The 57,671-nt window shown below is 64.2% G+C and carries 44 protein-coding genes, 1 pseudogene and 1 riboswitch; of the genes and pseudogenes, 12 read left to right on the forward strand and 33 right to left on the reverse strand.

From position 1 onward, the window contains the following. Positions 1-127: 127 nt before the first annotated feature. Positions 128-2,560 carry a Tex family protein gene (locus tag AB0O52_RS16790; protein ID WP_364539703.1) on the reverse strand — a complete coding sequence of 811 codons (2,433 nt, stop codon included), beginning with the start codon at positions 2,558-2,560 and terminating at the stop codon, positions 128-130. A gap of 98 nt (positions 2,561-2,658) precedes the next feature. Here AB0O52_RS16790 and AB0O52_RS16795 point away from each other — a divergent pair, with 98 nt between their 5' ends. After that, positions 2,659-2,955: a hypothetical protein gene (locus AB0O52_RS16795; protein WP_364539705.1), complete on the forward strand. Its 297-nt coding sequence runs from the start codon at positions 2,659-2,661 to the stop codon at positions 2,953-2,955. 78 nt (positions 2,956-3,033) lie between these two features. Here the strand turns inward: AB0O52_RS16795 and AB0O52_RS16800 are convergent, their stop codons facing one another. Beyond that, a complete protein-coding gene (locus AB0O52_RS16800) occupies positions 3,034-3,471 on the reverse strand; it encodes a CBS domain-containing protein (RefSeq protein WP_364539708.1) in 438 nt (145 codons plus the stop codon). Positions 3,472-3,603: 132 nt separating this feature from the next. After that, positions 3,604-4,062 carry a nucleoside deaminase gene (locus AB0O52_RS16805; RefSeq protein WP_364539711.1) on the reverse strand — a complete coding sequence of 153 codons (459 nt, stop codon included), beginning with the start codon at positions 4,060-4,062 and terminating at the stop codon, positions 3,604-3,606. A 159-nt stretch (positions 4,063-4,221) separates the two neighbouring features. Between AB0O52_RS16805 and AB0O52_RS16810 the strand changes: the two are divergent. Next, positions 4,222-7,860, forward strand: a pseudogene (locus AB0O52_RS16810) (TM0106 family RecB-like putative nuclease); the annotation flags it as partial. Here AB0O52_RS16810 and AB0O52_RS16815 read toward each other — a convergent pair. From AB0O52_RS16815 to AB0O52_RS16870, 12 genes are all read right to left on the reverse strand, one after another. Next, on the reverse strand, positions 7,797-8,669 hold the full coding sequence (locus AB0O52_RS16815; protein ID WP_364539714.1) for a triose-phosphate isomerase family protein: 873 nt from the start codon (positions 8,667-8,669) through the stop codon (positions 7,797-7,799). The pseudogene AB0O52_RS16810 and the gene AB0O52_RS16815 overlap by 64 nt on opposite strands. Next, positions 8,620-9,969 (reverse strand): MFS transporter, encoded by a 1,350-nt coding sequence (locus AB0O52_RS16820; protein WP_364539717.1) that lies wholly within the window; start codon positions 9,967-9,969, stop codon positions 8,620-8,622. Before AB0O52_RS16820 ends, AB0O52_RS16815 begins: the two co-directional genes overlap by 50 nt. An 85-nt stretch (positions 9,970-10,054) precedes the next feature. Continuing rightward, positions 10,055-10,822, reverse strand: a complete 768-nt coding sequence (locus AB0O52_RS16825; RefSeq protein ID WP_364539720.1) for an SDR family oxidoreductase — start codon at positions 10,820-10,822, stop codon at positions 10,055-10,057. Positions 10,823-10,847: 25 nt separating this feature from the next. Next, positions 10,848-11,837 (reverse strand): 3-hydroxyacyl-CoA dehydrogenase family protein, encoded by a 990-nt coding sequence (locus tag AB0O52_RS16830; protein WP_364539722.1) that lies wholly within the window; start codon positions 11,835-11,837, stop codon positions 10,848-10,850. 1 nt (position 11,838) lies between these two features. Next, the gene (locus tag AB0O52_RS16835; protein WP_364539725.1) at positions 11,839-12,321 is read right to left on the reverse strand and encodes a ribose-5-phosphate isomerase; all 483 of its coding nucleotides are present in this window, start codon (positions 12,319-12,321) and stop codon (positions 11,839-11,841) included. Next, entirely contained in the window at positions 12,318-14,072 is a 1,755-nt protein-coding gene (gene dhaL, locus AB0O52_RS16840; RefSeq protein WP_364539728.1) for a dihydroxyacetone kinase subunit DhaL, read from the reverse strand. The genes AB0O52_RS16835 and dhaL overlap by 4 nt, the downstream gene beginning before the upstream one ends. A 4-nt stretch (positions 14,073-14,076) precedes the next feature. After that, positions 14,077-15,114, reverse strand: a complete 1,038-nt coding sequence (locus tag AB0O52_RS16845; RefSeq protein WP_364539731.1) for a sugar phosphate isomerase/epimerase family protein — start codon at positions 15,112-15,114, stop codon at positions 14,077-14,079. A 420-nt stretch (positions 15,115-15,534) separates the two neighbouring features. Continuing rightward, positions 15,535-16,233 (reverse strand): GntR family transcriptional regulator, encoded by a 699-nt coding sequence (locus AB0O52_RS16850; protein ID WP_364539734.1) that lies wholly within the window; start codon positions 16,231-16,233, stop codon positions 15,535-15,537. A 278-nt stretch (positions 16,234-16,511) separates the two neighbouring features. Further along, on the reverse strand, positions 16,512-17,582 hold the full coding sequence (locus AB0O52_RS16855; protein ID WP_364539737.1) for an alkene reductase: 1,071 nt from the start codon (positions 17,580-17,582) through the stop codon (positions 16,512-16,514). Between the two features lie 156 nt (positions 17,583-17,738). Continuing rightward, positions 17,739-18,647 carry a hypothetical protein gene (locus tag AB0O52_RS16860; protein WP_364539740.1) on the reverse strand — a complete coding sequence of 303 codons (909 nt, stop codon included), beginning with the start codon at positions 18,645-18,647 and terminating at the stop codon, positions 17,739-17,741. A gap of 35 nt (positions 18,648-18,682) precedes the next feature. Then, positions 18,683-19,312, reverse strand: a complete 630-nt coding sequence (locus tag AB0O52_RS16865) for a DUF6318 family protein (RefSeq protein ID WP_364539743.1) — start codon at positions 19,310-19,312, stop codon at positions 18,683-18,685. A gap of 230 nt (positions 19,313-19,542) precedes the next feature. Further along, positions 19,543-21,312: a hypothetical protein gene (locus tag AB0O52_RS16870; protein WP_364539746.1), complete on the reverse strand. Its 1,770-nt coding sequence runs from the start codon at positions 21,310-21,312 to the stop codon at positions 19,543-19,545. A 217-nt stretch (positions 21,313-21,529) separates the two neighbouring features. On the opposite strand from AB0O52_RS16870, the gene bioB reads away from it, so the two are divergent. The 5 genes from bioB (at position 21,530) to AB0O52_RS16895 (ending at position 27,107) form a co-directional block, all read left to right on the forward strand. After that, positions 21,530-22,558 (forward strand): biotin synthase BioB, encoded by a 1,029-nt coding sequence (bioB, locus tag AB0O52_RS16875; protein ID WP_364539749.1) that lies wholly within the window; start codon positions 21,530-21,532, stop codon positions 22,556-22,558. A gap of 256 nt (positions 22,559-22,814) precedes the next feature. Next, entirely contained in the window at positions 22,815-24,140 is a 1,326-nt protein-coding gene (locus tag AB0O52_RS16880; protein WP_364539751.1) for an adenosylmethionine--8-amino-7-oxononanoate transaminase, read from the forward strand. After that, the gene (locus AB0O52_RS16885) at positions 24,137-25,312 is read left to right on the forward strand and encodes an 8-amino-7-oxononanoate synthase (protein ID WP_364539753.1); all 1,176 of its coding nucleotides are present in this window, start codon (positions 24,137-24,139) and stop codon (positions 25,310-25,312) included. Before AB0O52_RS16880 ends, AB0O52_RS16885 begins: the two co-directional genes overlap by 4 nt. After that, positions 25,309-26,007 carry a dethiobiotin synthase gene (bioD, locus tag AB0O52_RS16890; RefSeq protein WP_364539756.1) on the forward strand — a complete coding sequence of 233 codons (699 nt, stop codon included), beginning with the start codon at positions 25,309-25,311 and terminating at the stop codon, positions 26,005-26,007. The genes AB0O52_RS16885 and bioD overlap by 4 nt, the downstream gene beginning before the upstream one ends. Beyond that, positions 26,004-27,107, forward strand: coding sequence for a cytochrome P450 (locus AB0O52_RS16895; RefSeq protein WP_364539759.1), 1,104 nt, complete (start codon positions 26,004-26,006; stop codon positions 27,105-27,107). The genes bioD and AB0O52_RS16895 overlap by 4 nt, the downstream gene beginning before the upstream one ends. Positions 27,108-27,172: 65 nt before the next feature. Here AB0O52_RS16895 and AB0O52_RS16900 read toward each other — a convergent pair whose 3' ends face one another. After that, positions 27,173-27,913: a response regulator transcription factor gene (locus AB0O52_RS16900; protein ID WP_364539762.1), complete on the reverse strand. Its 741-nt coding sequence runs from the start codon at positions 27,911-27,913 to the stop codon at positions 27,173-27,175. Between the two features lie 99 nt (positions 27,914-28,012). Here AB0O52_RS16900 and AB0O52_RS16905 point away from each other — a divergent pair, with 99 nt between their 5' ends. Together AB0O52_RS16905 and AB0O52_RS16910 are read left to right on the forward strand one after the other, a co-directional pair. Then, positions 28,013-29,680: a PAS domain-containing sensor histidine kinase gene (locus tag AB0O52_RS16905; RefSeq protein WP_364539764.1), complete on the forward strand. Its 1,668-nt coding sequence runs from the start codon at positions 28,013-28,015 to the stop codon at positions 29,678-29,680. 184 nt (positions 29,681-29,864) lie between these two features. Beyond that, entirely contained in the window at positions 29,865-30,332 is a 468-nt protein-coding gene (locus AB0O52_RS16910) for a very short patch repair endonuclease (RefSeq protein WP_364539767.1), read from the forward strand. On the opposite strand, the gene AB0O52_RS16915 is transcribed toward AB0O52_RS16910, so the two are convergent. The 13 genes from AB0O52_RS16915 to AB0O52_RS16975 form a co-directional block, all read right to left on the reverse strand. Beyond that, positions 30,274-30,510 (reverse strand): PLDc N-terminal domain-containing protein, encoded by a 237-nt coding sequence (locus AB0O52_RS16915; RefSeq protein WP_364539770.1) that lies wholly within the window; start codon positions 30,508-30,510, stop codon positions 30,274-30,276. The two genes, AB0O52_RS16910 and AB0O52_RS16915, sit on opposite strands and share 59 nt — an antisense overlap. Positions 30,511-30,582: 72 nt before the next feature. Further along, positions 30,583-31,773 (reverse strand): McrC family protein, encoded by a 1,191-nt coding sequence (locus AB0O52_RS16920; protein ID WP_364539930.1) that lies wholly within the window; start codon positions 31,771-31,773, stop codon positions 30,583-30,585. Positions 31,774-31,864: 91 nt separating this feature from the next. Continuing rightward, positions 31,865-34,099 carry an AAA family ATPase gene (locus AB0O52_RS16925; protein ID WP_364539773.1) on the reverse strand — a complete coding sequence of 745 codons (2,235 nt, stop codon included), beginning with the start codon at positions 34,097-34,099 and terminating at the stop codon, positions 31,865-31,867. Positions 34,100-34,241: 142 nt separating this feature from the next. Then, a complete protein-coding gene (locus AB0O52_RS16930) occupies positions 34,242-36,173 on the reverse strand; it encodes a DUF5107 domain-containing protein (RefSeq protein ID WP_364539776.1) in 1,932 nt (643 codons plus the stop codon). Positions 36,174-36,322: 149 nt separating this feature from the next. Next, on the reverse strand, positions 36,323-37,063 hold the full coding sequence (locus AB0O52_RS16935) for a copper homeostasis protein CutC (protein ID WP_364539779.1): 741 nt from the start codon (positions 37,061-37,063) through the stop codon (positions 36,323-36,325). 51 nt (positions 37,064-37,114) lie between these two features. Beyond that, positions 37,115-37,531 carry a thioesterase family protein gene (locus tag AB0O52_RS16940; RefSeq protein ID WP_364539782.1) on the reverse strand — a complete coding sequence of 139 codons (417 nt, stop codon included), beginning with the start codon at positions 37,529-37,531 and terminating at the stop codon, positions 37,115-37,117. Positions 37,532-37,557: 26 nt separating this feature from the next. Next, positions 37,558-39,573 (reverse strand): ABC transporter ATP-binding protein, encoded by a 2,016-nt coding sequence (locus AB0O52_RS16945; RefSeq protein ID WP_364539785.1) that lies wholly within the window; start codon positions 39,571-39,573, stop codon positions 37,558-37,560. Then, positions 39,570-41,303: an ABC transporter ATP-binding protein gene (locus AB0O52_RS16950; RefSeq protein ID WP_364539787.1), complete on the reverse strand. Its 1,734-nt coding sequence runs from the start codon at positions 41,301-41,303 to the stop codon at positions 39,570-39,572. Before AB0O52_RS16950 ends, AB0O52_RS16945 begins: the two co-directional genes overlap by 4 nt. A 196-nt stretch (positions 41,304-41,499) precedes the next feature. Then, positions 41,500-43,539, reverse strand: coding sequence for an MDR family MFS transporter (locus tag AB0O52_RS16955; RefSeq protein ID WP_364539790.1), 2,040 nt, complete (start codon positions 43,537-43,539; stop codon positions 41,500-41,502). Between the two features lie 11 nt (positions 43,540-43,550). Further along, positions 43,551-44,033 (reverse strand): MarR family transcriptional regulator, encoded by a 483-nt coding sequence (locus tag AB0O52_RS16960; RefSeq protein ID WP_364539793.1) that lies wholly within the window; start codon positions 44,031-44,033, stop codon positions 43,551-43,553. A 179-nt stretch (positions 44,034-44,212) separates the two neighbouring features. Further along, complete coding sequence (locus AB0O52_RS16965; RefSeq protein ID WP_364539796.1) at positions 44,213-45,928, reverse strand: thiamine pyrophosphate-binding protein; 1,716 nt, start codon at positions 45,926-45,928, stop codon at positions 44,213-44,215. Then, positions 45,925-46,998 carry an agmatinase gene (speB, locus tag AB0O52_RS16970; RefSeq protein ID WP_364539799.1) on the reverse strand — a complete coding sequence of 358 codons (1,074 nt, stop codon included), beginning with the start codon at positions 46,996-46,998 and terminating at the stop codon, positions 45,925-45,927. The genes AB0O52_RS16965 and speB overlap by 4 nt, the downstream gene beginning before the upstream one ends. Positions 46,999-47,181: 183 nt before the next feature. Continuing rightward, entirely contained in the window at positions 47,182-49,842 is a 2,661-nt protein-coding gene (locus AB0O52_RS16975; RefSeq protein WP_364539801.1) for an exo-alpha-sialidase, read from the reverse strand. A 281-nt stretch (positions 49,843-50,123) separates the two neighbouring features. Here AB0O52_RS16975 and AB0O52_RS16980 point away from each other — a divergent pair, with 281 nt between their 5' ends. After that, complete coding sequence (locus AB0O52_RS16980) at positions 50,124-52,112, forward strand: amino acid transporter (RefSeq protein ID WP_364539804.1); 1,989 nt, start codon at positions 50,124-50,126, stop codon at positions 52,110-52,112. Positions 52,113-52,196: 84 nt separating this feature from the next. Here the strand turns inward: AB0O52_RS16980 and AB0O52_RS16985 are convergent, their stop codons facing one another. The 3 genes from AB0O52_RS16985 to AB0O52_RS16995 form a co-directional block, all read right to left on the reverse strand. Continuing rightward, positions 52,197-52,538: a P-II family nitrogen regulator gene (locus tag AB0O52_RS16985; RefSeq protein ID WP_364539807.1), complete on the reverse strand. Its 342-nt coding sequence runs from the start codon at positions 52,536-52,538 to the stop codon at positions 52,197-52,199. Continuing rightward, positions 52,535-53,950, reverse strand: a complete 1,416-nt coding sequence (locus AB0O52_RS16990) for an ammonium transporter (protein ID WP_364539810.1) — start codon at positions 53,948-53,950, stop codon at positions 52,535-52,537. Before AB0O52_RS16990 ends, AB0O52_RS16985 begins: the two co-directional genes overlap by 4 nt. A 289-nt stretch (positions 53,951-54,239) precedes the next feature. Further along, positions 54,240-54,815: a cupin domain-containing protein gene (locus AB0O52_RS16995; RefSeq protein WP_059388136.1), complete on the reverse strand. Its 576-nt coding sequence runs from the start codon at positions 54,813-54,815 to the stop codon at positions 54,240-54,242. Positions 54,816-55,117: 302 nt separating this feature from the next. Here AB0O52_RS16995 and AB0O52_RS17000 point away from each other — a divergent pair, with 302 nt between their 5' ends. Beyond that, positions 55,118-56,650 carry a sodium:solute symporter gene (locus AB0O52_RS17000; RefSeq protein WP_364539813.1) on the forward strand — a complete coding sequence of 511 codons (1,533 nt, stop codon included), beginning with the start codon at positions 55,118-55,120 and terminating at the stop codon, positions 56,648-56,650. 83 nt (positions 56,651-56,733) lie between these two features. Then, positions 56,734-56,853, forward strand: a riboswitch (SAM riboswitch). Between the two features lie 14 nt (positions 56,854-56,867). Beyond that, positions 56,868-57,188 carry a hypothetical protein gene (locus AB0O52_RS17005; protein WP_364539816.1) on the forward strand — a complete coding sequence of 107 codons (321 nt, stop codon included), beginning with the start codon at positions 56,868-56,870 and terminating at the stop codon, positions 57,186-57,188. A 36-nt stretch (positions 57,189-57,224) separates the two neighbouring features. Here AB0O52_RS17005 and AB0O52_RS17010 read toward each other — a convergent pair whose 3' ends face one another. Further along, entirely contained in the window at positions 57,225-57,413 is a 189-nt protein-coding gene (locus tag AB0O52_RS17010) for a hypothetical protein (protein ID WP_364539819.1), read from the reverse strand. Between the last annotated feature and the right edge of the window lie 258 nt (positions 57,414-57,671).

The following is a 57,671-nucleotide window of genomic DNA, read 5'->3' on the forward strand; positions in this document are numbered from 1 at the left end:
CTGTTTTTTTGTGGTGCTGCGTGAATTCTTTTTACGGGCCCTCGTCATTCTGGGGGGGGCGGGCCAGCCGGCGCTTCCGCCACCGCCCCTGGCCCCCCGCACCCACGAAGTGGCTAAGAGAATGCGGCTACTTCCCGAGCCCGGCGCGGCGCAACGCTTCCGCCATGGCCGTGTTGACCGGCGCCTGGGGAGCCGCCTTCGCTGGAACCACTTTGCGACCGTCCTGTCCAGCCTGCGGCGCCGGGCGATTCTGGCCACGATCCCCTCGCTCGCCCCCATTGCGCCGCTCGCTGCGCTCAGGCTCGCCGCCGCGCGAGCCGCGGTCACGCCCGCCGCTCCGGGAACCGGACCCGCCCGCGGTGCCGGGTTCGTCGTCGAGCCTGAGGGTTAGTGAAATCCGCTTGCGCTCCGGATCGGCCTCCAGGACCTTCACGCGCACGACCTGTCCGGATTTCACGATCTCGCGGGGATCGGACACGAACTTGTTGGACAGCGCGGACACGTGGACCAGGCCGTCCTGGTGCACTCCGACATCCACGAACGCCCCGAACGCGGCCACGTTGGTGACGGTGCCTTCCAGGATCATGCCGGGTTTGAGGTCGGAGATCTTCTCGATGCCCTCGGAGAACGTCGCCGCGGCGAATGCCGGACGGGGGTCGCGGCCCGGCTTTTCGAGCTCGGACATAATGTCGCGCACTGTGGGCAGGCCGAACGTCCCGTCCACGAAGGCCTGAGGATCCAGCGAGGACACGGCGGCGCCACGGGCTGCGGCGACGATCTTACGAGCCACCGAGTACGCCTCCGGGTGGACGCTCGACGCGTCGAGCGGTTCCGCTCCCCCGGTGATGCGTAGGAAGCCCGCGCATTGCTCAAACGCCTTCGCACCTAGCCGCGGCACCTTCTTGAGGTCGGCCCGCTTGGCGAACGGCCCGTTCTCGTTGCGGTACGCCACAATGTTCTCACTCAAGAGCGGCCCGACGCCGGCCACCCGGGCCAGCAGCGCGGGCGACGCCGTGTTCACGTCCACGCCCACCGCATTCACGCAGTCCTCGACGACGGCGTCCAGCGAACGGTCCAGCTTCGCCGCCGTGACATCGTGCTGGTATTGCCCCACTCCGATCGACTTCGGTTCGATCTTCACCAATTCGGCCAGCGGATCCTGCAAGCGTCGGGCGATCGAAACGGCTCCGCGCAAGGACACGTCCATGCCCGGCAGTTCCGCGGCCGCGAGCGCGGATGCCGAATACACGGAGGCGCCGGCCTCGGACACCACGAGTTTCTGCAACGTGGGACCGCCGGATGCCGCCAGCGACTTGATGAGCTGAACGGCAAGCTTGTCCGTCTCGCGCGACGCCGTGCCGTTGCCGATAGCGACGAGTTCGACGCCGTGCTGCCGCGCCAAACGCTCCAGCGTCGCCAACGCCTCGTCCCACTTCTTTGCCGGGGCATGGGGATAGACGGTATCGGTGGCCACGACTTTGCCGGTGCCGTCGACGACGGCCACTTTCACGCCCGTCCGCAGTCCCGGGTCCAGGCCCAGCGTGGCGCGGTTTCCGGCCGGGGCGGCGAGGAGCACGTCGCGGAGGTTGGCGGCGAAGACCCGGACGGCTTCGTCCTCGGCCTGAGCGAACATGCGGCCGCGAAGATCATTGCTCAGCCGGTCCAGGATGCGCGAGCGCCAGGCGATCTGTGCGGTCTGCACGAGCCACGAATCGGCGGGCCGGCCACGCTCGGCGACCCCGAGGCACTTGGCCACGGCGTTCTCGTACCGGGCGCGCGCGGCAGCCAGGGCGTCGTCGTCGGCTGGTTCTGCCTCGGCGAGATCAAGCTCCAGGACGCCGTCGTTCTCGCCGCGCAAGAGTGCGAGCACGCGGTGGCCGGGCATGCCGGACGGCACTTGGGAGAACTCGAAGTAGTCCTTGAACTTCTGCCCCTCGAGTTCCTTGCCCTTCTTCACGCGCGAAACCATCCGACCCTGCGTCCACAACCGCTCGCGTAGCGTCTCGGCGAGATCGGGGTCCTGGGAGACCCGCTCCACGAGGATCGAGCGGGCGCCGGCGAGCGCCGCGGCGGCATCATCAATGGAGTGCTCGGCGTTGAGGTACTTGGCGGCCTCACGCTCGGGCTCGAGCTGGGGGTTCGCGAGCAGCGCATCGGCGAGTGGTTCGAGGCCGGCCTCGCGGGCGATCTGCGCTTTGGTACGGCGCTTGGATTTGAAGGGCAGGTAGATGTCTTCGAGCCGGGACTTGGTATCGGCCCCGACGACGGCGGCCTCCAGTTCCGGAGTTAGCTTGCCTTGCGCGGCAATCGCCTCAAGGACCGTCCGACGGCGGTCCTCCAGGTCCCGCAGGTACCGGAGCCGTTCCTCGAGCTCGCGCAACTGGGTGTCATCGAGCGTCCCGGTGACTTCCTTGCGGTACCGGGCGATAAACGGAACGGTGGATCCGGCGTCAAGCAAGTCAACCGCGGCCTTGACCTGCCAGGACTTCACGCCGAGTTCTTCGGCGATCAGGGCGTGGATGGCGGCGTCTGCTGACTGGTGCTGTGGAAGATGAGTCACCCTGACATTTTGCCCTACCTAAAGACGGCGCGGAGTGCTGTAGTGGAAAGAGCCGCCGTTGATCCGGTCAGGAATGCTACTCAAGGAAGAGGCGCATCATGCAAGAACTGCTCATCATCCTGCAGGACGGCTTTGACGCAGATGACGTAGAAGTCACCGTCAACCACAAAGAGGCCCACCACGAGCGCGACGTATCGACCAGGGAGATCCTGGGGATGGCGGCGGAGATCTCGGTGGAGTTGCCCGCGAAGGGATCCACCGTAGGCGTCGAGGTCACCAGCCGGCAGTTGAGCGCAAGCAAGAAACTGCATGGAAAGGCAAAGAGCCTGCTGGTATCCATCGAGGACGGGGAACTGGTGATGCGTGAAGGCACCGGGCGGGAAGCGTTTCTCTAGCTTCTGGGACTTCTTAACCCCCATACGGAAGCGCCACGGCCGGAGGGCCGTGGCGCTTGATGGATGCGAAAGTTGCGGTTAACCCTGTTGCGCCATGGGGGTCTTGGCGGAGATGTGCTCCACCAATTCGCCTACGCGCTCCTCGGTGTAGTTGCGGGCGATATCGCCCTGGCTGATGATGCCCACCAACTTGTGGTCGGTGATGACCGGAAGGCGCCGGATCTGGTGCTTTTCCATCAGGTCGATGGCGGCATCGACGCTGGCATCCGCATCGATCCAGATCGGCGTGCCCTGGGCCAGATCTGCCGCGGTCAGCCGGTCAGCATCCAGTCCCTCAGCAACGCACCTGACCACAATGTCGCGGTCAGTGATGAATCCCTTGAGTCTTCCATCGTTGCCGCAGATCGGCAGCGAACCGACGTCCAGGTCGCGCATCAGGACAGCCGCGTCACGCAGCGACTGCTCTTCTTTGACGCACTGGGCATTGGTGGTCATGAATTCGCGCACAACACTCATGAGTCCTCCTTGATCGATTGGGTATCGACGCGGACCCCCGGCACCGACGCCGATGCTGTCAGCCTACGCTTGGGCTAAGGCTGTGGCCAGATGCTGTTTGCTCCGCCGAATTACTTGTTGCTCCCGCCGGATTTACTCGGCGATGTCCTCGGCCCACAGGTCCGGATTCTCTTCCTGGAAGGTGCGCATCATGTCAACGCACCGCTGATCATCGAGGACCACAACCTCTACGCCCCGGGACTGCAACAGCTCGAATTCGCCGCCGAACGTGCGGGATTCCCCCACCACCACGCGCGGGATCTTGAACTGGATGATGGTGCCCGTGCACATGGCGCACGGCGCGAGGGTCGTGTACAGGATGGTGTCCCGGTAGCTTTTCTGTCGGCCGGCTGCGCGGAGAGCCGACATCTCCCCGTGCGCGATGGGGTCGCCGTTCTGGACACGTTCGTTGTGCCCGCTCGCGATCACCACGCCACCGCGTGCGAGCGCCGCGCCGATGGGAATGCCGCCTTCGTGAAGGCTCTTTTGGGCGGCCCGGTACGCGGCTTCGAAGGCTGGGTCCTGGGAGGTTGAGGCGTCAGACTGGGTCATTCGGAGCCTGCTTTCCGGGAAATGGGGATCGGGTGGGGGTGGCGGTGCTGTGCTGTCCGTGGTCCCTCTTGTGTTTGGACCAGCGTAGCGCCGGGGCTCTCCTTCTTGTCGGACCGCACTGATAGCTTGGCATCATCAGCTCAACAGTCCGGGGGCACGGTGTTTTTTCTCGATTCAGAAGTTGCAGGGCACCAGCAGGATTTGGTGTTTTCCGCCAGCGACCTCGTCACGGCTTCCACGTGCGAGTACCAGTTGCTGCGCAAGTTGGATGAGAAGCTGGGCCTCACCCAGAAGCCGACGTTCGACGTCGACGAAATGCTGGAACGGACCGCCGCGCTGGGCGACGTTCACGAGCACAGGGTGCTGGACCGCTTTATGGCCGAGTTCGGCACGTGGGATCCGCTTGCGCACACGGGCGTGTTCGACGTCGTTCCCGCCGAAGCGATGGACCGCGCCACCCTGCAGGCCAAGCATGCGGAATCCATCGAGGCGTTGCGGTCCGGCGCCGATGTGGTCTTCCAGGCGGCATTCTTCGACGGTCAGTTTCACGGACGGTCCGATTTCCTCGTCAAGCAGCCTGACGGCAGCTACGCGGTGTACGACACCAAGCTCGCCCGCCACGCCAAGGTCACTGCGCTGTTGCAACTGGCGGCCTATGCCGAGCAGTTGCTCAAGGCGGGAATCACTCCGGCCCCGGATCTGACCCTGGTCCTCGGGGCCACCATCCAGCGCGACGCTGGCGTGCCGGACGGCCGGGCCGGCTTCGACTATGTGCACAGCAACCACCGCCTCGCCGATGTCCTGCCGGTATACCGCGAACGCCGGGACCGCTTCCTTGCATTGACGGGCGCACACCGATCGCGGCTGGAGCCTATCCAATGGGGCGCGGCCGGGGTCACCGCATGCGGTCGCTGCGACTACTGCAAGGAGCAAGTGCGGCTCCACCGGGATCTGCTCATGGTGGCGGGCATGAGAATTACCCGGCGCAAGAAGCTCATGGAAAACGGCATTTTCACCATCGACGCCCTTGCCGAGATGCCCGACGCCGCGGATTCCGCCACAAGGCGCCTGCAGGAACAGGCCCGACTGCAAACCGGAATAGCCACGCCCGATGGCACCGTCAATTACACCGACAAGACGGGCACCGCGAAGAGCATCAGCTATTCCGTTCTGGAGCAGAATTCCCTGGCCCGGCTCCCCCGGCCAGACGCGGGAGACATCTTCTTCGACTTCGAGGGAGACCCCTTGTGGCAAGACCCGGTAACCGGCCGCTGGGGACTGGAGTACTTGTTCGGGGTCATCGAAAATCCGACCGAGCCGGGCGGATCTCCGGTGTTCAAGCCGTTCTGGGCACATTCCCGGGCTGAGGAACGGCAAGCGTTCATCGAGTTCCTCGACTACGTGGAAGAACGCCGCATGAAGTATCCGGACATGCGGATCTACCACTACGCGGCCTACGAGAAGACCGCGCTGCGGAACCTGTCGGTCATCCACACTGTGGGCGAAGCCGCAGTGGACAACCTTCTCCGCGAAGGCGTGCTGGTGGACCTCTACGACACCGTTCGGCACAGCATCCGCATCTCCGAAGACTCCTACAGCATCAAGAAACTCGAGCCTCTGTATATGGGCGAACATTTGCGCTCGGGCGACGTGACCGACGCCGGAGCCTCCGTGGTTGCCTACGCCAATTACTGCACGGCCCGGGACGCGAACCGCGAAGATGAGGCGGCAACGATCCTCGCGGGTATTTCCGACTACAACGAATACGACTGCCTCTCCACCCTGGAACTGCGGAATTGGCTGTTGGGCCTGGCAGCGGAACGCTCCATTGAGCCCGGTTTTCCGGCCGCTTCGGGACCCGAACTGCCTGCGGAGACCGCGCCGGACAAGTACGAGGCCGCGCCCGAGGAAACAGCCCTCCTCGACTACCTTGCGGACTTGCCGGACGATTCCCTCCGCTCCGACGACAACCGGGCGGTGGCCATGGTGGCGGCCGCGGTTGGCTTTCACCGGCGGGAGGACAAGCAATTCTGGTGGGGACACTTCGACCGCCTGGACCGGCCGGTCTCCGAATGGGAAGACACGAGGGACTGCTTCATCGTGGAAGGCGGCGAAGTGGTGCGTGATTGGGCCGTACTGCCTGGAAAGCGGAACCCCTCAAGGGATGTGCTGCTCTTCGGCCGCGCAGCCGAAGGATCAGGCTTCGGATCCGGTAAGACGTACTTCCGGATGTACGGTCCACCGGTGCCGGAGGCGTTCGACGGCAAGGCGTTTAGTGCCCAGGGCAGGTCAGGTGCAGGGGGTACCGAAATCCTGGAGGTCGGCGGTTACGGCCCTGCTGACGGAGCCGGAGAGGACCAAGCCGGCAAGGAAGCCGGCGACACGGTTCTGGTCCGGGAGATCCTGCCCAGCAAAACCTCCCCTTTCCAGCAGCTGCCCATGGCGCTCACGCCGGATGCTCCCGTCAACACAAAAGGTCAGCGCGCGGCCCTCTCGGAACTGGCCATCGAGGTACGCTCCAACCTGCCGTCATGGCCGAAGGACCCGGCTTTGGACCTGCTGCGCCGCATCCCGCCCCGGCTGAAAAGTCTCGGGGCCCTGCCCGTGGTCGAACCCGGAGACGAGGGGTATGTCAATGCCGTGACAGCCGCAGTCAACGACCTCGACCATTCCTACGTCGCAGTCCAAGGCCCTCCCGGCACGGGGAAGACCTATGTCGGCGCACGCGTCGTGGCCCGGTTGGTGGCGAAAGGTTGGAAGGTCGGGGTAGTGGGCCAATCGAACGCCATGATTGAGAACATGCTCTGCACGGCAATTGGGGCCGGGGTGAATCCCGACGTTGTCGCCAAGGATATGAAGCACGATGGCGACGTGCCGTGGAGCCGGCGCAAGGATAAGGACGTCGCCCGCCTCCTCGCCGCACCAGGCGGTTGCCTCATCGGCGGCACCGCCTGGGTTATGACGGGAAGCTCCGTGCCCGCCCGTTCCCTGGACTTGCTGGTGATCGACGAGGCCGGTCAGTTCTCGCTCGCCAACACGCTCGCCGTGAGCCGGGCAACGAAGCGGCTGCTGCTCCTTGGCGACCCGCAGCAACTTCCCCAAGTCACCCAGGGCAAGCACCCGGAACCCGTGGATGAGTCTGCCCTCGGCTGGCTGGCCCACGGCCTGCACACGCTGCCCGCGGAGCTCGGCTACTTCCTCGCGACGTCGTGGCGCATGCACCCGGATCTGTGCGCTGCGGTGTCGGAGCTGTCCTACGATGGTCGGCTGCATTCGGCACCGGCTGCTTCCGGGCGGCGGCTCTCCGGAGTCCGGGCCGGCGTCGAGTGTGTCTACGTCCCGCACAGCGGCAATTCCACGCAGTCTCCCGAAGAGGCTGCGGAGGTAGTCCGCCAAGTCAGGGCGCACCTGGGACTGGCTTGGCTGGACCCGCGCGAATCAGCCGAAGAGCGGCCGCTGCTCGAAAAGGACATCCTCGTGGTGGCTGCCTATAACGCCCAGGTCCAGCTCATCCAGCACGAACTGAGAATGGCTGGACTCCGCGGTGTGCGGGTCGGGACCGTGGACAAATTCCAAGGCCAGGAAGCCCCCGTGGTGATCGTGTCCATGGCTGCGTCTGCTGCCGCCGAGGTTCCGCGCGGCATGGAGTTCCTGCTCTCGCGCAACCGGATCAATGTGGCGGTGTCGCGCGGTCAGTGGCGCGCCGTCGTCGTGCGCTCACCGGAACTGACCAACTACTTGCCGACACAGCCGGAAGGGCTGGAGCACCTGGGAGGTTTTGTCGGACTGTGCCAGCGTGGCGGCCCGAGCGCCTCGTCCGCCGCGAGCGCCTCGTCCAAGACCGCCCCGAAGTTCGCGGCGTCGTGGGCGAAGCGGCCTAGGAACAGTCCGGACACACCCCGCAGCTCGGGCAGGAGCCCCGGTTTGGCCGAGCCACCGTAAATGATCGGCAGCCCCGCGAGGCCATGCTCGGCGAGCAAGTCTCGCAAGTGAGCGACGACGTCGGACACATAAGCTGCGCCGGCCGGCTCGGCAGCGCCGATGGCCCACACCGGTTCGTACGCAATAACCACGCGGCCCGCCGTCTCCCAGTCGTCCCGCACGGCGGCCGAGATCTGCTGGAACACGAACGACGCCGACACCGCCGGATCGGCGACGGCCTCCTCGCCGACACACAGCAACGGAGTCAACCCTGCTTCCACCGCGGCCCGGACCTTCAATGCGACCACGGCGTCGTCCTCGGCGAAATGCCGGCGTCGTTCAGCGTGTCCGATCTCCACGAGCCGCACACCCAGCTCCGCCAGCAACCGCGGTGACACTTCACCCGTCCACGGCCCCTCGGCCCAGCCACAGTTCTGCGCACCCAGAAGGAGCGGAGAGCCTTCCAGTATCCGGGCCGCGTCCGGCAACACGGGAAACGACGGGATCACAAACGGGACCACCCGCCCGGCCACCAGGGCCGGACGGGCGTCCACTTCACTTCGAACTTGCTCCAGCCAGGACATGCTGTGCCGGTAGCCCATGTACATCTTGGTGCTGACCCCGATGTACAACGGTCTACTTGCCCAGAAGGTCGTCGGCCTTGTTCTTGAATACCCGGGTGCCATACATCATGGCGGCCGCCAGGAAGGGCAGGATTCCGAGCGCGTAGACACCGGCGGATCCGGTGGGGTCTGCCGTGGCGCTGTTGACCGCGGTCCGCAGAATCGGAGCCACGAAACCGCCCAGGTTGCCCAGCGAGTTGATCAGGCCAATGCCGGCCGCGGCTGCGGAACCGGCGAGGAATGCCGTGGGGTAAGCCCAGACAACCGGCCCGACAGCGAGGAAGCTGCATACCGCGAGCGTGATGAAGATCAGTCCGAGCACCGGCTGGTGGTTGGTCCCGGCCCAGGCCGAACCGAGGATGCACAGACCCGTCGAGACGAACAGCACCGTGCCGAACGTGCGGCGCTTTGCGACCGTGTTGGCTGCCCGGCCGATCAGGTAGCAGGAGAAGATCCCGAAGAACCACGGAACCGCGATCAGGAGGCCGACCGCGAGGCCCACCTTCTGGCCGGTCAGCGACGAAACCTGCTGCGGGAGGAAGAAGGTGACGCCGTAGACGGCGATCTGCAGGCAGAAGTAGATGAGGGTGAAGTACCAGACGCGGCCGTTGCGCATCGCCGCGAAGACGCCCCGCGGCCCGCTTTCATCCTTTACAGTGTCCTCCTGGGTCATGATCTCCTTGAGCGCGAACTTCTCGTCGACGTTGAGGAACTTGGCCTTCTCCGGCCCGTTGATCAGGAAGAAGAACGCCGCAACGCCCGCGAGCACGGCCAGGATGCCCTCGATGAAGAACATGACCTGCCAGCCACGGACGCCCGGAAGCTGGTCGCCGATGTTGATGAGCCAGCCCGAGAGCGGGTTGCCGATCATCTGCGAGAACGGCTGGGCGAGGTAGAAGATCGCGAACATCTGCACGCGCACCTTGTTCGGGAACCACTCGGCCAGGTACATGATGACGCCCGGGAACAGGCCGGCCTCGGTCACGCCGAGCAGGAACCGCAGGATCACGAAGGACGTCTCACCCTGCACGAACGCGAAGCAGGCCGAGACGATGCCCCACGTGATCGCAATACGGGCGAGCCAGACCTTCGCACCCACCTTCTTGAGCAGCAGGTTGCTGGGGATTTCGAAGATCGCGTAACCGATGAAGAAAATACCGGCACCGAGCGCGAACGCCCCGGCCGAGACGCCTTTGTCGGCGCCGAGTGCAGCTTCGGCGAAACCGACATTGGTGCGGTCAAGGAAGGAAACCACATAGAGGATGACCAGCATCGGCATGAGCCGGGTGGCAGCCTTGCGGATCGCCGATTTCAGGATCGGCGAATCCAGCATCTCCTTCGTGGATGAAGTGGCAAGGGACATCGAAACTCCTCGTTGAGTAAGGACAGATGAGTAATCAGTGTTGAATAATCAGGTTTCAAGCATTCGGGATTAGTGCAGGTGCGGATTAGTGCATGTACAAGCCGCCGTCGACATTCAGCGTCTGGCCCGAGATGTAACCGGAGTCCTCGCTGATGAGGAAGGCGATGGCGGCGGCGATGTCCCGCGTGGAGCCCACACGGTTCACCACGAGGTCCTTGGTGAGTTCGTCCTTGCGTTCCTGGCTGAGGGTGCCGCCCATGATGTCGGTGTCGATCGGGCCGGGAGAAATGGCGTTGACGGTGATGTCGTACTCCCCCAGTTCCCGGGCGGTGGCACGGGTCAGGCCGATGACGCCGGCCTTGGCTACCGAGTACGGGGTCTTGGAGAACGTCCCGCCGCCGCGCTGTGCGGAGACCGAGGAGATGTTCACGATGCGGCCGATGCGGTTCTTGACCATGGATTCGGCCACGCGGCGGGTGGCGTAGTGGACGCCGTTGAGGTTGATATCCAGGACACGGTTCCATTCGGCTGGCTCGAGTTCCAGGTACGGGATCGGTGAGCTGACGCCGGCGACGTTGGCGAGGGCCACGATCTGCGGCAACTCGGCCTCGAGCGTGTCGATCGCGGAGCGCACGGATGCCTCGTCGGCCACGTTGGCGCCCACGCCGTAGGCCTGTACGCCGTATTCGGCGGCGATTTCCTTGGCGGTGGACTTGCAGAGTGCGTCGTCGAGGTCGATGATGCCGATGTTCCAGCCCTGTGCTGCAAGGTAGTTGGCGGTAGCCCGGCCGATGCCGCGCTCGGAAACGGCGCCGGTGACAATCGCGGTTCGTTCCGCGGGGAAGATGCTCATGGGTATTCTCCTGTGAATGTCGGGACTAGTTGATGGGTGCCGGGCCGAGCTCGTCGAGGAGCTTCTGCATGGCCACGTAGGCCTTGTTCCGGTAAGCGATGAGTTCCGGGGTGCGTTCCGCGGGGACGTTGAGGAAACCTGCCCCGCTCTTGGTCCCGAGCTTTCCTGCCTCCACGAGGTCGCTCAGGATCTTCGGGGTGGCGAAGCGTTCCGGGAATCCGGTCTGCAGGGATTTGTAGCAGAAGTCGTAGACGTCCAGTCCGGCCATGTCGGCGATCGCGAATGGGCCAAAGAACGGCAGACGGAAGCCGAACGTGGTACGGACCAGGGTGTCGACGTCGTCGGCTGTTGCGATCCCCTGCTCCACCAGCTGCGCAGCCTCGTGGAAAAGCGCGTATTGGAGCCGGTTGAGCACGAAGCCCGTGACGTCCTTCACCACAGCGGTTTGCTTGCCGGCCGCGTGGACCAGTTCGCGGGAAGCAGCAACGGTCTCCGGCGTGGTGCCGGCGTGGGGAATGATCTCGACGCCGGGAATGAACGGAGAGGGGTTGGAGAAGTGCACGCCCAGGAACCGCTCCGGACGTGCCACGGCCTCGGCCAGATCGGCGATGGAGATCGTGGAGGTGTTGGAGCCGATCACGGCGTCAGGACGGGAGGCGGCGCTGATGCGTGCCAGGGTCTTGTGCTTGATGTCGAGGACCTCCGGGACGGCTTCTTCGATGAAGTCGGCAACCGCCACGGCCTCTTCGATGTCCTTGGCCGCCCACAGATTGGCCTTCAGGATTGCCGTGGACCCTTCCGGAAAGAGGCCCGCGGCCACGAATTCATCCGACTCCACGAGCAGGCGGTCGTAGTTCTTCTGCGCGATTTCCGCGGACACATCCGCCAACGCCACGCGTGCCCCGCCGAGGGCCAGGACCTGCGCGATCCCGCCGCCCATGTAACCGGAGCCGACGACGGCGATCTTCCGGGCCGCGCTTCCGTCGCCTGCGGCGCTGCTTGTTGATTCAGTCATGTCACACTGCCTTTGTGTAATCGGGCTCGTAGGAGCAAATGGCGTCCACCTTGGCGGCGGAAGGTGATGTTTCGTCGAAGTGGTGGCCCAGCCATTCGTCCACCAGTTTCTTGGCCAGTTCCAAGCCGATCACCCGCTGTCCCATGGTCAGGACCTGGGCGTTGTTGCTCAGGACCGAGCGCTCAACGGAGTAGCTGTCGTGCGCGGTGACGGCCCGGATTCCGGGAACCTTGTTGGCCGCGATGGCCACGCCAAGGCCCGTTCCGCAGATCAAGAGGGCACGGTCTGCTTGGCCCTCGGCAACTTTGCGCGCCGCATCCACGGCAACGTGCGGGTAGGCCGTGGAGTCGTCGGCGCCGACGCCAACGTCGGTTACGGACGCCACCCGGGGATCGGCCTCAAGCAGCGCCATGAGCGCCTGCTTGTATTCCACGCCGGCTTCGTCATTGCCGACGACAATCCGCCAGCCCTCTGATGTACTCATGCTTGAACTCCGTTTCCTGCCGGGAGCGCCGGCTGTGAACCGCCCAGTTGTGAATCGATATGTTGTGAGATCCTCGCCGTGATCAGCCCGAAGGAGACCGCGCCAGGATCAGGGTGGCCCAGGCTCTTCTCCGCGAGCGGACGGGCCCGGCCCTTGAGGGGACGCAAACGCGCCGTCTCAGCTGCCGCGGACTCGGCCGCCGCAGCAGCAGCCGCGAGGGCCCGGTCAACCGGGGCTCCGGCGTCGAACTCTGTGAGGAACGCGTCCCGGTACGGCAGCAACGCGTCCACCATGGTCTTGTCGCCAGGTTCGGCTTTGCCGAGCTCCGTGATCGCCTCCACAAAGGCAGTGACGGCGGCCGCCGCGTCCTCACCCGAGTAACCCGCCTTATTGCCGAGCGCCTGCCCGGCCGCAATGATCGCCGAGCCCCACAGAGCGCCCGAGGTACCGCCGGCGCGTTCGCTCCAGGCCTCCCCCGCCGCCGTCAGGATCCGACCGATCGAGGCTCCGATTGCCGTCTCGGCTGCGGTGAAAGCGGCCTCCACGCCGCGTCGCATGCCGATGCCGTGGTCGCCGTCGCCGGCAATCGCGTCCAGCTTGCCGAGTTCTTCTTCATGCTCGACGACGACGTCCCGCACCTGGGCGAGCACGGCCACGGCCTGCCGCCCCAGTTCGGCAGCAGCTTCGGTGGGCTGCTCGACGTCGGACTCGTCCACGGCGGTGACGCTCGCTTGGTTGCGGGGCGGGCGGGGCGCGAGGTTGCCCTTGCGGAAGGCGGGGGTGTCCGCGGGTGCAGCCCAATACTGCTCAAGCTCCTCGTCCAGCCACAGCAGGGTCAGCGAAAGACCGGACATGTCCAGGCTTGTCACGAGCTCGCCGCACTCGGGTTCCACTACCGTGAGTCCTGCTTTGCCGAGGAGCTTCTCGATCTTGCCGAAGAGCAGGAAGAGTTCGTCGTACTTGACCGTGCCGAGGCCGTTGACGATGGCCACCACGCGGTTTCCGGCGTCGTCGGGCTTGTCGTTGAGGAGCTTGGAGACGAGCAGTTCGGCGAGCTCGGACGCCGTGGGCATTTTGTGCTCGGAAATGCCCGGCTCGCCGTGGATGCCCAGACCGAGGGACATCTGGCCGGCCGGTACATGGAACAGCGGATCCGAGGCGCCCGGAAGGGTGCAACCGTCGAAGGCCACGCCCAGCGAGCGTGTGCGGTAGTTCGTCTTGATCGCCAAGCGCTCGACGGCGTCGAGGTCCAGTCCCGCTTCGGCCGCGGCGCCGGCGATCTTGAAGACCGTGAGGTCGCCAGCGATTCCCCGCCGCTTTTCGATCTGGTCCAACGGAGCGCTGGCGATGTCGTCGGTGACAGTCACGGTTCGGGTTTCGATGCCCTCCGCGTTGAGCCGCAACTGGGCCTGGCCGAAGTGCAGCACGTCTCCTGCGTAGTTGCCGTAGCTGAGCAGGACTCCTCCGCCGGCGTTGGCTGCTTTGGCCACCCGATATACCTGGCCCGCCGCCGGGGAAGCAAACATGTTGCCGCACGCCGAGGCGGTTGCCAGGCCTGGCCCGACCAGTCCCGCGAAAGCCGGGTAGTGCCCCGAGCCTCCGCCCACCACCAAGGCGACCTGCCCGGTAGGCACTTCGGTGGACCGGACCACTCCGCCGTCCACCCGGGCAACATAGCCGCGGTTGGCGGCGACGAATCCGTCCAGCGCATCGTCCGCAAAGTCTGCGGGGTTGTCGAAGATCCTTGTCATGGTCCTAGACTCCAGCCAGTTGGGAGGCTACTGGCTGGGTGGACCCGGACTCGCTCCGACCGGAAGGCTGCTGCCGGCCCTGGGCGACCTGGCTCTGGCCGAGGACGTAGTTTTCGGTTTTCGGAAGGACCTGTCGGCGGAGGTATTCCTGGTTGCTCGCCGTGACGCTGAGCCCGTCGCCGCCGTAGTGCTCGGTGCACAGGATGCCCTGGAAGCCCACCGAAAGCGCGAGCTTGAAGGCTTCGCGGTAGTTGATAAGGCCGCTCTCCATCGGTGCAGGCATGGTGATGTAGCTGTCGCGGGCCACGTCTTCGTCGCGGATGTAGTTCTTCATGTGCCAGTAGTTGGAGTACGGCAGGGTCTTGGCCACCATCTCGCGCCAGTCCTCGATGGGACGGTGAAGGCGGATCAGGTTGCCGAGGTCCGGGTTGAGGCCTACGTTGGCGAGCCCGATGTCCTGGACCAACTGGACCGAGGAATCGGCGGTGCCGAGGTAGGTGTCCTCGTACATTTCGAGGGACAGGAGGATGCCGGCTTCCGCGGCGTGCTCACCGAGTTCCCGCAAGCGTGTGACGGCGTTGCCCCAGGCTTCCTTGTCCCCGATCGGATCCTTGTAGCCTTCCACCGTCCAGAACCACAGCTGCTTTTGCTGCTCGGCGGTGATGGCCTGGTGGAGTCCGAAAGAAACAACCTCGCACCCTAGTTCGGCTGCGGCGTCGATGGTTCGGTGGCTGTACGCCAGGTTCTCCGCCCAGTCGCGGGCGTGGATGACGCTCCGGCGAATGGCCGAAATGACCGGGATGCCTATCCCAACGTGCTCTGCGGTCTGTTTGAACTCGGCGAGGCGTTCCTTGCTGAGGTCCCCCGGACGGACCCAGCTGTCCGTGAGGTCTGCGTTGGCAAATCCTGCGTCCTTGACTTCCTGCAGGACCTCGGCCCAAGCGGAAGCCTCGGCGTCGTTGATGTGCTGTCCCGTGGCATCAGTGCCGGGGAACTGGAGCAGGGCCGCGGTGATGGGCCAGGTTTCGGCGGTGTAAGCCATAGTTTTCACTCCTTCGTGGAATCCTGTTTCCTATAGGATTTACTATCTAAGCAAGACTGTCAACATATTTATTTGGTCTTCAGCAGGCCGGCCCCGAGCTTCATACGACGGTTCCCCGCATCATCGAAGATCCTATATGTCTTACATATGTTTGTGAAGGGTGTCACCGATTCGCTGCCCGTTTGAGTGGCCGGAAATCAGGCTCGCGACGAAGGATCGGCTCGTCAGGAAGGCCGCGTCCTTGGCCGGAAGAGCGCTCAGCACTTTCGGTCCGAGGAGTGTCAGCACAGGGTTTTAGCCCAGCAAGGAGGAGAACTGCACCGCCACCGGGGGCAATTGGACGACCTTTGCGATGTCCGCGGCAGCCACCCCGTGCGCCGTCAGCCCTGAGGTCAGTGTCCGCGGCAGCGTCCTGGCAGTTTAGTCAGCGGGCGCGTCGGCAATAGCCCGGGCACGGACCTTGTGCACATGGTTGGCCATGGCGGCTTCGGCCTGTTCCGGGTCGCCGCTCGCCAGCGCTTCGAGCACGGCTTGGTGTTCGGCGATGGCCTGTTCTGCGTCCGTGATACCCACTCCCCCGAACAGTCGGAACCGCTGGACTTGGCCGCCCAGCGCGGAGTAGGCGGCGAGCATGAATTGGTTGCCGGACTGCTCGGCGATCAGCTTATGGAAGCGCTCATCGGCCTCGAGATAGTCCCGGAATTCCACGAAAGAAGGGCCCCGGGGAGCCGTCTCCAGGTCCTTCACAGCCCCTCGCAAGTCCGCCAAACCCTCGGGAGTGATCCGGCTGCACGCCAGCCGGGCATTCACTGGCTCAATCGCGAGCCGGGCCTCCATCAGCTCCGCAAAATCTTCGCGCGTGAAAACCGGGGCCACCCTGTAACCCTTGAGCGCAACTCGGCGGACCATGCCTGTATGCTCCAGCCTCGCCAAAGCCTCACGCACGGGTGTCGGGGAAACGTCCAATTCCCGCGCCGTGCCGTCGATGCTGACCGCGGCTCCCGGTTCGAGCCGGCCGTCCATGAGCCAGGCCAGAAGTTCTTCGTAGACGTGGTCGGCGAGAACCTGGCGGCTGACGGGTCGGCCGGGGGCGCGGTCCCGTGAGGAAGCGAGTTTCATAGACAAATCCTATAGGAATGGTCCCCGCGTGGCGGCTTAGGACGCTCTTTGCTGGCCCTGAAACCTCTCCCGCAAGACCGGCGCGTTGGATTCTGCTGGATCACCCCCCACGCAGGGGGAGAATTCCCGGTGATTCCGGTCTCGGGAACGTGCCACCTCGAGTGATCCAGCAGAATCCCTCGCCATGGCACGGAAATCGGGAGGGCGAGAGCGGCAAAGGCCTTAAAACCGCGACGGCGGCACCTTTCGCAGGTGCCGCCGTCGGGGTTTCGGGGGTTCTAGTTGGCGTAGAACGGGTAGTCTGTGTACCCCTTGGCGCCTTCACCGTAGAACGTGGAGGGATCCGACTCGTTGAGCGGGAGGCCCTCACGCCACCTGCGCGCGAGGTCCGGGTTGGCGATGGCGGGGCGGCCGACCACGACGGCGTCGGCGTGACCGTCGGCCACAAGTGCCACGGCTTCATCCAGTGTGGTCACTTCACCAAAGCCGGTGTTCACCAGGAAGGTGCCGTTGAAACGCTCGCGAAGGTCCTGGACAAGCTCACCCTTGGGATCATGGTGGAGGATGCTGAGGTAGGCGAGGTTGAGCGAGGCGATGGTGTCCACCAGGACTTCATAGGTGGCACGGACGTCGGCGGGGTCGGTCTCGGCGATCCCCTGGACCGAGTGCTCCGGGGAAATCCGGATGCCGACCCTGTTGGCGCCCAAGGCTTCAACCACCGCATTGACGGTTTCGATCACAAAGCGTGCACGGTTTTCCGGGGAGCCACCGTAGCTGTCAGTGCGGACGTTGGTGTTGGGTGCCAGGAATTCGTGCAGCAGGTAGCCATTCGCAGAATGCAGCTCCACGCCGTCGAATCCGGCCTCGACTGCGTTCCGGGATGCCGTCACGATTTCCTGGATTACCGAGGGAAGTTCGTCGGTGCTCAGTTCGCGGGGCACCGGGTACGGCTTCTTGCCGTTCGGCGTGCGGACTTCGCCGTCGATGGGCACGGCACTGGGTGCGACGATCTCGTGACCGCCGGTGATGTCCGGGTGGGAAACGCGGCCACCGTGCATAACCTGGGCGAAAATGCGGCCGCCCTCGGCATGAACAGCGTCGGTCACCTTCTTCCAGCCTGCGAGCTGTTCCTCCGTGACGAGGCCGGGCTGCCCGGGGTAGGACTGGCCTGCAGGCGTCGGGTATGTGCCCTCGCTAACGATCAGACCAAGGGAAGCACGCTGCCGGTAATGTTCCACAACCAGCGGGCCGGGAACACCCTCGACGCCTGAACGGAGGCGGGTCAACGGCGCCATGACCAAGCGGTTGGGAAGTTCAATCTCGCCGAGAGTCAAAGGGGAAAACAACATGGGCAGTGCCTTTCAAACGGGAACAGGTCCACTGGCGGCAACTGCCACGCGCCTGCAACTATTCCTGTTGAGATTGGGATCACACGACGACGGCGGGGCTCGCCTTAGTCTGAGAGGCCGGGTGTCGCTCGAACACTGTGATTCTTCCCAGCCGTCCTAGGGCACCCCAGGGCAGCCCTCGCCACGCGGGTTCACGATGCAGTTGTCGGCGTAGTTGCGCGTGATCGACCTCCAGACGCTGACCTTTTGTGACGGCGACGCGACCTGCCCTGTGCCGGGAATCTGCATGTTCGGGCCACCATTCACGGAGTAGGTGCCGCGGAAGGTGGTGGTCACGGACAACTGAAAGTCACCGGTCTGTTGAAACACGTGGCTTGTTCTCGTCTTTTGGCCCCATTCCGCTTCCGGAAGTGGTCCGCCCGCAAAGGGTGTTGGCCCCAGAGTGCTGCCGTCCCCATAGCTATAGATGTACTCCACGGGGGTTGCGACTATATGGACTCGCTGGCCGAGGAGCGTCACATCGAATTGCTGTTCAACGGCGTCGGCGAAGATGTTGGTTTCAGCGCCCTTGAGCGTGTGCGGGCTTGGCTGGGCGGTCAGGTTTGCGGGCTTGATCGGAAGGTTGCGGAAGTCGCTCTCAACTCTTGCCGCAATCTTGGGCAGGACGTCCTCTGGCTTTTGGTCGTACAGGCAGGACGGACCATTGTTGCCCGATTTCCAGTCAATCCACGTGGGATTTGAAACCGCCTTGGGCGCGACTTTCCAGATGACCGGCGTTCCAGATTTCCCACCAGGCTCGCGAGGCGGACATTGCACCTGCCCAGGTAGGCACTTCTTATCCAAGGCATTGTCGTCGACCTGGCATTGGAGCTCTGCCTTGTATTGGTTGGGGTCATCGCTGACGAAGTTCAGAGGGGCGGGGCTAAATTCGCCGGTTTGGGGATCACGGATCCACTTCGAGGATCCAACGTTTACCCCATTTTCCTCCAGGCCAATGATGACCGGCGACTCTGTTCCTTTCGAATCCACCGCAGCTGGGAACCCAGTCAAGAACGAGAGAACCATAGATCCAACCGACAGGTAACTGACCGGTCGCATCGCTAGTAGATCAATCCGAGGTCGATCACTGTCCAACCGTTCGCGCTCAGCGTGGCCACGAGTTGCATTCCCCTATTGGAAGCTTTGGTGGCGTCTTGGAAAAGGGTTCCATCCGCTCTGCGAATCTCGATTAGCTGCTGAATTGCCTGGATCGTCACTTCTGGAGACTCTCCTCCAGCTTCGTATTTTCCGACAACCACGGGAGTCTCAATGCGGCCGCCAACGATCCACTTTCCGTCTGTCCAGGCAACGGTTATGGCTTCCTGCAAAGCGGTGCAAAGAACGCAGTTAGGACCAGTGGTCCGCTTGATGGCAGTAGTGTCCCCAGTCTCATAAGCGTATGAAAGCGCTTGGAACCAGTACCTGGCAAACGCCTCCACGCCTTCCTTGCTGTTCGCCTTGGCGGCCTCCGGGAGCACCGGGATGGGCACGTTCTCGGCTTTCCCATTAGCGTCGGCGGGCTTGTAAGCAAGGGCCAGAGAGGGCGTAGCCGTGGCAGTTGCAGAAACCGTAGATGACGCAGATTGTCCGGTCTGCGGCTCGGTAGTGTTCACGCACGCGGTCAGCGTCAACGCCGTCGCAAGGCTGACAATCATGAAAAAGCGAGCAGAAACCGAGGTGCGTGGAGTCATGGTTTGCTATCCCCAAATAGTTTCAAGACTAAACGTTCCAAAAATGATAGCTCACTTCCTCATTTTGTCGGGAAAGTTATCCACATGCTCCGGTTCACTACCCCGCTTCGCTTCACCAGCGAGACGCGGGACATCAAACACTACGAAGACAGACCAAAGGCCTCGACGACGGGACCGCGGCCAGGCCGCCCATCCGTCGTCGAGGCCCATGGGGCCTTTTGAACTCCCGCCTACTTTTGAGCCGGCAGGACCAACTCCCCCGACTTGTCCGTCGACAAGGCGAGCGAAGAGATGAACTGCGGCTCGCCGTCGGGCCCGTCCTGGGCGGACCGGACCATGTCCGGACGCTCGAACTCCAGGCCCGTCACGTGGCACAAAAGCTTGGCGTCGCTCGGGTTGCCGTCGGCGTCGAACATGGGCAGCTCGATTCCGTCGTCGGCGCGGCGGAGATAGTACTTCCCTCGGGTCAACACGGCCAATGCGGGCGGCAGCACTAGCGCCAGCCCGACGGCGAAGATCGGCGAGTACGGCTGGACAGCCGAACCGAAAGCACCGAAGAACACGGCAATCGACACACTGGCCGACACCAGCATCGAGATAAAACCGACGGGGTTGACTGCGTAAAGCATGCCGCGGCGGAACTCGGGAACCTTCGGCGAAATCTTGAGCAAGTATTTGTTGATCGCAATATCGGACGCTACCGTAACCACCCACGCCATGGCGCAATTCGCGTAGAAACCAAGGATGGTATTGAGGAATTCGAACATGTTGGCTTCCATCAGCACGAGCGCGATCACCAGGTTGACCACAACAAACACCATCCGCCCCGGGTAGCTCTTGGTGATACGCGTGAAGCTGTTGGTCCACGCGAGCGAGCCGGAGTAGGCGTTGGTCACGTTGATCTTGATTTGCGAAATGACCACGAGCACCACGGCCAGGATCATGGCCAGCCACGCCGGCATCATTTCCTGATAGACGCCGAGGAATTGGTGCACGGGTTCGTTCGCGTGCACGGAAGCGGCCGGATCCAGGGTGGCGATCAGGTAAATGGCAATGAACATGCCCACGATTTGCTTGATCGCGCCGAAGATCACCCAGCCCGGACCGGCCAGGATCACGGCTCGCCACCAGGCACCGCGGTTCTCGGCAGTCATGGGCGGCATGAAGCGCAAGTAGTCAATCTGTTCGGCGATCTGCGCCATGAGCGACAGGCAGACGCCTGCGGCAAGCATCACGGACGCCAGGTTGGTTCCTTCGGCCCCGGATTTGCCCGTGAACGCGAAGAACTCCCCGATGCTGTCGGGGTGCGAAATCACCAGATACCCCACGGGAACCACCATGAGCAGGAGCCACAACGGGGTGGTCCACACCTGCAATTTGGACAAGGCTTTCATCCCGTAAATCACCAAGGGAATGACAATAAGCGTGGACGCCGCATAACCGAGCCACTGCGGGATGCCCAGCCCAAGCTCCAGGCCTTGCGCCATGATGGAACCCTCGAGCGCGAAGAAGATGAACGTGAACGTCGCAAAAATAACGTTCGTGACCACCGAGCCGTAATAGCCGAATCCGGATCCTCGTGTGATGAGGTCAAGGTCGATGTTGTAGCGCGCCGCGTAATAAGCCAAGGGGAATCCGGTGGCGAAAATGACGACGGCCGCCACCACAATTCCGAAAATAGCATTCACGGTGCCATAAGAAATACCGATATTCGCGCCGATGGAGAAATCAGCCAAATAGGCAATTCCACCGAGCGCACTCGTCGCGACCACGCCAGCACCCCACTTGCGGTAGGACCGTGGTGCGAACCTGAGGGTGTAGTCCTCCAGGCTCTCCTTCGCTGCACTCATCGCATCGGCGTTGCCCGTCGTGCGGCTACCTGCGCCTAGCGTCTCGGAAGGGCCTAGCGTCTCGGAAGGTTCGACGACGGCGACCCCCTCCGGGGAGCGCCCCGCCGCCGGGAGTTCAAGTACTTGCGTTGTCTTCGAATCGTCAGTCATCCCCGCAACTTTCCTCGTCTGGACATGCGCTTGACGCTATCGGCGGGATGAAACCACCGAGTCTCCACGATGTTTCCGCGCTGTAACTTATCCAGCGAGTCGGCCGCCAAGATTGCAGCTCCGGGTTTGTGGACGTCCAACAAAATCGCGAGACCGCGGGCCCACTACCGTCATGAAGGAACGCACCATCCCCTGCAAGTAGCGGCCGAGGAGCACCATGACCACCCAGCCAAACCCAAGGCGTACGTCCACTTATCCGATTCTGGAAACAGCCCGCGAGCAAGTCCTTGCCAAAGGCGAGGGCCTTAGCGAATCCCAGCTGCTCGAGATCCTGGAGCTTCCGGACGAGGCCATCCCGGAAGCCCTGCAGCTTGCCCACGAAGTCCGCATAGAGCACTGCGGCGAGGACGTGGAAGTAGAGGGAATCATCTCCATCAAGACCGGAGGATGCCCCGAGGACTGCCATTTCTGCAGCCAATCGGGCCTGTTTGACAGTCCGGTCCGGGGCGTGTGGCTCGACATTCCCGAGCTCGTGAAGGCCGCCAAGGAAACCGCGGCCACCGGGGCCACCGAGTTTTGCATCGTTGCTGCTGTCCGCGGCCCGGACATCAAGCTCATGAACCAGATCAAGTTCGCGATCAACCGCATAAACGCGGAAGTGGACATCAACATCGCCTGTTCCTTGGGCATGCTCACCCAGCGCCAAGTGGATCAACTCGCCGAGTGGGGCGTCCACCGCTACAACCACAACCTCGAAACGGCGCGCAGCTACTTCCCCGAAGTCGTCACCACCCACAGCTACGAGGAACGCCTCGACACCTGCAACATGGTCAAGGCAGCCGGCATGGAACTTTGCTGCGGAGCCCTGATCGGCATGGGCGAAACCGCCGCCCAGCGGGCCGAACTCGCCAGCCAGCTCGCAGCCCTCGAACCCCATGAAGTCCCGCTGAACTTCCTCAATCCGCGTCCCGGAACGCCACTCGAAAACCAGGGAATCATGGACGGCAAAGACGCCCTCCGCGCGATCGCGGCGTTCCGCCTCGCCATGCCCCGGACCGTGCTGCGTTACGCCGGCGGGCGCGAACTCACCCTGGGCGACCTCGGCACCCGCGAAGGGCTCATGGGCGGCATCAACGCGGTCATCGTCGGCAACTACCTCACCACCCTGGGCCGTCCCGCCGACGCGGACCTCAACCTCCTCGTGGAGCTGAACATGCCCATCAAGGAACTCCAGAAGTCGCTGTGAGCACGACCGTTCCAAACACCGACACGGCAAGCTTCTGCGGGCACTGCGGCGAGGCCGCCGGGCAAGGCGGACCCGCCCCGCAAGGCGACCCGGCAACCCAAGGCGGGCGCCCGACGTCGGACGCTCACCAGAGCTGCCGGCAGCGCCTCGCGATGGAACCCCCACGCTATTGCGCCCAATGCCGGCGCCGCATGAAAGTCCAGGTCACGCCGCTCGGCTGGACCGCTGAATGCTCGCGCCACGGCCGGATCGCGCCATGAGCATCATCCAGCGCGACCTCATCCAGCGTGACCGTGCAAGCCTCTGGCATCCGTACGCTCCGGCGTCGCGGACGCTGCAGTTGTGGGAAGTCGAAGCCGCCGACGGCGTGACGCTGCGGCTCCGCGACGAAACCGGCCGGCGCCATGAGGTGCTCGATGCCATGTCCTCCTGGTGGGCAGTCATCCATGGCTACCGGAATTCCGTCCTGGACGCCGCGGCGAAGCGTCAACTGGACATGTTCAGCCATGTGATGTTCGGCGGCCTCACCCATGAACCCGCCGTCGAACTGGCCGAAAGGCTGGTTACCATGGCTCCTTCCGCAGCGGATAGGCCCCGGTTGGAGCGGGTTTTCCTGGCGGATTCGGGATCGGTGTCTGTGGAGGTGGCGCTTAAGCTGGCGGTGCAATTCCAGACGGCTTCGGGGTTCCCCAAGAGGCAACGATTCCTCAGCATCCGCGGAGCTTACCACGGCGATACCTTCGCCGCGATGGGCGTGTGCGACCCCGTGGACGGCATGCATTCGGCGTTCCCCGGGCTGCTCGCAGCCAATGTGTTCGCCCCGAGACCGCCCGCCGCGGGCGCGTCGCCCGGGGAAATCGCGGAGTGGCGAGCGCACGTCGAGGACCTGGCGGCGGAACACACGAATGAACTGGCCGCGATCATCGTGGAGCCCGTGCTGCAAGGCGCCGGCGGCATGTTCATTTACGCCGCCGAGTGCCTGCGCATACTCCGCGACATCGCCGACCGGCACGGGATCCTCCTGATCCTCGACGAAATCGCCACCGGCTTCGGCCGGACCGGTGAGTTGTTCGCCGCGCAACATGCCAGCGTGGTTCCGGACATCATGTGCGTCGGCAAGGCCCTCACCGGCGGTTACCTCACGCTCGCCGCGATGCTCTGCACGGGCGAGGTGGCGGCCCGCGTTTCGAGCGGCGGTGTGGGTGCCTTGCTGCACGGACCCACGTTCATGGGCAATCCGCTTGCGTGTTCCGTGGCCAATGCGAGCTTGGGCATTCTGGACGACGGCGCCTGGCGCAGCGATGTGGGCCGGATCGGCTCGGGCCTGGCGGCCTCCCTCGAAGCCGCCAATGCGCTCGACGCCGTCAAGGAGGTCCGCACGATCGGCGCCGTCGGCGTCCTCGAGTTGAACATGGACGTGGACGTCGCCGCAGTGACGAGTGCCGCCGTCGGGCACGGAGTGTGGCTGCGGCCGTTCCGGAACCTTGTTTACGCGATGCCGCCATATGTCAGCTCCGCCGAGGAGGTCCGGCGGATGGCCGAAGGCATGGTGGCGGCCGTGACCGAGGTGCACGGCCCATGAGCAGGTCCATGACCGCGTGGTTGGAACAGCAGGCCGCGGTCCGCGCGCGCCGGGGCCTTGTCCGCACGCCCACGACGCGCGTCGGTGAGGACCCGGAGGTGGATCTGGCCAGCAACGACTATCTTGGCCTCGCGACGGATCCCCGACTGGCAGAGGCTGCCCGGGAAGCGATCGGCCGCTGGGGAACCGGTGCCACGTCGTCGCGGCTGGTTGCCGGAACCACTGCGCTGCACCTGGAGCTCGAATCCGGGCTCGCGGAGCTGACAGGCATGGAATCAGCGTTGGTCTTCTCGTCCGGTTACTTGGCCAATCTGGGCGTCACGACGGCGCTCGGCAGCCCCGGGACCCTCATCGTTGCCGACGAACATTGCCACGCTTCGCTGCTTGACGGTTTCCGGCTCAGCCGATCGAAGGTGGAAACGGTTCCGCACAACGATCTCGGCGCAACCGGGCACCAGCTGCGCACCCGATCCGAACCCCGCGCCTTGATCGCGGTCGAGTCCATCTACAGTGTCTTCGGCGACGCCGCCCCGCTCCCCCAGCTGCTGGCCCTCGCCGAAGAGCACGACGCGATGCTCCTCGTGGACGAAGCTCACAGCCTCGGTGTTGCGGGCCACGGCGAGTTTCAGGGCTTCGGCTCGGTGGCCGGGACGGACCTTGCGGGGCACCCCAACGTGGTGTTGACCGCGACGCTTTCCAAGTCGCTAGGCAGCCAGGGTGGTGCCGTGCTTGGCAGTCCCCCGCTTCGCGAACACCTCGTCAACAGGGCCCGCAGCTTCATTTTCGACACCGGGCTTGCGCCATCGTCGGCCGCCGCTGCGCTGGCCGCCGTCGGAATCATCCGGGCGGAACCGTGGCGTGCGGCGGCTGTCCATCGGAACGCTGCCAGCCTCACTGCGGGACTGGCGCATTTTCTGCAGCGGAGAGGCACCGCCGACGAGCCCTTCCAACAGGCCGGTGCCGTGCAATCCATCCCCATGCCCTCCGCCGCTGCCGCATTTGCGGCGAGCCAGGCTGCACACCGGGCGGGTGTCCGAATCGGCTGCTTCCGCCCGCCATCGGTTCCCGACGGCGTCTCGCGCCTCCGGCTGACGGCACGCGCCACCCTGACTCCCCACGACATCGACTACGCGTGCGCAACGTTGCGCGGCATTCTGGAGGAAACACCATGAAACTGCCACCAATAGTGTTGGTCACCGGAACGGACACCGGCGTCGGCAAGACGGTCGCGACGGCGGCACTTGCGTCAGCGTTGCAGGCCGGCGGCCGGTCTGTGGCCGTCTACAAACCTTGCCAGAGCGGCGACGTGGCGGGCGACTCCGACTGCACCGAAATCACCCGCTTGGCCGGACCACTCACGGCCGAGGCCGGCGTCGTACTTCAAGAACCCCTCGCGCCGGTGCCCGCAGCCGCGCTTGACGGAGTCACGCTGCCCTCGCTGGCGGACCACGCCACGCGCGTCCGGGAGCTGGCCGGCACGCATGACCACGTCCTGGTGGAGGGTTCCGGCGGTCTCCTCGTGGAGCTGGACCCCGACGGCGGCACGCTGGCAGATCTGGGCAGTCACCTTGGAAGCGATGCGACTTTTGTAGTGGTTGCTCGCCCTGCCTTGGGAACCCTGAACCATACGGCGCTGACGCTCGAGGCCCTGGAACGCAGGGACCTGGGCATCCATGGCGTGATTCTCGGAACCTGGCCGGACGAACCGGGCGTCCTGGAACACGGCAACCGCGCGACGCTCGGCGGGATGCGACCGCTTCTTGGGGTGCTTCCCGAGCGTGCCACTGATCTCCCGCCGGTGACTTTCCGGGAAGCAAGCGTGCACTGGTTGAGCGGTTTGGACTGCTTGAACGGGGCCTGGTCGTGACGGCCGCTTCTGCCAGCGCCCGGACGTGCCCGTATATCGTGCTGCGGGAGCCCGCGGCGGTTCGGGAGGTCCTGCACCGGCCGGAAGACTTCAGCCCGGCGAACGCCCTCATCGCCGTGACTCCGTTGTCCGGACCGTCCTTGCGCGCCCTGCAGCGTGCCCGCTTCGCCTTGCCGCCCGTGCTGGCAAGCAACCACAGCGATTCCCATGCTGGGATCCGCAAGGTGGTGGCCGGATTCTTTACCCCGGCAACGGTTGGTGCTTTCGAGCCACGTATTCGCGGCATCGCGCGGGAAGCGGCTGCGACGGCGGCCGGGCTGCTGAAGGTGGACGGGCAGGTGGATCTGGTGCAGGCCGTAGCCGCGTACCCGCCGGCGATCGTGATGTTGGAGCTTCTGGGTCTCCCGGTGCGCGACCTTCCGGAGCTGAAAGCCTGGAGCCTGGACTCTTTGGAACTCTTCTGGGGCTCGCCGGATCCCGAGCGGCAACTGGAACTGGCACACAGCGCGGGCGATTTCTACGGCTGGCTGCGGGAACTCGTCCTCGAGGCAGTGGCCTCGCCCGGGCGGAATCTCTTCAGCGCCTTGGCGGAACACGGTCTCAGCACTCCCGAGATCTGCTCCCTCGGCTACTTCCTGCTCATCGCAGGGCAGGAAACCACCACTCAGCTCATCAGTACGGCACTCTTCCGGCTTGCCGAGGGATCAGTCGGCTTTGCCTGGAAGGACGCCTCTTCCGGCACCGTGGCCCGGGATCTCATCCGGCACATTTTGGCCACGGAATCTTCCGTTCCTACATGGCGTCGGATTGCGGCAAAAGACACGGTCTTCGATGGCGAAGCCATACCCGCCGGCGCTGAAATCCTCTTGGAACTCACAGGGAACCACCCGTTGCCGGAGCTGGGTCCCACGGCATACGGGCTGGCGTTCGGCTCAGGAATTCACCGTTGCCTTGGTGCGAAGCTCGCGGAACTGGAGGCCGCCGTCGTCGTGCAGGAAACTGCGGCAGCGCTGCAAAGCGTTCGCTTGGCGGAACCGAACCCCGAATGGCTCCGCCTGTTGTCCTTCCAAGCGCCACGGACGGTCAGCGTGGAGCTGTGAGGACGTCGGTGCACCCAAATTCCCAACGCTCGCTCACATCTGACGGCAAATTCCCCAACGCCCGCTCACGTTCTTGCGGGCGCGAGCCGATAGCCAACGCCGCGGACTGTTTGCAGCCAGCGCGGGTTCTGCGCGTCGTCCCCGAGCTTGCGGCGAAGGTTGCCGATGTGGACTTCGACGGACCGTTCGTCGGCGTCGCTCAAGTAGTTCCCGACGTCGTAAGGTTCATTCCGGAGGCGGCGCACCAGGTCCGCTTTGCTCAAGACGGTGCGGCCTGCCTCTAGCAATGAGTGCAGGAGGTCGAACTCCGTGGGGGTCAACCGTACGTCCTGGCCGTCGATCGAAACGGTCCGCGTCGCGTAACTGAATACCAGCCCGTTGTGCTGGAAAGTCCGCTGGGAAGGCGCCTCTCCTGAATGTATTGCCGTGGCTCCGGAGCGCGGGCGGCGCATCATGGCTGCTACCCTGGCACGAAGCTCGCGGGGCCGGAAAGGCTTGGTCAAATAGTCGTCAGCGCCGGATTCCAAGCCCAGGAGCGTATCCAGCTCGTCGGCCCTGGCCGTCAACATGACGATATATGCATCGGAAAAGTTCCGGACCTGGCGTGCCACCTCGAAACCATCAATATCCGGCAGGCCCAAGTCCAGGGTGATGACGTGCGGCCTTAAATCACGCGCTGCCCGGATTCCGGCTGCCCCGCTCGTCGCCAAGTGAACCTCGAAGCCGGCCTGGCTGAGGACGACGCGGACCAATTCCCGGATGTCGTGATCGTCTTCTATGACAAGCCCAACCCGTAATTCAGTCATCTGCAGCCCTCCCTGCCCGCTACGAATGGAAGTATATCGGGCTGCCGGTATCCTTTCTGGCATGCGACGGGACCCAGAACAAATGCGAATTCCGGCCTCATGAAACGTCCGTTTGAATGGGATGCCAAAAGCGGCCGGGTGATGTTCTTTCAGCACGCCCTCCATGAGTACTCACTCAAGGATCGCGTTGCACTCAGCCAATTGCCGCTGACTGTGACAGTGTGCCTCGCCGCGGTACTAGTGGCCCTCTATTTCCCTGCGACGCCCGGCAATCCCCTTTTCGTCATCTTTCTGGCTACCCAAGCTGCTGTCTGGCTCCTCTGCCACGCCGTTCCCTGGGACAGACTCCCTTCTCCGACGTTCCTGGCCATCCCGCTCCTGGACATAGTGTCCATCGGGCTGGGCCGTGAGGGAGGACAAGACAGCCCTATCGGAATCAGCCTCCTGACCGTCTTTCCCGTCATTTGGCTCTGCGCCTCGGGGCTGTATCGACGCTCTGCCCTGGTTGTTTCCTTCCTGGGGCCGCTCGCCATGATCTGGGCGCCACAATTCATCCATGGAACGCACACGCCGCAGGATCTACTGCGTGGATTGCTGTTCCCCATCATGATGCTCGGCATCGGCGTTTCCATCAGCGTTATGACCCAGAGCATGGTCATGCAGCAAAAGCGTCTTGAGGAAAGGGACGCCGCGCTGCTCCGGGCCCTGGACGACAGCCAGCAGAAGGAACGATTGCTCAAGACCATCCTTGAAACGGTCCACCTTGGCGTCGTGGTTATTGACGCCGACGGGCGCGAAATGATGGCGAACCGCAAGCAGCGGGAGAACCAAGTGCTCGGGGCTTCTGGAGACACCGATCGCCACGGCAAGCCACAGCTTTTGGTTTTCGACGCGGACCGAGTGACCCCCACGGAGGCTGATCGGCGGCCGATGCGCCGTGCTGCTTTGAGGCAAGAGTTCACGGACTACCTCGTCTGGGTCGGGACGGGCAGGGAGCAGCGCGCCTTCACCACCAGCGCGCGGTCCATGAAGGACTGCGACGGGAGCTACTTGGGTTCAGTGCTCGTTTTTGGTGACGTCACAGCCCTGGTGGACGCGCTCGCCGCGAAAGACGATTTTGTCTCGAACGTCTCCCATGAGTTCCGCACGCCGCTGACGTCCATCGCTGGGTACGTGGACCTTGTGCTGGAAGAGGCCGAAAGCCTCCCCACCTGGGTGGTGGAGCAACTTGAGATTGTGCAACGAAACGCGGACCGGCTCCTCTCCCTCGTCTCCGACCTCTTGGCAGTCCGTTCGGGCCGTATGATCGTCCGGCCACACGCGGTCGACGTTTCCGAACTCGTCAAGTCGAGCGTCGCCTCGGCCGAGCCGAAAGCGAACGACGGCGGGGTGCGGCTTCACATCGACGCCCCGGAACGCCTGGAGGCACATGTGGATGCCAACCGTATCTCCCAGGTGCTGGACAACCTCATCTCCAACGCCATCAAATACTCTCCAGACGGCGGCGACGTCCGCGTCACGCTGCGGCAAGAGGAAAACGCGCTGGTGTGCCACGTCAAGGACACCGGCATGGGCATGGACAAGCAGGACCACGCCGATGCCTTCACCCGGTATTTCAGGGCCGGAAACGTCCGCAATACGGCCATTCAAGGCGTCGGTCTGGGGCTTTCCATCTGCAAGGCAATCGTCGATGCCCATGGCGGGACCATTGGCCTCGAGAGTGTCCCGGGCGAAGGAACAACCTTCACGTTCCGCGTCCCGGCCTGACCCCCGCTCACAAACAAGCCACCCCCGACCAACCCCCGCTCACAAACAAGCCACCCCCGACCAACCCCGGCTCACATCATGTGATCGAGGGATTTGGTTTTGGGCCAGATACGTGCGCGAGCGTCGCGGGAAAAGCCCACATACGTGAGCGAGCGTCGCGGGGGGCGCTGCGTAGACTGAGGATATGGGCGAGAGCCGCGACCTGCTGACGCCTGCGCAACGCAGCCTGAACATGTCCAAGATCCGGGGCAAGAACACCAAGCCCGAGCTCTTGGTCCGCCAGCTCTTGCATGCCAAGGGTTACCGGTATCGCCTCCATGGCCGGGCCGCGGGCGGGAAGTTGCCCGGCAGCCCGGATCTCGTGTTCGCAGGCCGGCGCAAGGTGATATTCGTGAACGGATGCTTCTGGCACTTCCATGATTGCAAGGCAGGCCAACACGCACCGACCGGCAACGCGGATTTCTGGGCAGCCAAGCGCAACCGGACCCGGGAGCGCGACGCCGGACAGCGCGAACTGCTGAGGGCCTCAGGATGGGAGGTTCTCACCGTGTGGGAATGCGAACTGCGCGACCGTTCGGCTTTGGAGAATCAGCTCACGCAGTTCCTCGACGACGGCCGAACAGGAAATAGCTCAGCGGCCCAAAGAAGTTGATGAAGCTTGCAGCGCGCCAAATAGCCTTGTTTCCCCTGATCTGGGCCTCCGGGGTCTTGGAAATGCTGCGTTGCGCGGCGATAAGCAACGCCATCTGGCCTGCACCCGTCACGAGCACGCCCATCCGTTGCCCGGGGGTCATGTCCTTCCAGGTCTTCTTCTTTTTCTTGCCGTGCATGATGCCTCCATCTGCGGTGACTTGCCCTTTCAGGCTAGTCTCCCTGCGGCCCGGACGGAACACGCAGGCACCTCACGTGCGCGCCTGGCGCACCACTTCTCCCCAGGACTGCTGGGCCAAGTCCGCGACGGCGGCAAGAATCTCCGCCGGTGGCCGCGACAAGTCCAGTGGGTACTCCACAATGTCGATGTCCGTGTTGAGGATCCGACGCAACTTCATCTCTCCCTTGCCCGCATAGACCAGCCACGCCGTGGGCACTTGCAAGGCGGTGCAGTAGGCCAGGAGTTGGTAATGGTCCGCGTTCAACGACGCCCCGGAATCCGTGGCTGCGGCGTATTTGGAGTCGTACACCACCACGGGGCGGCCACCCAGGAAATGGACGGCGTCCGGGCGCACTGTGAGCCGGTCCGAATCCCGGACGGCCTCGTTGAGGGTGGCACCGTATTGGAGTCGCATTTCACCCGGATGTGACCGCATGGCCGCCCGCAAAGCCACACCTACGAATTCCTCAAACACAGTGGACATGTCCACGACAAACGAAGCGGCCTGCTGCTTCCCTTCGCCCGCTTCGGCAGAGGCATTCCGCAGGATGAGCTCCGCCAAGCGGAGGACGGGGTGGTAGCGGAGATTCATCCGGTTTGCCTGCCACGGCGGGAGGGGCGCCCCCGACTGCAGGCGCGTGACGGCGTCGAGCTTTCCCTTGAGCTGCCGCAAGCGGCTCAGGACGTTCTGCCGGACGCCGGGAACCTTGCCCATCCGCTCGAGCGCGGCGCGCAGGATGCGGTTTTCGGCAATGTCCTCGGTGAATTCGTCATAGGAGACTTCCAGCGGAACCAGCATCCCGGGGCGGCGTGAGATCTGGTCCGAGATCCGGATGCGGCCCTTGACCGTCCGGAGGGACTCGTCCACGGTGAGATAGCCCTGCAGCGGACCGCGGCTGAGGGCCCGCTCCGCCAACTGGGCGAGAGACTCGGCCAGGGCGCTCCACAAGTCCTTGTGCTCGACGGCGGCCACGGAGTCCTCGCGGAAGCCCTGGTCCCCGGCGTAGCTGAGGAGGAACAGCAGCCGGTTCAAGCCCAGGCGGCCCTTGGGCCGCACCTCGAACTGGACGGTCGGAGTCCGCACAGACCCGACCTTGCCCACCGGCTCGACGCGGTAGAGGCCCATCCCCATGGGTGAGGCCTTCGCGAGCCCGCTCGAGTTGAGGAGGGCCGCGGCGTCCGGATCAAGCTTTTCCACGATGCCACCGGAGAGTTCGTCCATGACGATGTGCCGGACAGCCGGAGCCTTCGTGGAAGTGCGGACCGCAGGCTTTCCGATTCCCGGGGCGCGGGCCGGACGCGGTGGCGCGGTCTTAGCGGACCGCAAGTCGACCCAACAACTGGTCCAGACCGAAGCGCTCCTCCAGCTGGGCCCGGTTCAACTGACCGTGGTAGTGCTCCTCCAGAAGCGGCATGAGTTCGTACTTCCAGATCCGGCGCAGCCCGGCGGGGTTCTGGGCCGCGCTCTTCATGAAATAGGAGGGGCCGATCATCAGGTCGCGGTCCCAGTCGTCGATGGAGTCGTTCAGGGCGTCAAGCAGGTCCGCGTTGAGGGTGTCCAGGCCGCGGGCAGTGAGGAAGCGCCGGAGCGAACCGCGGATCGGTTCCACTTTCGGGTGCAATTCCACGAACGCGAAGCGACGGCGGATGGCGGCATCCATCATGGCGATAGAGCGGTCCGCCGTGTTCATGGTGCCGATGATGTAGAGGTTGTCCGGCAGGCTGAACGGTTCGTTGGGGCTGTACTGGAGGTAGATGCGGTCGTCGCGGTATTCCAGCAGGAAGTACAGCTCACCGAACACTTTCGCCAAGTTGGCCCGGTTCATCTCGTCGATGATCAGGAAGTACGGCTTGTTGGAGTTCCCGGGCTTCGCAGCTTCTTCCGCGAGGCGCCGCAGCGGTCCGGCCACGAGCTTGAACGAAACCTGGCCGTCGTCGGTCTTGTCGGGCCGGTATCCCTCGAAGAAGTCCTCGTACGCATAGGACGGGTGGAACTGCACCAGCTTCACACGCTCGTCGGTGCTGTCGCCAGCGAGCTCGGCGGCCAAGTGCTTGGCGAGGTAGGTCTTTCCCGTTCCGGGAGGGCCGTAGAGCACCAGTTGGCGGTTCTCCTCCAGGAGCTCGGCAATCTCGGTGAGCGGCTCGAGCTCCATGTGGAGGGACGCGGCGAACTCTTCAGTGAGGGGCCGGAACCCCTCGATCACGGGCTCGACGACGGCGTCCGGGGCGGCGGCTTCCTCGCCGTCGGATTCGGCTTCGGCGGGCAGGAGCGCCTGCAGCGACTGGATGACCCTGGTGACATCCACGACGATCCCCGAGGTGGAGAGCTGGCGCTGGACATGCCGCGGAGCCTCGGCAATGGGGTGGGTCTCATCGAACCAACGCACTTTGCGGCGGAGCCGGCGGTTGTCCTCGTTGTGTTCCGGCTCGCCCAGGACCACGCCGATCCTGATGGCTCCGGAGTTCTGGAACAGGGCAAGGTCGCCGGGCTTCATCACGGTCAGGAACGCGAAAACAGCGGTTTTTGTGTCCTCACGCTCCACGTAGCCGAGGTGCTTGTAGTCCTCGTCCACTGCATGCTGGACCAGGCCTGCCGTCACGCCGGGGGAGAGTTCGCGGAGGTGTTCGACGTCGAGCGTTGCCTTTTCCTCGTCCCGCCAAGCGGCGAGGAGCTCGGCGGAGTCCTGGTGCGTGCGCAGCAGCCAGGCACGGCGGCCGGGATCTCCCACTTTGCGCCACTGGCTGACAAGCTGGCGGTCGTACCAATCGATCCGCTGGCCGGCCTGTTCGTCCAGATACAGCCGAATGCGGTGGACGTCCGCGGTGATGTCGGTTTCCGTTTCGCCATGGGCGCCGCCAACGAGCGACGCGAAAGCGTCCCGGATTTCACGCCGTTCAACGTCGGCGACCACGGGCTCGAAGTAGCTGGGCCACGCCAAGTACTCGATGCTGCGGCGGATGGCCGGCTGGTCCTCGGGGGTTGCCGCCGCGAGTTCGTGGAATTTCAGCGGGTCCTTGAGGGCCTTGTTGATGCTCGCGTTGGACTGGCCGTCGACGTGCGCCACGAACCGGCACAGCCAGCTGAGGTGGTCCCAGATGGTCCAGTTGAATTCCGCTGTCCGGTCACGGATGACGCCGTGATCGGTCATCCCCTGGTACAGCTCCTTGGGGAGTTCGAGCTCCGGATCGAGCCAGGACGCGGCTTCGGCAACGCGGGCGCGCTTCACCTTGAGGGATTTGACCTCGTGTGCCAAAGGCAGGGACTGCAGGAAGAGAAGTTCGACGGCGAGCAACTTGGCCTCCCGGGAGGCCCCTTCCAGGTTTTGGCGCAGGTTGGTCATCATGGGTGCCTTGGCGTCTCCGACACCGCGTTCCAAGCGCTCCAGGAGCTCGCCGGCGGCGTCCACCGTCCAAGTGCGGGTACTGGCGTCGAGCGCCGAAGCCTTGCCTTGCAGCCCCGGGCCCAGCACGAACCACGCCGCATCTTCGATCTCCTTGGAGATACCGGGGGCACGGGTCAGTGGGGTTTTGGTGGAGGGAGTCACCATGCCAACTTACATGGTTTGGCTTGGTGCTGGCATCAGCAAAGCCAGCACCCGCGCCACATGCGTCCCGCTTCATACGTTCTGCCACATGCGTCCCACATCATGCGTCCTGCCGCATGCGTCCCGCGCCGGTCCACCCCGGAACTTAGTGCATTCCGAAGCGGTAGCTGGCAGGCACCGGCTCCGTGGGGCACACTTCCTCCCACAGGGCGGCGATCCCGTCTTCTCCTTCCCGGATGTCCGGTATTTCGACGCCGGCCCGTAAAATCCCTGCCGCCTCCTCGCCTTTGCCGACGCGCGCGAGGGCGAGGGCCCTTAGAAAGCGGACGCGCCCGACGTCGGACATCCCGGCAGGTGCCTCGCTCACCAAGGCGAGTGCTTGGGCGGGGTTTCCGTGCCGGATGCTGAGGTTCATGGCTTCACTGAGCAGCGGGAGGTTGGAGGGCTCCAGCCGGCTCGCCGTGGCAAGTTCGGCCAAGCCTTCCTCGGCCCTGTCGGTGGCTAACAGCGCAAGGGCGCGGCCCCGGTGGGCGAGGACCGTGGATCGTGGCGAGAGGGCGTCGGTCAGCAGGGCGGCGTCGTATCCGGCGATCGCCCCGGGGAGGTCCTGGCGGGCATGCTTCATCGTGGCCAGGTGGAACTGCGCTTCCGCTCCGCCATCTTTGGCCAGCAGTTCTTCCCAATCGGCTCCAGCCACGAAACTCGCGGCTCCCAGGAAACTCGCTCCATCCAACAGGCTGTGCCAAGGACCTGTTTCCTCGATGGCCTCAGGGGTTGCCTCATCAACGAAGGGAGTGCCGATTTCGTCCAGCCACCCGCGGCCTGAGTGCCGCCGTCGGGCAGCCTCCAAAGCACCCCAAGCGCTGCCGCGCACCAGCATCTTGTCCGGGGGCAGAGCATAGTTCCGCGCGGCTTCGGCGAGGGCGACTTCTAGCTCCGCGTTCGGGACGAGTTCTTCGAGCCGGGCACTGGCGTGGGTCACGGCTGCATCCCAGTCCTGGCCGTGGGAGGTTGCGGGGTCCAGCTTCGCGTTGCCGTAGGCCTCTACCCAGCTCCACTCGGCGCCGGCAGGCATGGCCAAATGCTCGAACTGGGTTTGCGCAAGACCGGCTTGGATCTCCGCGTAGGGCCCGGCCCCGGGACTGAGCCATTCCTGCCAGCGCTTCCCGCCGTCCCCCTGGCCCCAGACGAACAGCTTCTTCCCGCGCAGGAGGCTGGTGGACAGCATGGCCAGCCCGTCGCCGTCGTGGTCTACAGCGGTGATCCAATGACGATGCCCGGGCTGGATGTCGAAGAAGAAATCGGCGGCGTGCGGGCTGTTGACCAGCCAGGTGGCGTCCGTGCCTTGGTGTTCCGTGGGCCGGATGCGGGCGATGTCGGTGGTGTAGTCGCTACCGAAAGCCTCCGTCGCGGGTGCGATCACGCGCGTTTCAGCCGTCTCGGGAACAGCGGCGTTACTCCACCAGTACATGGGGACCTCGTGGTCATGGGGGTTCCTGATCCGGACCGCCGTGAGGAGGACGCCCGAGTCCTCAGGAAGCCACATGTCCACTTGGAAAACCACCTCGCGGAGGCGTTCGAACTCCCACATGCGCAGGACGTCGTAGCCTTCGGGAGTCTTGACGATGGCGGTGTGCAGCGGATCGCAGGTGGTGGGCGAGTGACCGCGGGTGCCGATGTTCCATTCGAGCCCGCCGGCGAACCAGGCCTTGCGCAACGCGATGTTGGCGAATTGCAGGGTCCCGTGGGTGTGGAGGAGCTGCTTTCCCGACGCCTTGTCGAAGAGCTCCCACAGCCGGCCGCCCAAGGTGGGGAGGACAACTGCACGCAGTTTGCTGTTTTCAAGCACGACGGCGGGCACGTCGTGGGCGGTCCGTTCGCGGGAGTAGCCGTCCTGCATCAAGTACGGGAACATGTTCGGAACTTGCCCGTAGCGGGCCGCAGCCTGGAGTTCCTCCGGGACGCCGTCGCCGATTCTGTATGGCTGGTCCAGTTCAGCCATGACCACGGGTAACGGGCTAATGGGGCCCAACTCCGCCATGTTCAGGGTGATAGTGGAGAAGCTCAGGTTTTGCATCTTTATGACTCCTGGAGGCTATTTTCGATCGCAATGCTTCACCCATCTTTAACCCAAGTCGCCACTGTGTAAAGGGAACCGCCCAACTGACTCGCATTTGTTGTCGTTTACAGCGCCCAAAACGACAACAAATGCGAGCCAGTTGGGTGTCACCAGGCGGCGGCGCGGGCGGCCCTGACAAGATCCCGGTTGGTGACCATGTACGCCGTCGGGTCTGAAGTAGCCGGAGTATCGGGAGCGCCAACCGGGTTCTTCCACGTGGAAACCGTGGTCTTGGCTGACAAGTGGACCGCGCTCAATCCTGCCGCCTGCAGGACTGGGATATCGGCCAGGGCGAGTCCCCCGCCCGCCATGACTTCCAGCCGCCCCGCTGCCCGGTGGACCATGCGCTCAAGGGTCGCGATCCCCTCCCCCACTGTGGCGGCGCCGCCGGAGCTGAGGACCCGCGTGAATCCAAGTTCCACGAGCTGTTCGACGGCGGCCGCCGGGTCCGGGGTTTGGTCGATGGCCCGGTGGAATGTCAGTTGGGCCTCGGAGTTGGTCTCCAAGGCCCTGTCGGCGAGCTTTCGAGTGGCCCGGACGTCGATATCACCAGCGGCCGTGAGCACTCCGATCACCACCCCATGAGCTCCTTGGCTGAGCAGGAACCAGATCTCGCGGGCCATGGTGTCCACATCGGCGTCGGAGTACAGGAAATCTCCCGGCCGGGTGCGGATCAGCGGGTGGATCTCCAGCCGTCCGTCGGCTGCTTCCTGCGCGGCATCCATGAGGCCTTGGCTCGGGGTCAGTCCACCGAGCTCCAACGCGGTGCAAAGTTCAATCCGGTCTGCGCCTTCTTCGGCGGCGACGGCAGCGCCCTGGGCACCGACGGCGACGATCTCGAGTTTCATGGGGAAACTCTACGGCCACCGGAATGCACAGGGCGCTGCTGCCATGCTTCGCTAGGCCCGATACGGCTCCAACTGCTGCTTCTGCTCGGGAGTGAGCCTGCGGACACGGCCCGTGGACTCGTCGACGAACGCCAGATGGGTACTGGCGTTGACGCAGTCCTGGCCGGTCACGGGATCCTTGATGACGTAATTGAGGTCAAAGCTGGCCCCCTTCACGGCGCCGACCCAGATCTCAACAACCGCCGGAATGTTCCGGTACTCCAAGGTCCGGACATACCGTACCTTGTGCTCCACCACAACGGTCATGACCCCGTCTTCAACAGAGTCGAAAACGGAGACCGGTGCTTCCACTCCGGGGAGTCCGGCACCGCGCGGCGGACCGAAGGCCGCGATGCGGGCTTCTTCGAGCATGCGCACGATCTGGACGTTGTTGATGTGCCCGTACGCGTCCATGTCTCCCCAACGCATCGGCACTTGTACCGTAATTCGCTGGCTCAGCTGTGCACCGCCGTCGAGTCATCCACAACGGTTTCCTCGGCATCCTCACCGGCAAACTGCGACATGTACAGGCGGTAGTACGCGCCCTGCAACGCGAGCAGTTGGTTGTGGTTGCCCTGCTCCACGATGCTGCCGTTTTCCATCACCAGGATGGTGTCGGCGTCGCGGATGGTGGACAAACGGTGGGCGATGACAAAGCTGGTGCGATCCGTGCGAAGGGCAGCCATGGCCTTTTGCAACAGCAACTCGGTACGGGTGTCAACGGAGCTCGTGGCCTCGTCCAGGATCAACAGCGAGGGATCGGAAACGAAGGCCCGCGCAATGGTGATGAGCTGCTTCTCACCGGCGCTGACGTTGTTGCCCTCCTCGTCGATGATGGTCTGGTACCCGTCCGGCAGGGCACGCACGAAGCGGTCCACGTAGGTCGCCTTGGCCGCCTCCATGATCTGTTCCTCGGTGGCGTCGAGGTTGCCGTACTTGATGTTGTCGTAAATGGTCCCGCCGAACAGCCAGGCGTCCTGGAGCACCATTCCCACCTTGGAGCGAAGCTCGGAACGGCTCAGCTCCTTGATGTCCACGCCATCCAGGGTGATACGCCCCGAATTGAGCTCGTAGAACCGCATGACGAGGTTGACCAGGGTGGTCTTGCCCGCACCGGTCGGTCCGACAATCGCCACGGTGTGTCCGGGCTCCGCGCTGAGGGAAAGGTTCTCGATGAGCGGCTTGTCGGCAACGTAGCTGAAGGACACGTTCTCGAACTCGACGTGGCCGTCCGTGCGCGGCGGCAAGTGGCGGGCCGCGTTCTCCGGCATTTCCTCATCGGCATCCAGGAACTCGAAAACGCGCTCAGCCGAAGCCACACCTGACTGGAGCATGTTGGCCATGCCGGCAATCTGGCCGAGCGGCTGGGTGAATTCACGCGAGTACTGGATGAAGGCAGTGGCATCGCCAAGGCTCATGGAACCGGAGGCCACACGCAAACCACCGACGACGGCGATGCCCACGTAGCTGAGGTACGAGACGAAGTTCATGGCCGGGAAGATGATGCCCGAAACAAACTGTGCCCCGAACGAGGCCTTGTATAGGGCTTCGTTGCGTTCGTCGAAGCGCTCAAGCATGTCCGCGTCGCGCCCGAAGACTTTGACGAGCTCGTGGCCCGAGAACGATTCCTCGATCTGGCCGTTGAGCGAGCCGGTGTTCTTCCATTGGGCGGCGAAGAGCTTCTGGCTGCGCGAGCCGATCACGCCGGCGAGGACACCGGAGAGCGGCAAGGCAACCAGCGCGATCAGGGCGAGCTGCCAGGAAACGATGAACATCATGATGGTGATGCCGAAGACCGTCAGCACCGAACTGACCAACTGCGCGAACGCCTGCTGCAGCCCTTGCTGGACGTTGTCGACGTCGTTGGTCACCCGGGAGAGGATGTCGCCGCGCTGGCGGGTGTCGAAGTAGTTCAGGGGCAAGCGGTTGAGCTTGGCCTGGACGTCGTTGCGGAGCCGGTTGATGACCTTCATGACGATCTTGTTCAGGATGTAGCCCTGGGCCCACAGGAAGATGTTGGCCACGAAGTACATCAAGAGCACGATCGAGATCAGGAACGTGAGCTTGGAGAAGTTGATCCCGTTGGTGAGCTCCATTTTGGAGACCATGTCCGCGAAGTTGTTCTGGCCGGCATGGCGGAGTCCTTCGGCAAAGGCCGCTTGGCTCACGCCGGGAGGCAATTGCTTACCCATGACGCCGCCGAAGATGACGTCCATGGCGCTGCCGAGGATCTTCGGGGCGATGACATTCAGGACGACGGAGACCACCACGAGGCCGATGACGAAAACGACCCCTGCAGCCTCCGGCTTGAGCAGCCCGAGAAGCCGCTTGGCCGACGGTCCGAAAGCCTTGGCCTTCTTCGCCGGCAGGTTGCCGAACATGCCGCCGTCGGCTTCGCCCGGGGTGTATTCGGTTTCCTCGATGTCCTCGTCGTCCGCTACCGCGACGTTTTGCTGATTCTGTCCGCTCATGCCACTTCCTCCGCGCTCAGCTGGGATTCGACGATCTCCTGGTACGTGGGTGACGTTTCCAGGAGTTCTTCATGGGTGCCGCGGTCAACGATTCTACCGTTGTCCAGGACCAGGATCTGGTCCGCGTCCGCAATGGTCGAGACGCGCTGGGCCACGATGATGACCGTGGCATCCTGCGTCTTTTCCTTCAGCGCCCTGCGAAGGCGGGCGTCCGTGGCCACGTCCAGGGCCGAGAAAGAATCATCGAAGAGGTAGACCTTGGGCTGCGTCACCAGTGCCCGGGCGATGCAGAGGCGCTGCCTCTGGCCACCGGAGACGTTGGTGCCGCCCTGCGCTACCCGACGGTTGAGGCCGGAAGACTTTTCCATGACGAAGTCCTTGGCCTGGGCGGTTTCCAGGGCATCCCAGAGTTCCTGGTCCGTGGCGTCGGTCTTGCCGAAGCGCAGGTTGTGTTCGATGGTTCCGGAGAACAAGTACGGCTTCTGCGGCACGGTGGCGACCCGGCTGGTGATTTCGTCGCGGTCCAGGCTAGTGACCGGGACGCCGTCGAGCAATACGTCCCCGGACGCGACGTCGTACAGGCGCGGCAGCAGCGACACCAAGGTGGTCTTGCCTGCGCCGGTGGAGCCGATGATCGCGAGGGTCTGCCCCGGCTCCGCGGTGAAGGAAATGTTGCTCAACACGGGAGCTTCAGCACCGGGGTATTTGAAAGTGACGTCGCGGAATTCGACGCGCCCCTTCTTTTCGGCGGGCGCCACTGGCGCCTTCGGATTGTGGATGGAGGGTTCGACGTCGAGAACCTCGCCGATGCGGTCCGCGCACACGGAGGCGCGGGGGATCATCATGGCCATGAAGGTACCCATCATGACGGCCATGAGGATCTGCAGGAGGTACTGCAGGAAGGCTGTCAGGGAGCCCACCTGCATGTTGCCCGCGTCCACCCTTTGGCCGCCGAACCACAGCACTGCCGCCGTGGAAAGGTGCAGGATCATTCCGATGGCCGGGAACATCAGGACAAACAGGTTGCCGATCTTGACTGAAACCAGGGTGAGGTCCTTGTTGGCGTCGCCGAAGCGCTTGGCCTCGTACGGTTCACGGACGAAGGCCCGGACCACGCGGATGCCGATGATCTGTTCGCGCAGGACGCCGTTGATGGCGTCGATCTTCTTCTGCATGGAGCGGAAGAGCGGCATGAGCCTGGCCACGAGGTAACCGACCACGGCCACGAGGACAGGCACCGAGACCCAGACGAGCCAGGAGAGGCTAAGGTCCTCGCGCAAGGCCATGATGATGCCGCCAACACACATGATGGGCGTGGACACCATGAAGTTCAGGCCCATCAGCATGAGCATTTGGACTTGCTGGACGTCATTGGTGCCGCGGGTGATCAACGTGGGTGCACCGAAGCTGTTGACGTCCTTGGCCGAAAAGCTGCTGACCTTGCGGAAGACGTCCCTGCGCAAGTCGCGGCCCATGGCCATGGCCACGCGGGAGCCGAAATAGACTCCCGCGATGGCCGCAATGACCTGGCCGAGCGCGACCGCGAGCATCAGGGCTCCGGTTTGCCAGATGTAGTTGGTATCCCCCCGGGATACCCCTTCATCGATGATTTTTGCGTTGAGGCTTGGAAGGTAAAGGGTGGCAATGGTAGACGCCAACTGGAAGATGATAACGGCCAGTATCTGCGGCATATACGGCTTGGAGTAGCGCCGTATCAGGGTGACAAGCATGCCCACGGATCCTTAATGAGAGTGCGCGAATGAATGAGTGCGAATGACTAAATACTGCGAATGACCAAATACTGCGAATGACCAAATACATGGATAGCAGCAGGCGCTGACAGTATTAGTCCCCCAACTCTACGAAATCCGTTGCCTCAGCGAAATATCGATAGCCGAAGATCATCCTTGCGGCGTAGCCGGGTCCTTAGCCCGCGTGCCGCCCGGTTTCCCCTGCCCTCGAGGCATCGCCGGCGAGGAGCAGTAGCGCAGCCCTTTCCTGGCGGCGGCGCTCGCGCTTGAGTTCCTTGCGCAGCGCGGCCAACTCCTCAGCGATCCGCGACTGCTCGACGGCGGTTGCCTGCTGTTCATGCACGCGTACTTGGAGCTCGCGCTGCGCCCTGCTCAGCTGAAGCTGTTGCTCGGCCAGCAGCCGTTGGGTGCGGGCAAGCTGGTCCTGGACTTCGCGCAGGCCAGCGGCAGGGTCCGGCCGTTCCTGCGTCAGGATCCGGGCAAACTCAAGGTCAAGCGCATCGTGCTCCTTCTCGGCCGCCGCACGGGCGCGGCTGGCGCCCAAGGGGGTCCCGCCGTCGTCGGCTGCTTGGGCAAACTCAGCGGATTCGATAACCGGAAGCGCGGAGGTGTCCAGTGTCATGGCGGCCTCGCCGGTAGCGTTCGCCAGCAGATCCTTCTCCGGCGTTGCGTCTACGGTCTTGCGCAGCGGAACTTCCTTGATGAACAGCACGGCGATGAACGCGACGAGGGCAATGACAGCGGAGATCATGAAGATCTGGGCTGTCGCATCGCCGTAGGCGGCACGCATGATGTCGCGGATCGGGGCGGGCAGGTCCGTCAGGTCCATGCTCGCATTGCTGGAGCCGCCGCTGACCGGGATGTGCGCCGCGGCGAGGCCCTGGGTGGCTAGGTCCTTGACGTGCGTTGCCATGATGGCGCCAAGCACCGAAACACCGATCGCACCGCCGACGGAGCGGAAAAATGCGACGGACGCGCTGGCCGTGCCGATGTCCTGGGCGCGGACCGTGTTCTGGACCGCGAGCACCAGGTTCTGCATCAACAGACCAAGGCCCAGGCCGAAGATGGCGGTGTAGAAGCAGGTGATCCACAGTTCCGTGGTGTGGTCAATGGTGCCGGTGAAGGCAAGGCCGCCGGCCAGCAGCACAGTACCCGCCAGGAGGTAGCGCTTCCACTTGCCGAAGCGGCTGATGAGCTGGCCGGAAGCCACCGAACCCAAAAGGTTGCCGGCGATCATGGGCAGCGTCAGGAGGCCTGCCTCGGTGGGCGTGGCGCCGCGGGCAACCTGGAAGTACTGGCCAAGGAACGTCGAGGAGCTGAACATCGCGATACCCACGGCCACGGAGGCCAGGATCGCCAAGGCGGTGGTGCGCTGGGAGATGATCTTCAGCGGGATGATGGGCTGGGCCACCTTGGATTCGACCAGTACCAGCAGGGCCAAGAGAAGCACGCCGCCGCCCACCATGAGGGCGGACTGCCAGGAGATCCAGTCGTAGTAGTCCGGGTTGCCGGCGAAGGAAACCCAGATCAGGAGCAGGCTCACGCCCGAGGTCAGCAGGATGGAGCCGAGCCAGTCGATCTTGGCCGGGCGCTTGATGTGCTGGATCTTGAGGGTCACCTGGAGCAGGATGAGCGCGACGACGGCGAGCGGCACGCAGACGAAGAACGTCCAGCGCCAGCCGAGCGGGCTGTCAACGATGAACCCGCCGAGGAGCGGGCCACCTGCGGTACCGACCGCCATGACGGCGCCCATGTAGCCCGAGTACTTGCCACGGTCCCGCGGCGGAATCATGGTGCCGATGATGGCCTGGGCCAAGGCGGTGAGGCCGCCCAAGGCGATGCCCTGGATGACGCGGGCGGTCAGCAGGAAGGGAATGCTCTGGGAGAAGCCGGCCATGACCGAGCCGGCTACGAAGACAACGATGCTCAGCTGGACCAGGAGCTTCTTGTCGAAGAGGTCGGCGAGCTTGCCCCAAATGGGCGTGGTGGCGGCGTTGGCCAGCAGCGCGGCCGTGATGACCCACGCGAAGTCCGTCTGCGTGCCGTGGAGGTCGGACATGATGGTCGGCAGGGCGTTGGCCACGATGGTGCTGCTCAGGATAGCGGTGAAGAATGCCGCGAGGAGGCCCGTCAAGGCTTCCATGATTTGGCGGTGCGTCATGGGCGCGGATGACGCCGGCACCGCCGTCGAACGTTCTTGTATTCGGGTTGCCATTGCTGCTGCTCCTAAGCTGTGTGGTTCGAGTGGTGGGAGCCGGCCGCCGTTGCCCGGACTGAGTGGTTGAGTGATGTGGTCAATTTCTCCAGGACCTGCCCTGCCTCCAGGGCGTCTTCCTCGCTCCATTCCGCGAGGTAGGCCCGCAAGTTCGAGCTGCGCTGTTCTTCGAATTCGCGGACCTTTTCAATCCCGGTTTCAGACAAGGCCACCAGTTGGGCCCGCCCGTCCGCGGGATCGGGGCGCCGGACCACCAAACCGAGTTCCTCCAGTTCGGCGATGTGCCTGCTAAGGACTGGCGGGCTGACCCCGAGGCGCGAAGCGAGCTTCGTAGCCCGGGACTCCCCCTCGCCGATGAAGCGCATGACGCCCTGCAGGGCGAAGCCGACGTCGGCATCCTTCGCGATGTTCGCGGTTACGATGCAACGCAGCACCCGCTGCAGATCGAAAATCTGATGGACGAGCTCGGTTGCTGTGCTGGATGCGACAGCCATGGAAGACACCTCACTTTTGTTTGCCTAAAGCAACTATACGCCTAAATGATTGCTTTGGGAAACTAACGAAGTGTGAGATGCGTTAAACCCCAAGCGCGAGCTGGCAGCTAATGCCCTTATCTTTCGAAAAAAGGGTCACTATCTGCCAGCTCGCGCTGGGGGGTGAAGCGTCTGGGGTGTCAGTCGCCCAAGTGCGTGGGGCCGAACATCTTCAGGAGGGTTTCAACCACGACGACGTTGGGGCCGTCCGCGGCGAAGCCTTCCCGGAGCGCGTCCCCGACGTCGCCCGGGGCCACCCTGCGGGCCGGGACACCGAAGGCCTCGGCGAGCTTGACGAAATCCGGGCGGGCAAGCTCCGTGGCCGTGGCCTTGCCGAAGGCGCCCACCATGTATTCGCGCAGGATGCCGTAGCCGCCGTCGTCCACGATCAGCCACGTGACCGGGACGTTGTGCTGCTTGGCGGTGGCGAGCTCGGAGATCGAGTACATGGCGGAGCCATCTCCCGAGACTGCGAGCACGCGGCCGGGTTTGCCGACCGTTTCCAGCCCCACGGCACCGCCGATGGCCGCCGGGAAGCCGTAGCCGAGGCCGCCGGCACCCTGGGCCGAGTGGAACTGGCCCTCGCGGGCGTCCCAGCAGCTCCATGCCCAGTACGCGGAGATCGTCATGTCCCAGAAGGTCTGCATGTCCGCCGGGACCGCTTCGCGGATGTCGGCCATGAACTTCAGTTCCTTGCCGAGGTCCTGCGCTTCAAGGCGCGCCCTGACCTTGGCCAGGGACTCCTTGACGAGGTCCTCGGGGGTGGTGCCGTGCCAGTCCGGACCGGCTCCGCCGGGGTTGCGCACTGCAGACAGTGCCTCATCCAAGGCGGAATCGAGGGCGGCAAGGGCCTGTCCGGCGTCGGCGCGGATGCCCAGGCCGGGCCGGTTGGACTCAAGGACCCGGGGTTCGGCGTCGATCTGGATGATGCGCCCGCGCGGCTCGAAGGTGAAGTAGTTGGACGTCACCTCGCCCAGGGAGGAGCCGATGACGATCAGCACGTCGGCGTCCTCGAGGACATCGGTCATGTGGCGGTCTTCGATCCAGGACTGCAGGGACAGCTCGTGGGTCCACGGGAACGCCCCGTTGCCGCCGGGAGTGCAGATCACCGGGGCGCGGAGTTTCTCGGCAATCGACAGGAGCGATTTCTCGGCCCGGCCGCGGCGCGTGCCGCCGCCGGCGATGATCGCCGGACGTTCCGCCGTCGAGAGCCATTTGACGGCTTCGCGGATCAGCTCCACGCGCGGCGGGTTGTCGGCTGCCTCGGCGAGGGCGTCCTCCACCGGCGGGACCATGATTGGATCCAGGAGCACGTTCTGCGGAATTTCGATCCAGACCGGGCCCTGGGGTGAGGAAATTGCCTCGGTCCAGGCATCCTGGATGGCCGATGGAATCCCGGACGCGTGCTGGATGAGGCGCTGGCTCTTGGTGACGTTCGCGGCCGAAGCCTTCTGGTCATCGAGCTGGTGCAGCATGCCCTTCCGGCGCGCTCCCAATCCCTCCAAGGGGATCTGGCTCGCCACGACCACCATCGGCACGCCGGTGGCATACGCTTCCTGGAGGCCAGCCAGGGACGTCAACGCGCCCGGACCGGTGGACAGGAACAGCACCCCGACCTCGCCCGTGGCGCGGGAATAGCCGTCTGCGGCGAAAGCCGAGTTGTTCTCCACGCGGGAGGACACGAAGTGCAGATTGCCGCGGCCCATGGCGTCGAACAGGCCCAGGGCATGCTGGCCCGGGATCCCGAAGACCGTCTTCGCGCCGAGCGCCTCAAGGGTCTCGACGACGAGGTCCCCGCCGTTGCGGACATTGGTCCCCTTTGTGGGGGCTGCTGTTCCGGGATCGAAATCGATCATCGCTGCGCTCCGACCGAGTTGGAGGCGAAACCGGCCGGACGCCGGGATTCCTGGCCGAGGGCCTGGGCTGCGTAGCCGTTCGGGGCGCCGTGGCGGTTGCCTTCGACGGCGTTGTCCGCCATGAGGGTGACGAGTTCGTAGGCAACGTGGCTGCCGGCGACACCTGTGATTTCAGCGTGGTCATAGGCCGGGGCGACCTCGACGATGTCTGCGCCCACGAGGTTCATGCCACGGAAACCGCGGATGATTTCGAGGAGCTCGCGGCTGGTGATGCCGCCGGCTTCCGGTGTGCCGGTACCCGGAGCGTGGGCCGGATCCAGGACGTCGATGTCCACGGAAATGTACAGCGGGCGGTTGCCGATGCGGTCCCGGATCTTGGCCACGGTTTCCAGGACGCCCTGGTAGTAGACGTCCGCCGAGGTGACGATGCCGAAGCCGAAGCGGTGGTCGTCGTCGAGGTCCTTCTTGCCGTAAAGCGGCCCGCGGGTACCGACGTGGCTGATGGCCTCGGTATCCAGGATGCCCTCTTCGACGGCGCGGCGGAACGGGGTGCCGTGCGTGTATTCGGCGCCGAAGTAGGTGTCCCAGGTGTCCAGGTGGGCATCGAAGTGCAGCATGGCAACAGGCTCGCCAGCGCGTTCGGCGGCGGCGCGGAGCAGCGGGAGCGCGATGGTGTGGTCGCCACCGAGGGTAACCAGCTTGCTTCCGTTGGCGGTGAGGTCCAGCGCGTTCTGCTGGATGGTCTCGATCGCTTCGTTGATGTTGAACGGGTTCACGGCCATGTCGCCGGCATCGGCAACCTGGATGTTCTCAAAGGGGCTGACGTCCCAGGCCGGGTTGTACGGGCGCAGCAAGCGGCTGGCTTCACGCACGTGGTTGGCACCGAAACGGGCGCCGGGGCGGTAGGAAACTCCGGAGTCGAAGGGGACACCGACCACCGTGACATCGGCTTTGGACACCTGGTCCAGGCGGGGCAGGCGAGCATAGGTGGCAGCACCGGCATAGCGCGGGATTCGGGCCGAATCAATAGGGCCAAGGTTGCCGTTGGCCTCAATACGAAGTTCTTCCAAAATGCGCCACTCCTTTGTGAATAGGTGGATCGGACAGTGACTGTGACACCAATCATACACTCAAAGTTGCCTTATATGCATCACTTGTTTACGCCAGCAAAAGGCGCGCAAGACCGCCACAACAAGACCGGGCCGGGCGCCACAGCGCCCGGCCCAGCCTGTCACCTCATGCCCCCTCCCGGCCTATTTGCTCCCGGAGGGCGTCACCTGGAAGTCTCCGAATGACACTTGATGGCCCTGCGCATCCAGCACAACGAGGCTGTCCATGCCGTTTTTCACGTCGTTGGGCAGCACGAAGGAAAGCGTGTTTTGCCGGCTCCGGAAGAACCAGCCCAAACGATAGTTGCGCTTGTTCAGGTAGACGTAGTACCACTGGCCGTACTCCACGTTGTGGACCGTCACGGCCTGTCCGGTGCGGTACTTATCCGTCCCGAGCCCCAAGTCCAGCGGTGGGTTCGTCCCGATCAGCTCCTGGGAAGCCAAGGACGGGTCCCAGCTTGGCTTTGCAGGCTTGACCTTCAGCGCAACCGCCTGCCTGGCCAACTGAAGGGACGCAATCTTCGCGCCGTTGTTCGCGGTGACCGGGATGGTCGTCGTCGGGAGCTCCTTGGCCGCGATGTCGCCGTCGCTCAGCGTGTAAGTGGAGGTGAGGTTGACCGACTCGCCCACGGCGAGGGTTGGCTTGGACAATCCAATGGCCGCAGCCGTAAGGTCCGTCAACGCCACATTGCCGGTGTTGGTCACCGTGTAGGCGAAGGTCACCGTATCGCCCGGTCCGGCAAAGCCATCCCCGTCAACGTCATTGAAGGCCGACACCACCAAGCCGTTCACCTGGGGATTGCGGACCAGCAGGTCCACCTCGTCCCCCGTGACGGTGTAGTTCTGCGTGGCAGCCCCACTTCCCGTTACCTGCCAGACGGTGCTGGGAACAAAGAATCCCTGCGCCGCTTCGTCCGCCGTCACCGTGTGCTGCGGCGTGCCGCAGAGGTAGTTGCCCCACACGCCAAGGGTGCTGAACCGGCAGTTGCCCGAGCCCGGCGGCAGGAACGGCTGGAAGTTGCCGGACTGCGGGACAACGGATTCCGTGATGTTGCCCGTGCTGTACACCCGGAATTTGTAGGGCACCGTGCTGCCTGCGGCGTACGGGTGGGTTGCCAGGTCCCTGCCGGAGTCATTGCGGGCGCCGAAAATATAGGCGCCCACCACGTTGCCGGCGAACCCGCCCGTGACCGTCACAGACACCGGTGCGGTAATCGATGACGCCCCGACGCTCAACCTGGCGGTCAGGGGTACCGCACCTGCCTTGGCGTACGACGGCGCCGTGACAGTCAGCTGCACAGTCGCCGTGGCGCCCGGGGCAAGGGAGGCGAGCTGCGCCGTCGTCGACGTCCAATCCTGCAAGGCGTCGAGGCTGACGGTCGAGGCGGGAAGCGGCGAGCTGTCGTTGTTGGTGACGGTCACGCTGAGCTCCGCGCTGCCGCCGTTCGTGACGCTGGCGGCGCCGGGGACAACGACGGCGGCAACCGGGCTAAGCCAGGCCGTGTCGAATTTCCCGAAGGTGATGGTGTTGTTGTCGCCTTCGTACAGGACCCCGAAAGTACCGTCCGACAGTGCGCTCACGGTGGAGTAGGACATGCTTCCGGGCTTGAAAACGCGCGAGGAGCCCCACGTCTTGCCGTCGTCGGCCGAGTAGCGGATGGTGCCGTCCACCCGCGCGCCGCCGGCGGTTGGGGTGGGCGAGTTGGAGAAGAGCAGCTTCTTGGCATCCGCCGATCCCGCGGCCGCGTCCGGATACATCCGCGTGATGGAGCCGTTGTTCCGCGGATCCGGAAGCTGCGTGTCGGCAACCGGCGTGCTGTAGGTGGCACCGCCGTCGGAGGAGTACGCCACTTTGCGGTAGTGCGGATTGGCGCCGGTGCTGTCCCTTGAGTTCAACATCACCCGGCCGTCGGAGAGTTCCACCGTCTTGTTCTCATCCATGCCTGTTCCGGTAGGCGTGCCCATGTTCCACGTCTTGCCGTGGTCATCGGAGTAGACGCTGTAGGCCTGGATCTGGCGGCTCCCGTCGGGCTGGACAATGGTTCCGGCAAACTGCTGGATGAGCCTTCCGGCGTGCGCTCCATATTTGAGCTGGGTGCCCTCGCCGGAGGAAGCGAACATGCTGACCACGCCGCCAACATTGGGGACGCCGTTGATGGTGCTGCCGTTTGGCTTGACGGTGCTGGTGATCAGCGGACCAGCAAACGCCGCGTACGCGGAACCCGCCGGATAGCTGGACGGAACGGGCAGGGTCGGCTGGTTGGCCGGATCCGTGGACCAGGTGAGTCCGCGGTCGGTAGAGACGGATACTTGCGAACTGATCACATTGGCGTTGGAATCGTCATTGCCGAGCACGCTGCCCGCAAATCCTTGATTCTTGGAGTAGACGTGGAAGTTGAACACCGTTCCGGTGACTTTGTCGACGACGTAGCTAGGGTCGCTGAACCCATACTTCTGCACGCCCGCTGAGCCCAACTGTCCCTGCGCGATGAAGGTGGGACTCCCCCACGTCTTTCCACCGTCGGTGCTGCGCCGCTGGACAATGGAGTTGGCTGAGGGAGAATCGCCCCCGTCCGGACGGCCATCGTAGGAAGCCAGGAGGACTCCGTCGCCCAAATCCGCGAGCGCGACGATCCTGTAGTACTTGCCCAGGACGGGGTCGATGGCGTTGTCACCGTTGGACGCCAGGACCTGCTCGGCATAGTTTCCCGGCGGGTTGGAGGGAACGCTGGGACTCGGGAACGGATCCAACGCGGCATAGGCGGGCAAAACTGTTGACGTCACGAGAACTGCGGCGGCTGCCATGGAGACGGCCAGTCTTCCCTGACTCCATCGCGACCGCCTCCTGCCCCTGTCACTGAGTAGCGGGTTATTCATGCGTAGCCCTTTCGTATTGTGCTCACATCCAACATAGGACGTTCTATATGCTACGTGATGCCGCTCACATGCCAAATGCCGTGAATGTGACCTCGGGGAAGTGACCCCCCTCACAGTGGGCGTAAAGATTCCATAAAGACGGGCATCCCGTCCCCTGTCCGCCCGTACGCTCCATCAGGAGCAGCTTCCAGGCTGCGCGAAAGGACCATGTGACAACGCTGACCAGGCCGCCGGCCGAGCCCTCCGACCGGCGCAAACCCGCGGGCGAAATCAACCAGGGGCAATTCAAACGCTGGTTGCTTGATGGAATGCCTGAGACATCGGGAAAGCGCCAAGGGCCGCACGGCAGACCGGACGGGGACCACACGCCCCAGGCCTGGTGGAAGGTCATGTGCCTCACGGGCGTCGACTACTTCTCCACCCTCGGCTACCAGCCCGCCATTGCGGCGCTCGCGGCCGGTATCGTCTCACCGCTGGCCACGATCGTCCTGGTCGCCGTCACCTTGCTCGGTGCCCTGCCGGTCTACCGCCGGGTCGCCGCCGAGAGCGCTCGCGGCGAAGGCTCCATCGCGATGCTCGAGCGGCTCCTCCCCCGCTGGGGCGGCAAACTCTTCGTGCTCGCGTTGCTGGGATTCGCCGCCACGGACTTCATGATCACCATGACCCTCTCCGCCGCCGACGCGAGCGCCCACGCTATCGAAAACCCCTTCGCCCCGGAATGGCTCCACGGGCAGGAAATCACCATCACCCTGGCGCTCATCGCCGGGCTTGGCGTGGTGTTCCTGAGGGGATTCAAGGAAGCTATCAACGTCGCGGTCGTGCTGGTGGGCGTCTACCTGGTGCTGAACGCCGTCGTCGTCGCCGTTGGGCTGGCGCACGTGGTGACCGAGGCACATGTCGTGACCGACTGGTGGGCCGCACTGAACCAGCAGCACGGAGACCCGTTGATCATGGTGGGCATCGCCCTCCTGGTCTTCCCGAAACTTGCCCTGGGCCTCTCCGGATTCGAGACCGGCGTCGCGGTCATGCCGCAGATCAAGGGCAGCCCCAGCGACACGGACGAAAATCCCGCGGGCCGCATCCGCGGCACCCACAAACTGCTCACGACGGCGGCACTCATCATGAGTGCCTTCCTGGTGGCCTCGAGCTTCATCACGACCTTCCTCATTCCGGCCGCTGAATTCCAGCCGGGAGGGAAAGCAGACGGACGAGCGCTCGCATTCCTCGCGCACCAATTCCTGGGCGACGGCTTCGGCACGGTCTATGACCTCAGCACCATCGCCATCCTGTGGTTTGCCGGCGCCTCCGCCATGGCGGGCTTGCTGAACCTCGTGCCGCGCTACTTGCCGCGCTTCGGCATGGCGCCGGCGTGGACCAAAGCCGTCCGCCCGTTGGTCCTGGTCTTTACCGCCGTCGGCTTCATCATCACGTTGGTTTTCGAGGCGAACGTTGAAGCCCAAGGCGGCGCCTACGCCACCGGCGTCCTGGTCCTCATGACCTCGGCCTCCATCGCCGTCACCCTGTCCGCGCGCCGGAAGAAGCAGAAGGTGAAGACCATCGCCTTCGGTGCGGTCGCGGTCGTCTTCGCCTACACCACCGTGGCCAACGTGGTGGAACGCCCGGACGGCATCAGGATCGCAGCGCTGTTCATCCTCGGCATTGTCCTGGTGAGCTTCGCATCGCGCGTGCGCCGGTCCTTCGAACTGCGGGCTACGCACATCAAAATGGACCAGATGGCCCTCGAGTTCACGGCCTCCAACGAGGAGGGCCCCATCCGGATCATCGCGCACGAGCCCAAGCGGCTCAGTGCCGACCGGTACCAGTTGAAGCTCCAGCATGCCCAGCAAGCCAACCACTTGCCGGTAGACAGCGACGCGATCTTCATCGAGATCATCGTGGATGACAGCTCCGACTTCGAGCAGGAACTCCTTGTGGAAGGCAAGGTCCGGCACGGCTTCAAGATCCTCGAGATCCACAGCAACAACGTGCCCAACACGCTCGCCGCGGTGCTCCTCCACATCCGGGACGTCACGGGGCTCATGCCGCACATCTATTTCCGCTGGACCGAAGGCAACCCCATCGCCAACCTGAGCAAGTTCCTCTTCTTCGGCGAGGGCGAGATCGCCCCGGTAACCCGCGAAGTGCTCCGTGAAGCCGAACCGGACATCACGCGCAGGCCGTGGGTGCACGTGGGCTGAACATGGCAGTGTTGGTGCCGCTCCAGCGGAGCGGCACCAACACGGTGAAGCGGCACCAACACAGTCTGTTCTGGCGGATCTCTTCTAACTGATCGCGGAGGCGCCACGTTCCCCGGTCCGGACCCGCACCGCCTGGGAAACTTCAACGGTCCAGATCTTGCCGTCTCCGAATTGGCCGGTACTGGCTCCGGAGATGATGGCGTCCACTATTCCGTCCACCAGCTCGTCCGTGGCCAAGACTTCCACCCGGATTTTGGGAAGGAGATCGGAGGCGTATTCCGCGCCCCGGTACACCTCTACGTAGCCCCTTTGTTGGCCATATCCGTTCGCTTGGCTCACGGTCATCCCGTTGACTCCAAAGCGTTCCAGGGCGTCCCGGACCTCGTCGATCCGCTCCGGCCTCACGATGGCCGTCACCAGTTTCACGTCGACGCCTTGCTACGCATCCGATCTGTTTTCCCGCTGGAGCTGGCTTCCGGTTCGCCGTTGGAGCTCGACGGCGTTTTGCCGCTCTGTGGTTCTCCAGGGTTGAAGGACCCGCCAACCATGGCCAGCTCGTAGGCGGTTTCCGCGTGCTCAGTGATGTCGATGCCCGCCAGTTCTTCGTGCTCCTTGACGCGCATGCCCACTGTCTTGTGAATGGCCAGCCCGATGAGCGTGGTCATGATCGCCGTCCACACGGTGACCACCAGGGCCGTCAATATTTGGGGCCAGAATTGGCTCAGGCCGCCGCCGTAGAAAAGGCCGCCTTCAGTCTTTGCCGAGGGTACCGCGAAGAATCCGAGGGACAGGGTTCCCCAGAGGCCGCCGACAAAGTGGACGGCAACAACGTCCAAAGAGTCGTCCAAGCCGATCTTGAACTTCAGCCCGATGGCCAGTGCGCAGACGGCACCCGCGATGACGCCGATGACGATCGCGCCAATGGGATCCACGAATCCACACGCCGGGGTGACTGCCACCAAGCCCGCGACGGCACCGGATGCGGCACCGAGGGACGTCGCGTGGCCGTCGCGGAGCCTTTCGACAAGCAGCCAGCCGAGGAGCGCTGCGCTTGTGGCCAGGAGGGTGTTTGTCCAGGCGAGTGCCGCGATTCCATCAGCGGCCAGTTCCGAACCAGCGTTGAAGCCGAACCATCCGAACCACAACAGGCCCGCCCCGAGCATTACGAAGGGGAGGTTGTGCGGCCGGATGTTGGGGTCTTTCATGAATCCGAGCCGTTTGCCGAGCACTACGGCGAGCATCAGCCCGGCCATGCCCGCGTTCATGTGGACGACGGTGCCACCGGCAAAGTCGAGGGCTGAGATCTTGCTGCCGATGATCCCGGTGGATCCGAAGAGGCCGCCACCCCAGACCCAGTGGGCAATGGGCGCGTAGACGATGGTGACCCAGAGGCCGGCAAACAGCAGCCATGGGCCAAACCTGACACGTTCGGCCACTGCGCCGCTGATCAGTGCGACCGTGATGATGGCGAAAGTGGCTTGGAATCCTATGAAGACCATGTCCGGCAACCCCGGGGCTTTACCACCGATGACGCTGGCTAACCCGCTGAGTCCGAAGTTGGCGAAGGGATCTCCGATGAAGCCGCCGAGGGTATCCGGGCCGAACGCGAGTCCGTAGCCCCACAGGGCCCAGACCACCGCAACTACGCCAATGGCGCCAAAGCTCATCATCATGATGTTGAGGACGGACTTCATCCTGACAAGGCCGCCGTAGAAGAACGCCAAACCTGGCGTCATAAGAAGGACGAGGGCGGAAGCTGCAAGCATCCAGGCCGTTGCGCCGGGATCGAGGGTCTGCGGGTTCACATCGAGCCCTACGCTGAAGATTACTGGGTTCATTTCGGGAGCCTTCCTGCATTTACGGCGCTCCATGGCGCCCGCACGGCGAGACCATTTTTAAAACGAACAGGTCCTGGTATCCCACGGGATACCGACCTTGACGAGTTGCCTTGACTCGAAGGTACAGTCGCCCTGTTTCAGCATTCGGCACGGTTCATTTCATGGACGTAACACCGCAGGCCCCAGGGTTAAATCAAGAAGTCAGTCATGTTTCGGGCGTGTTACGTCGCATGTCAACGTTTGTCGACGTTTGTCGACGTTTGTACGCCGGGTGTGCGGAGTGCCAGCGTCAGCGGCTGGCTGCCGGCACCAGGATCCAGAGAACCTCAACGGGCTCGTCCGTCGGGTTGACCCAAGTGTGGGGTTCGCGTCCCGGGAAGGACAGCGTATCTCCCTCTTCGAGCTCATACTCCTCGTTGGTGAGGATCAATTTGATGCGGCCCTTGACGACGTGCAGGACGTCGACGTCGCAATCGACGGCGTAAAGCTCGGCTTCCCCCCTGCCGCGGGGCTCGATGGAGGCTTGCAGGATCTGCAGCCGCCGCTCCGATCGGGCGGTCAGGAGCCTCTCAACGATTCCCTGGCCGCCGAGCGAAATCCGCGGGCCATCGTCACGCCGGGTCAGATGCGTCTCCGGCGCGGCAAAAAGGTCCCCGATGGACACCGAAAGAACTTGGCAAAGCGTCACAAGGGAAGCGACCGACGGCGATGTCAGGTCGCGCTCCACGCGGCTCAGGAACCCTTTGGTCAGGCCGGTGGCGTCGGCAACCTGCTCGATGGTGAGCCGCTGCGACTGGCGGGCGGCACGGATTCTGGAACCGATGGCAACGGGGACGTTGCTCGGTTCAACGGGGAGAGCCTTCATTCACGAACCTTTCAGGCCGCCATGCGGCCCTGTCATTGCAGCAATAGTAGCCGGATCGTCCGCGTGGCAGGACCTTTCGCTAGTCGAAGGAGCGCCGATGAGTCCAGTGTGCAAGGCCGCGCCTTGACTGTTACTCGCATCACTACGTATCCTCATAGGCAACAAGAGTTGTTTGTGAGGCACACATCACAGACTACTCTCCCCAATCACCAGCGCAGAGACCTTCCGCGATCCGCAACGAACCCCAGCGGACCGGCGTCGGAATCCCCAAGAACTCTGCGCGTCACCTTCAGGAGCCAACCGTGGACTCTTCGTTCATCAATATTGCGATCGTGGTGGTGTATTTGCTCGCCATGCTGGCCTTCGGCTGGTGGGGCAAGTCGCGCACCAAGAACAACAGCGACTTCCTGGTGGCCGGGCGCCGCCTCGGTCCGATGCTCTACACCGGCACCATGGCCGCCGTCGTCCTCGGCGGCGCATCGACGGTTGGCGGCGTCGGCCTCGGCTACAAGTTCGGCATCTCCGGCATGTGGCTCGTGGTCGCGATCGGTTCGGGCGTCCTCCTCCTGAGCCTGCTTTTCGCCGGCACCATCCAAAGGCTGAAGATCTACACCGTCTCCCAGATGCTGAGCCTGCGTTACGGCCAGCGCGCCACGCAGACCTCCGGCATCGTCATGCTCGCCTACACCCTCATGCTGTGTGCCACGTCCACGGGCGCCTACGCCACCATCTTCGTTGTCCTTTTCGGCTGGGAGCGCTGGCTCGCCATCGCCGTCGGCGGCGCCATCGTCCTGGTCTACTCCACCATCGGCGGCATGTGGTCCATCACCCTCGCCGACCAGGTGCAGTTCATCATCAAGACGGTAGGCATCTTCTTCCTCATGCTCCCGTTCGTCCTCAACGCCGCCGGCGGCCTCGACGGCATCCGTGCCCGTGTTGACGCCAGCTTCTTCCAGCTGGACGGCATCGGAGCGCAGACCATCATCACGTACTTCGTGGTCTACACCTTGGGCCTGCTGATCGGCCAGGACATCTGGCAGCGCGTCTTCACCGCCAAGACCCCCAAGGTGGCCCGTTGGGGCGGCGCCACTGCCGGCATCTACTGCGTCCTGTACGGCGTGGCCGGCGCTTTGATCGGCCTCGCCGCCCGTGTGGCCCTGCCCAACATCGACGTCAAGGCCCTCGGCAAGGACGTTGTCTACGCCGAGGTTGCCACCCACATCCTGCCGATCGGGATCGGCGGCCTCGTCATGGCCGCAGCAGTCGCGGCCATGATGTCCACCGCTTCCGGGGCCCTCATCGCCGCAGCCACCGTTGCCCGCGCCGACGTGGTGCCGTTCGTGGCGAGCTGGTTCGGCAAAACGATCAACACCAACGACACTGAGAACCCCGAGCACGACGTCAAGGCCAACCGCTACTGGGTCCTTGGCCTGGGCATCGTGGCCGTGCTGATCTCGATGGCGGCGCAAGACGTCGTGGTGGCCCTGACCATCGCCTACGACATCCTGGTGGGCGGCCTCCTGGTTGCCATCCTGGGCGGCCTGGTCTGGAAGCGTGGCACGGGCATCGCCGCAGCGTGGTCCATGGCAGTGGGCTCGGTCCTGACTTTGGCCCTGCTGATCGCCTACGCCACCGGCATCATTCCCAGCGAAGACGGCGTCTACGCCAACGATCCCATCTACTGGGGCCTCGGCGCTTCGCTGGTCATCTACATCGTGGTTTCCCTCTTGACGCCGCCCACGGAGCCCGGGGTCCGGGCAGCCTGGGACCGTCGCGTTGCCGGAGCGGTCACCGAGGAACTCCCCTTGGAAGTCCACCCGGTGGCCAGCCACTAGGCTTCACCAAGTAAAGTACGACGGCGGCGCCGCACCTTCTCCTCGAGGGTGCGGCGCCTCACCTGCATGTACAGTAGGAACAGCTTCAAGAGATGTGGCGCCAAGCTCCGACTTGCCACACGCCAACCCCATGTTCACGGGTGGTTCGGATGAAGAAGCGGCCCGGCTCGGACCAGAGACAACCGAACGGGCAAGAGCAACTCCCCAGGAGAAGGCCATGCCTTTCGAAAACGGCGCCAACGCCACAACCGGCCGCACCACCGGGGCCGGCACCCTATCGCTGCCCCGCGCCCGCCCGGTGGACGAGTTCGTCCGGGTGATTCCCGGCGTCGACCTGTCCCAAGGCTCCATCACGTTCGTGGTGGACGGAAACCTCGAACGCTATTGGCATCATGAGCCTCGGCTCATCACCGAAGCGCTCTCAAAAGCCGTCCAGCCCGCCCGCTGGTTCCCCGCGACACGCAAACTCACCCTGACGGTGGCCGCAACCGGGCACCGGGCAGGCGTGCAGAGGCACTTCATCCTGAGCGCGTTCTAGCTGCGAGGGCTTAGCACCTCGGTTCAGCGAGGCGGGCTATTCGATCTCTTCGGCCTCACGGTGTTCGTCGGCATCGAGCGGAACCACCCGTTCGTCATCGTCAAGAACCTCGGTCTGGTCTTCCCAGTCCTCGTCCACCGCCAGATCCTCGCTGTAGTCATAGGCGGGATCAGCCTCGACCGTGGAACGTTCGGGATGGCGGGTGTGGGTCTCGGTGCTGTCCATGGTGCAACCTCCGTTCGACGTGCCGCTGAGCCCATCGCACAGGCATAGGAGGCAGCCGGTCATCACGCTACCCCGCCAATTCGCGGACCCTGTCCATCCATCCCAGCACTGCCCCCTGTTGCGGTCAAGGCTTCCCTGGAGCCTCCCGTTTTTGAGGCGCGCCTAAAACGTCCAGTGAGGATTACCGGCCGAAAAACCGCGGAAATTGGCGATAAGGTGGAGCTGCAATGAGGCGATGAAGCCCGCCCCAGCAACCCA

It is taken from the genome of Arthrobacter sp. NPDC080073, from assembly GCF_040686575.1.
Lineage (GTDB): Bacteria > Actinomycetota > Actinomycetes > Actinomycetales > Micrococcaceae > Arthrobacter.

Bases quoted from the DNA above. Each gene is read 5' to 3' on its own strand.
- AB0O52_RS16865 (WP_364539743.1), bottom strand. From the start codon at position 19,312: ATGACTCCACGCACCTCGGTTTCTGCTCGCTTTTTCATGATTGTCAGC.
- AB0O52_RS16960 (WP_364539793.1), bottom strand. From the start codon at position 44,033: ATGGCTGTCGCATCCAGCACAGCAACCGAGCTCGTCCATCAGATTTTC.
- AB0O52_RS16930 (WP_364539776.1), bottom strand. From the start codon at position 36,173: ATGCAAAACCTGAGCTTCTCCACTATCACCCTGAACATGGCGGAGTTG.
- AB0O52_RS16925 (WP_364539773.1), bottom strand. From the start codon at position 34,099: ATGGTGACTCCCTCCACCAAAACCCCACTGACCCGTGCCCCCGGTATC.
- AB0O52_RS16975 (WP_364539801.1), bottom strand. From the start codon at position 49,842: ATGGCAGCCGCCGCAGTTCTCGTGACGTCAACAGTTTTGCCCGCCTAT.
- AB0O52_RS16795 (WP_364539705.1), top strand. From the start codon at position 2,659: ATGCAAGAACTGCTCATCATCCTGCAGGACGGCTTTGACGCAGATGAC.
- bioD (WP_364539756.1), top strand. From the start codon at position 25,309: ATGAAACTGCCACCAATAGTGTTGGTCACCGGAACGGACACCGGCGTC.
- AB0O52_RS16995 (WP_059388136.1), bottom strand. From the start codon at position 54,815: ATGAAGGCTCTCCCCGTTGAACCGAGCAACGTCCCCGTTGCCATCGGT.
- AB0O52_RS16945 (WP_364539785.1), bottom strand. From the start codon at position 39,573: ATGAGCGGACAGAATCAGCAAAACGTCGCGGTAGCGGACGACGAGGAC.
- AB0O52_RS16905 (WP_364539764.1), top strand. From the start codon at position 28,013: ATGAAACGTCCGTTTGAATGGGATGCCAAAAGCGGCCGGGTGATGTTC.
- AB0O52_RS16835 (WP_364539725.1), bottom strand. From the start codon at position 12,321: ATGAGTACATCAGAGGGCTGGCGGATTGTCGTCGGCAATGACGAAGCC.
- AB0O52_RS16830 (WP_364539722.1), bottom strand. From the start codon at position 11,837: ATGACTGAATCAACAAGCAGCGCCGCAGGCGACGGAAGCGCGGCCCGG.
- AB0O52_RS16910 (WP_364539767.1), top strand. From the start codon at position 29,865: ATGGGCGAGAGCCGCGACCTGCTGACGCCTGCGCAACGCAGCCTGAAC.
- AB0O52_RS16955 (WP_364539790.1), bottom strand. From the start codon at position 43,539: ATGGCAACCCGAATACAAGAACGTTCGACGGCGGTGCCGGCGTCATCC.
- AB0O52_RS16800 (WP_364539708.1), bottom strand. From the start codon at position 3,471: ATGAGTGTTGTGCGCGAATTCATGACCACCAATGCCCAGTGCGTCAAA.
- AB0O52_RS16860 (WP_364539740.1), bottom strand. From the start codon at position 18,647: ATGGTTCTCTCGTTCTTGACTGGGTTCCCAGCTGCGGTGGATTCGAAA.
- AB0O52_RS16820 (WP_364539717.1), bottom strand. From the start codon at position 9,969: ATGTCCCTTGCCACTTCATCCACGAAGGAGATGCTGGATTCGCCGATC.
- AB0O52_RS16950 (WP_364539787.1), bottom strand. From the start codon at position 41,303: ATGCTTGTCACCCTGATACGGCGCTACTCCAAGCCGTATATGCCGCAG.
- AB0O52_RS16965 (WP_364539796.1), bottom strand. From the start codon at position 45,928: ATGATCGATTTCGATCCCGGAACAGCAGCCCCCACAAAGGGGACCAAT.
- AB0O52_RS16850 (WP_364539734.1), bottom strand. From the start codon at position 16,233: ATGAAACTCGCTTCCTCACGGGACCGCGCCCCCGGCCGACCCGTCAGC.
- AB0O52_RS16920 (WP_364539930.1), bottom strand. From the start codon at position 31,773: ATGGACGAACTCTCCGGTGGCATCGTGGAAAAGCTTGATCCGGACGCC.
- AB0O52_RS16940 (WP_364539782.1), bottom strand. From the start codon at position 37,531: ATGCGTTGGGGAGACATGGACGCGTACGGGCACATCAACAACGTCCAG.
- AB0O52_RS16805 (WP_364539711.1), bottom strand. From the start codon at position 4,062: ATGACCCAGTCTGACGCCTCAACCTCCCAGGACCCAGCCTTCGAAGCC.
- AB0O52_RS16935 (WP_364539779.1), bottom strand. From the start codon at position 37,063: ATGAAACTCGAGATCGTCGCCGTCGGTGCCCAGGGCGCTGCCGTCGCC.
- AB0O52_RS16900 (WP_364539762.1), bottom strand. From the start codon at position 27,913: ATGACTGAATTACGGGTTGGGCTTGTCATAGAAGACGATCACGACATC.
- AB0O52_RS17010 (WP_364539819.1), bottom strand. From the start codon at position 57,413: ATGGACAGCACCGAGACCCACACCCGCCATCCCGAACGTTCCACGGTC.
- AB0O52_RS16885 (WP_364539753.1), top strand. From the start codon at position 24,137: ATGAGCAGGTCCATGACCGCGTGGTTGGAACAGCAGGCCGCGGTCCGC.
- AB0O52_RS16880 (WP_364539751.1), top strand. From the start codon at position 22,815: ATGAGCATCATCCAGCGCGACCTCATCCAGCGTGACCGTGCAAGCCTC.
- AB0O52_RS16870 (WP_364539746.1), bottom strand. From the start codon at position 21,312: ATGACTGACGATTCGAAGACAACGCAAGTACTTGAACTCCCGGCGGCG.
- AB0O52_RS17005 (WP_364539816.1), top strand. From the start codon at position 56,868: ATGCCTTTCGAAAACGGCGCCAACGCCACAACCGGCCGCACCACCGGG.
- AB0O52_RS16815 (WP_364539714.1), bottom strand. From the start codon at position 8,669: ATGGCACCCGGGTATTCAAGAACAAGGCCGACGACCTTCTGGGCAAGT.
- AB0O52_RS16845 (WP_364539731.1), bottom strand. From the start codon at position 15,114: ATGGCTTACACCGCCGAAACCTGGCCCATCACCGCGGCCCTGCTCCAG.
- AB0O52_RS16825 (WP_364539720.1), bottom strand. From the start codon at position 10,822: ATGAGCATCTTCCCCGCGGAACGAACCGCGATTGTCACCGGCGCCGTT.
- dhaL (WP_364539728.1), bottom strand. From the start codon at position 14,072: ATGACAAGGATCTTCGACAACCCCGCAGACTTTGCGGACGATGCGCTG.
- AB0O52_RS16915 (WP_364539770.1), bottom strand. From the start codon at position 30,510: ATGCACGGCAAGAAAAAGAAGAAGACCTGGAAGGACATGACCCCCGGG.
- AB0O52_RS16990 (WP_364539810.1), bottom strand. From the start codon at position 53,950: ATGAACCCAGTAATCTTCAGCGTAGGGCTCGATGTGAACCCGCAGACC.
- bioB (WP_364539749.1), top strand. From the start codon at position 21,530: ATGACCACCCAGCCAAACCCAAGGCGTACGTCCACTTATCCGATTCTG.
- AB0O52_RS16855 (WP_364539737.1), bottom strand. From the start codon at position 17,582: ATGTTGTTTTCCCCTTTGACTCTCGGCGAGATTGAACTTCCCAACCGC.